The organism is Sphingobacterium sp. xlx-96 (genome assembly GCF_011007365.1).
Classification (GTDB): Bacteria; Bacteroidota; Bacteroidia; order Sphingobacteriales; family Sphingobacteriaceae; genus Sphingobacterium; species Sphingobacterium luzhongxinii.
Window position 1 is genome coordinate 287,528 of the sequence record NZ_WFKM01000001.1, and the last position, 57,671, is coordinate 345,198.

Genomic DNA, 57,671 nt, shown 5'->3' on the forward strand with positions numbered 1-57,671 from the left:
ATATTTAGATACAATAAATCAGAATTTAAATACATCAGCTAGTGTTGTATTTGATGCTGTTAATGCAAATGTTGGTAATATCAATGTTGTTAATGCTACATATGTAAATGCCACAGATAAAGTGACAACAAAATTATTAGATGCAACAACATCTATAACATCCCCTTTGGGTCTTATTGATACTATACGTACAACAGAGATATCATCACCAACCTTTGTTCCAGGTTTTACAGGCGAGGGTTTTAAATTAGGTAATGATGCAAATGGTGATTATGTGTTGGAGTTAGATAGACTTTCAGTTAGAAAGGATTTTAGTGTTTATGAATTAGTTGTAAATAAAATAAGAGGGACTAATGGTTCACTATGGGTTTCTGATGCAGTTGAAATAACTGAAGCAGTACCTGAAGGTAGTAACTATAGATGTAGTATTGATACTGATAGTAATACAATGACAGTACCATTTTTGGTAGATGATATTGTGAGATGTCAAGTATTTAATGGTACAGGTATGAAATATTATACTGCATTAGTTACTGAAGTTGATTTTGTAAACTCAACATTTGTCTTACAAATAATAGAGGGTGCAAGCACACCAAGTGGAAAAGATAATTTAGTTAGAATTGGTAGTACTAGTAATATAAGTAGACAAGGGGCGTTATATTTAACTTCTAGTGACTCAGGTTCACCTTATTTAGATGTGGTTGATAAAGTAACTTCAGCTAGTTTAGCAGGTAAAATGAAAGTTAGGCTTGGAAAACTAGATGGTATTATTGACCCTAATTTTGGTACTCTTTCAGGTTATGGTATTTATGCTGATAATGGTTATTTTAGAGGTAGGTTACAAGTTGTAACAGGTAGTGGTAGTAATGTTTATAGTAAAACTGAAACAAATTCATATGTTAATAATACAGCAGGAGGTATATCACAAGGTTATTATAATTTATCAGTTCAGTATACTGATTCTGAGGTAGCTCAAGCTATTGTTGATGCAAATCAATTCACTACAGATGCAATTAATGCAATTAATATTGGTGGTAGAAATTTATTTTTAGATTCAAAAAAAGAACGTACCGCAACTAGGTATATTGGTTTAAATGTTGGTGATATATTAACACCACATATAGGTGAAGATATTGTTGTTTCTTTTTATATTAAGGGTACAATAGCTGATAATTCAATCTTAGTTTATCCTTATCAAGAGATAGGTGTAACAATTAGTCAACACTATAGTGGTAATGGGATTACAACTGATTGGACACGTATTGTTATAAAAACAAAAGTAGTTGATTGGGGTAATCCAACATTTCATAATGGGGTTATTGGTATATATGATGTAGATAATGATAATCAAATTATAACTATTAAAGAAGTTAAGATTGAATTGGGTGATAAAGTTAGTGAATGGACACCAGCACCTGAAGATATTGAAAATGCGTTAGAGGTTTTTAGAACTGAGACAAATACTAGATTTGAAGTTGTTGAAACAGGTTTAACTTCTAAAGTGGAACAAACTGATTTTAACGCATTAAATCAAGTTGTTTCTAATCAAACAACATTAATACAGCAGAATGCTGATGCAATAGCTTTAAGAGCAACTAAAACAGAATTTGATGAATTAACTAACACTGTTGGTGGTATTGAGGGTAGGGTTACTAGTGCTGAAGCTACATTACTTATTCAGGCTGATGAAATTGCATCCAAAGTAACTCAAACTGAAGTTGATGTTTCTATAGGGAATATTAAAATAGGAGGTAGAAACTTTATACGTAATTCAGGTAATTTTAAAAATAAAAATTTTTGGATTACTAATGGCGCAAGTCACGATGTTACCAATGAAGTTACATATAATGGTCAAAATACATTAAAAATATGGGGTTCTGACCAAGGTGTGTTTAATGCTATTGTTATGCGTGTTAAACAAGATTATGATATAACAGTTACAGCAAATATATTTTCAAGTGTTGATTTTGATGGTGACCAATATAGTGGTAATGCAATTATACATATACAATGTTGGACAGTGGAAACAGGTGAAACAAATGTACATCAAGAACAAATTTATGAGGCTAATCAAAAATTATTTGCTAATAAATGGAATATTGTTTATAAAAAATTTAAAACACCTGTAAGCACTAATGATGTTTTTGTACGTATTTACATGTATTCAATACCACCTGAATCAATTTATATTGGTGATATAAAATTAGAAGAAGGTAATAAAGCAACAACTTGGTCACCTGCACCTGAAGATATTGATGAACGTGTTACAAGTAACACTACTTTAATATCACAAAAGGCTGATAGGATTGAATTAACTGCATTATCAACTACTGTTGATACAATGGGTAATACTGTTGCATCTAATACAGCTCAAATTGAAATTAATAGTACTGCAATTACATCTAAAGTATCACAATCGGATGTGGATAATAGTATTAATAATATTAAGATTGGTGGAAGGAATTTAGTTAGGGATTCAAAATCTAGTAGAGGGTATGCATTTCCAATAGCACCTACAGTTTTATTAATACCAAGTAATCAATATACATTTTCCTTTAATGTTGATTCAGGCACACCTAACGGTTCAGTCTTTTTCAACGCCTCAACATATGGTGATGGTTTAAATGCTTTAGGTAATAATAGATATTATACAACATTTACTTATGTTGTTGATGATTATAGTGGATATCCAATATTTCCTCATATTTATGGTACTACGGCAGTTTCTTATATAAAACTAGAGGAAGGTAATAAAGCAACAACTTGGTCACCTGCACCTGAAGATATTGAACAACAGTTCAATGATGTAAATTATAGAATTACTAATACAGAGACACAGATAGTACAGACAAATACTAATATTACTTTATCAGCTAGTAAAACAGAAGCTTATTTAAAACAGTCTTTAAACATTGATTATATTAATGGTAAGAATAAGTGGTTATTTAATAAGTATGATTATCCACAAGCTAGTCCAATAGTTGCACCAAAACTAGAAATGATTAAAAACCTAACAAGTACTTACAGCGAGTTAACTCCTGATAGTAATAACTTGAAACTAGGTGATAATTGGGATTCATATATTGGTCATTTCCGCTGTATGGTTTTTGTTGATTCAAATAGAACAATATCATTTACTTGTACTCACGATGACGGTATGACAGCTTATGTTGATGGGGTTATTAATTATGAGTCTAGTAATTATGTAGCTGGTGCTGTAGTAAATTTAGTTCTTAAAACAGGTTGGAATACTATTGATATGTTATATATGGAAGGTGCAGGTGGCGATGGTATTTTTAACATATCTAACCCTGTTATGAATCAAGTTAATCAGATGTATTCAGTTACATCATCAACTACCACTCAAAAGGTATTGGAAAAAAACACCTATGATGGAAACTTTGAGAGAGGGTTTGATTTATGGTCAGAAAGTGGTGGTTTTAATCCGTCAGGTGGTGTATCACATCCCACTTGTAAGATAGTGCCAAATATAGGTGTTAATGGTGGTAATGTATGGAGGACAGAAGCAGGAGGTTCTTGGTTATATTCAAAGAATCCGATACCTATTATTAATGGTCATAGATATAGGGTAACTGTAAGGTATTGTGTAAGACAATATTCTACAGTAGGTAGTACAACATATTGTGGTTTTGCTCAATATTACGCTGATGGTACTGCACCAAATAACATAGGATTAGATTACTTTGTATTTTCAGGCCAAAATTTACCTGCTGATGAATTAAATGTTTGGTACACTAAAACAGGGGAATATATACCTGGACAGAGTTATAATAATATAGCGTATATCAAAGTTGCTATGGGTTTTAACTATGGAGGTGGTAATGCTATTATAGACTGTGATAGTATAATATTGGAGGATATAACACAGGAGTTTGAATCTAAAACATATACCAATTCTCAAATAACTGTTGTTAATAATGCTATTACAGCTGAATCAACAAGGATTAATAATTTAACAGGTAGAATGGATACAGCTGAATTCAAACTACAACCTGACCAAATTAATTTAACTGTTAAATCTCAAGTAGATGGTGTTGCAATAAAGAATTCTTGGATGCAGGGTAAACCATTAAATACTGACCCTACATTTATTGAAGGGTTCAATGGGTTATCATTATATAACAATACAGGTAATAATACAAATGTAGTATTTACAAGGTTACCAAAAACTGATTTTGGAGAAACATTCCCAACATCATCACCGTATGGTTTATATTATTATTACGGTGGTAATGGTTCAACTTCTCCAGGGTTAGGAGGTTTCTATTTTTCTACACAATCAAGAGCAAAAGCAAAATTTATAGTAAGGTTAGTATTAGCTTTTGAAGAAGGTAGAAATATATTTTTTAATAGTAATAATGCAGGTGATGGTTATACTCAAATGTGGTTAACACCACAAGCAGGTAGAGGTATTAATAATTTTACTGAATACATATCAATAGTTGAATGTGGTTCTACAGGTACTTTTAGCTCTACAAACTTTTTCTATTTTGGGGATGCACCTAACGTATCTTGTAGAATAGCTTTTGCAGGATGTTATGATATAACAGATTACAATAATTTACCAACAATACAACAAATTGAATCCAAGTTTTCAATGGATGCTAATCAAATAAGTTTATTTGGTAAAAGTATTGTGATGACAGGTAAGGTTACATTTGAATCATTGGATAGTAGTACACAGAATAATTTAAATAATGTTAATTCAACAGCCAATACAGCTTTAGGTGTAGCTAATAATGCTCAAAATACTGTAAGTAATTGGACATATGCAGGAACAACTGAAATTAATGGTAATCAAATCCGTACAGGTACAATTACTGCTGATAAATTAGTTGCTGATACGTTAATAGCTAGACAAGTAAAAACTTCTGAAGCAAATAATAGGTTAACAATAAATGAAACAAATGATAATACAATCAAAATCCGACATAATAACGGTCAAACAGGTATTGAGATGGGTTTACTTGGTGGAGAACCAAGGTTAATTTTCTATAATGCTAATGGTCAAAAAATATGGGAAGGTGGTATGGGTGGTATCATATATGTAAATAACATACCTGAATCAATAACTAGTTTAAATTATTGTTATATTTCAAACCACCCGATGATGCTATCATTTGCAGATAAATTGCAAATGTGTGATAATCTTAAATATAGCGGTGATGTAAGTGATGACCCAACGGGCACACAAATATATGTAAATACAAATACTTATGCTTATCAATACAGTGCTGGTAATAATGCACAGAGCGGTAATAATGCACAGTATAACGGTTTACATAATAGTAATTTAAAAACCTCACCTTGGATTAGTAACGGCTGGTACACAGAAGGTAATGTTAGTATATATAGTTCACCTCAATACTATTTTAATATCCAAATTTTTTATGTGGAAAATGGTCAAATAGTACATTCTGATTATTTGTACTATAATAGTCAATAGAGGAATATATAAAGGCTACTGTAAAAGGTAGCCTTTTTCTATTGGTGTTAACCAAGGAAAGGAATTTGATTCTAATAATTCAATTAGTATATCAATTTCAGTAATACCAAACCATTCATCATTTCTAATGTTGTATTCCCATCCATCTTTTTCATCCCAACTTAGCACAGCAATACCAACAGTATTAATCATAATGTGGTAGGCGTTTTTCTTTCCAATGTTGGGAAAATTGGTAGCTCTTACCATCTGTCTTTCTCCATCATAAACACATAGAGCAATCAAGTTTTTTTCATACTTATAAATAAGTGCATCAATAATAATATCAGCAAGTTCAATCTCTAAATCACCACTGATAAGTTCCCAATGGGAATAGAATTGTTTAAAAGTGTATATAGTGTTTTTCCTTGATATATAAATTCCAACCTATCCACACTTCAATAATACTAAAAAATATAGTAAAGGCTAAGCTTTAATATTTATTTGAAAAAGAAGATAAATATGATAGAATTATATTTGATTGGTTCAGAAAATGAGCAACCAATACAGATTGAATTAGAAAATGGTGGTTTGGTTACTGATTTATTGTATCAAATTATTGATTCAGATAATATAACTAAGCAACTAGATAACGTTACTAAGACAATAAAAATAGTTGGTAATAAGCATAATAATAACGTCCTGGGGAGCTTGTTTAATTTAAATAGGGTAAGTACAAGCACGGGTAAACTAGGGGCTAATAACAGCTTAAAAAAGCAGGTAGAAGCATTGGTTTATGAAGATGGTAATTTAATAACTAGGGGTAACTTTAGGATTGAAAAAGTGACGGTAAAAAATGGTGTTAATTATTATGACGGGATAATAACAGGATTTAGAGCTTCATTTTTTGCACAGCTAAAAGATAGTATGCTGAAGGATTTGGATTTTTCCAATTTGAACCATGTTTATAATGTTGGTAACATTGAAAATTCCACTACCAATACATCAGGTTATATATACCCGTTAATTGATTATGGTCATGGAATAGTTGAAGAAGTAAACAACGCAGGAGCTATAAGTACATGGACAAAGAAGAATTTAAAACCTGCTGTATTTCTGAAAGAATATTTTAACAAAATATTTAATAGCAGAAATTACAAAGTCACTTTTGAAGGTGAGATAGGTAACATAGTAGATAAGCTGATTATACCATCAACAAAGGAAAAATTAAAAAATGATATAATGTATCATTTCATACATACTAGTAACACGCAGACAGTTTTTGGTGTTGAAAGAACATCAACGGATTCTGACCCATATACCCCCGTGTATCAATCATTTCCAAGCTATACAGACAACAACATTTTTAATTGGACAGTGAGGGATTTTTTTGTTGCTAAAAAGGATGTGGAAATGGATTTTGAAGCTGTTGTTGATATTCAGGATGCTACTAATTGGGATGTACCATCTAATCTTACTACAGCACAGAAAAACGCTGTAAATGTAAAATATAATGCTAACGTTATACTTTATAGAGAAGGTTTAGATGGGAGAACAGATTTAACTGAAATAGGCAGGGGATATACACGTATTACCAAATTTATGACAGGAGAAAATCCCATTATAAAAGTAGCTATTCCAAAAACAAGAATAACATTGACTGAAGGGGAAAGATTAAGACTGAGACTATTAGTAAACAACATTGATATAAGTGAAGTACCAAGTAGTAATAATCATAGTGGCGGTGGGGGCAGAAATGAAGGTTACAAAAATGTAAAAGGAAAATCATTAATTTCAAGTGTTACGTTTGGAAATAATACATACAAAAATACTAACATTGAAATAGCTGATGGTGATATGGTGGAATTTAATAAATTTCTTATCCCTAATATCAAGCAAGTAGATTTGGTGAAGGAAATAATGGGGATGTTTAATTTGATATGTTATTCCAAAATTGAGAATTCAAAACATTTAATGTTTACAACATACAATGAATATTATAAAAAAGAAAATGCTGATTTGATTGTTAGTAATGCTTTGGATTGGTCAAGTAAGGTTGATGTAAGTAATTATACCCTTTCACCATTATCAACCCTTAGTAAAAAATATACATGGACATATTCAAAAGGAGAAGATTGGTTAAATGAAGCTTATGAAAAGAAATACAAAGAAGTATATGGAACAAAGAAGATAGATACAGGAAATCAATATAAAGAAGATGAAACAACTCTTACTTCAATCTTTACCCCAACAATTATTCCTAGGATGTATACTAACGTAATTTATCCCTTGATGTTAAAGTATAGTAGTGAAAATTTAAAAGAGGTATATGAGACGGAATTCAGATTGTTATTTGTAAAAAATAGTAGAGTATTATCAACTCCTTTAAAACTCATTAGGAGACTAAAATACAAAGACAATGTACCATCTACTTATGAGACAGGACAAACAATAACCAAGATAGTAGAAGTAACAACAGTATATGAAGGTGTAGGATTAATATTTGATTTAAATTATGGTGTACCATTTGAAATTTATGAATCTGTATCGGGTATTAAAAAGAATTTATATGATATTTTCTTTGAAAAAATGATAACAAAGAATAATCATGATGACACAATAATGTTGGATATTAACGTTTACTTAAATTCCAATGATGTCTCAAATTTAGATTTAAGCAGGCCAATTTACATTGATTTACCAACAGGTAGTAATTATTATAAAGTTATTAGTTTGGATTATAAAGTATCTCAAACAATACCAAGTAGGTTGATACTACAGAAAATTATTTTATAATACTTGGTATACTTTCCTTTTCTGGTATATTTATGAATATGAAAAGAATATTGTATTTAATTGTAATGCTTTTTGTTGTTACAGCTTGTAGCAAATCAAATGAATTAGAACCTAAAACACAACTAGTTTTTACTAAGGGAATGATAAAGGATGATATTGTAGATTTATCCAAAAAGATACTTATAAAGGAAAAAATAACACCATCATTTGAAGTAACTGAAGGTGCAATAGGTAAAAATAATACGCCTGTAGTAGTATTGAAATTTAAAAATGGTGGCTTGTTTGGTTTTGTTATGGAATATCAGGGGTTGGTTGCTTATTCTCATTACTACGACCTTGATGAAGAAGTAGAAGTACTATATAATCATCTATCACCTGAAGTAAGAGACAATAATAAATACAGGGAAAAATAATTAAACCACACTAATAATAATTAAGGCTATCCAAATGGGTAGCCTTTTTCTATGCTTTAATATTTATTGAAAAAGAAGATAAATATTATGGCAATTTCAAAAGGAAATAATGAAGAAAAAATATTATTAGATGTAAGTGCAAATGTAGATGATGCAACATCAGAAATACAAAAGCTTGAAAAGGAATTACAGAAGCTTCAGGATGTTAAAATAAATGCATCAGGTGCTGATTTAGTGAAAGTTAATCAACAAATCAAAGATGTTGAATCTGCTATTGCTAAAGCTAATTCAAATAAATTAGCCCCAAAAACAGATAATGGTAATTTAAAAAATACGGTTCTTTCACTCCATGAAATGGAAGACTTATTAAATAAAATAAGGGATGAACAGAAGGTTACAAAAGACCCTTTGAAGCTTCAACAACTTAGTAAAGAAGCAGGTGAATTAGAATTAAAAATACGTGATATAAATGAACCTTTCAGGGATATTAATAGAGAGATTGGAGAGCTTGAAGATAGATTATATGCAATGGCTGTTGCAGGTGAAAGGAATACACAGGAATTTCAACAAACAGTATTAAAGGTAGCTGAATTAAAGAAAGTTGTAGTTGATATTGATACAGCAGTTGATGCAATTTCAACAGATAAATTTGGTAAGTTCATTGGAGTAGGTGAGCAAATGACAGGGGTGTTTGGTGGTGTTACATCTGCTTTGCAAATCATGGGCGTTGATGCATCACGTGCAGAGGAACAAATGGCAAAGCTGATGCAATTACAAGGTATTGCACAAGGTTTACAATCATTAAATCAGTTTAGAAAACAATGGACTGGGTTAATGGCTTCAATGAAAGCAGGTAAAGTAGCAACAGAAACTATTAACACAATATCAGATGCAACAGAAACAGCAACAACAGCAACTGATGGATTAAGTAAAGCAAATAAAGGTGCTTCAGTGAGTTCAAAGATATTAGGTACAGCAATGAAAGCTATCCCTATTATGTTAGTTGTTAGTGCAATAGGTTTTTTGATAGCAAATTTTGATAAGGTCAAAGAAGTAGTTTTAAAATTCTTACCATCACTTAAATTTTTAGAGGATGGATTTAATAAGGTGAAAAATGCAGTTACTGATTTTGTGGGTATTACAAGTGATGCAACTAGAGCATTAGATAAATTGGAACAATCAACACTAGCAAGAAACAAGGGGATAGATAGACAGATTGAATTGTTGGAAGCATCAGGTGGTAAAGAAAAAGAGATATACAACCTTAGAAAAAAACAAACTGAAGATGAAATATATCTACTAAACCAAAAAGCTAAAGTCAATGAAAAATTAAGTGCTGAAGAACAAGAACAATTAATTGTTTTACATCAAAAAAAGAATATTTTATTTATTGAGGAAAAGAAAAGATTACAGGATGAAGCAAAAGAAGTTAGTGATACAGCAAAAGAAAAAGCTAAAGAAGCACAACAAGCTTATCAGGAACAATTAAAAATTTTAAAAGGGTATTTAAAAGAAGCTGAAAAAGTAACATTTGCATCTAATCACAATCAAAGACAGGTAGAGTTAAAGCAGATTAAAGATAAATACAGTGAGCAAATTGAATTAGCAAAAAAATTAAAGCAAGATTATCAGAAATTGGAATCAGCACAACAAATAGAGTCTAATGCAATAAATAAAAAATATGATACTCAATATTTTGATTTCATAAAAAATAATGGACAGCAGTTTTTGGATAGTTTCAGTGCTGAATATTTAAGTACAATTGAATCTTACAATAATGCAAAAGTAAATGCTACTGATGAACATAAGAAAGATTTAGAAGTTAGATTGAACAATCAATTAGTGTATTTATCAAAAGTTAAACAGCTTCAGATAGCAATGAAAAATGCTGAAGATGAATTAGCCAATGGTGGTAATGAAATTGATAAAGATGTTGATTCTTTTGAAGTACAAAAACAAAAACTTGATAACCAATTACAGCTACAAAAAGAATATGCTGATGCACAATTGTACAATCTGACTGAATCCAAGCAGTTAGAAAATGCAGAGAATGAAAGATTGTATGTAGAAGGTCAGGAGAGGTTGAAAGAATTGATGTTAGACCCTTCAACAAATGCATTTGCTATATCTAATTTACAAGTTGATTTAAATGCTAGGTTATCAGCAATTCAAGCAAATAATACAGAAATTGAAGATGCTACCAAAAAACACAATGATAAATTAAATAAGCTTGATAAAGACCATGCTAAAGCTAAAGAGAAAATAAATAAGGAAAAGAAAGCATATGATGAAGATTTGATTAAAGGTACAGCAGAATTTTTATCAACAGCTTCAGACCTGTTTGGTGAGCATACTGTTGCAAATAAAGCAATGAATATTGCTAGTGCAACAATGAATGCTTATGTGGCAGGTTCTAAAGCATTTGCAGAATTACCATATCCTGCAAACTTTGTTGGTATGGCAACAGCAATTGCAGGCGGTTTAGTCAATGTAAAAAAAATAATGGATGTAAAAATACCTGATGCTAAAGGAGGTGATACAGCAAGTCAGGCAATTAATAATACACCTGTTAGTTATTCAGCACCAACAATTAATTCAACTGTATTAAGGAATGAAGAAAATGGTACTAATAATATAACATCTGCAATAACTGAATCAGGTAATAATAATCAAGTTGTTAAGGCTTACATAACCAATCAGGATTTACAGACCAATGAGGAAAAAAACAAGTTTATTAAAAACATAAGTAGTTATTAAAGAATAGGGGATAGTGTTATACTATCCCTTTTTTCATTCCTTAATATTTATCCATAAAAGAACATGGATAAAAAAGAAGTAATAGAATTAAAAATAAATCCTGATTTAGGTTTAGATGTCAATGTGATTTCAATAGTTGATGACCCTGCTGTTGAAAGTAATTTCATAGCATTTTCAAAATTAAAAGAACCTGTTAGGCAGACTTTTAATTTTGAAAAAATGGAATTATTGGGTGTAGCAATGAAACCTGATGTACTTATACCTAGGGAAGGTGGTAAAGAGGTGTTTTTTTCAAAAGAAACAATTAGGACTGCATCAATAAATTATTTCAAACAAGGTTATCAAACCAAAATAAACCTACAGCATAGCAATACATTTATCACAGCTACTGTATTTCAATCATTTATCACAGATTCAAAATTAGGTGTTAAAGCACCTGAAGCATTTGGTGAATTACCTGAAGGGACTTGGATTGTTGGATTAGCTTTAGATAAAACAGCACCTGAAAGTGCCAAAGTATGGGAGTTAATAAAGAATAATGTGTTTAAAGGATTTTCCATTGAAGGCTACTTTATTGAACAATATGAGAAGATGAATAAGGTTACAGAAGATACTTTATTGAACGCTTATAAGGAATTGGAAATTGAATTAGATGGTATTATTGAAAAATATAATATCAAATAATTGTCACTAATATTTATTGGAAAAGAAGAAAATATGTTTAAAAATTTATCAGAAAAATTAAATAAGGTATTAAAGTTTTCTAAAGAATCTTTTAAATCTTCTACAATCAAAGGTACTAATACTAAAGTTGAATATGGTATTGAAGGTGCTGAAGCTGTAACATCAGGTGATGGGCAAAATCAACCTTTAGCGGATGGTGAACATGAATTAGATAATGGTGAAAAAATTACTGTAGCAGGTGGTTTAGTTACCAAAATTGAAAATGCACCTGAAGAAGATAAAGGTGAAGTTTTATTAGAATCTGAAGATGAAAATGCACCTGAAGAAGTATTAGCTGTTGAAGCACCTGATGGTGAAATAGTGCCTTTAGATGAAGCGATTGAAGAAGGTATTGTTGATATCCCTGTAGTTGAAGAAGAAAAATTATCTGAAGATAAGGATTCAAAGATTACAGAATTAGAAGCAAAGATTGCAGAATTAGAAAAACAATTAAATGAAAAGTTTTCTGCATTACCAACAAAAGAAGATTTAGAAGGATTCAAAAAAGAATTCTTGAATCAATTAAAAACAACACCTGCACAATTCTCAGAAGTGAAGGTAGAAGAAGAGCCAACTAATAAATGGTTAGCAATGGCAAGATTAAAAAATAAAAATAATTAAAAATGGGATATAATATTAATACTCTAGCTGATAGAATTTTAGCTAGTGAAAACTTAGAAAAATTTTTTACAGAATCAATTTTAGGTGGTCAAACTTTGGATTTTTTATCTGACCACGGTTCAGTATCTGAAGCACCTTTAAATACAACTTCAGACATTAACATGATGAAAAATACATTGGTATGGCAAGATGGTAAAGTTGCAAAATTAGCTGAATTAGGTTCTACTGAATTGACACAAGCATCTGTATATGTTGCACCAATTGGATTTAAACAAGCTTATGATTCATTAGCATTACAATCTAAATTTTCAGGTGAAGTTTTGAAAAATAAGAAAAAATCTAAACAAACTGATGATTTGATGTTTGGTGAAGCGATTGTTGAAGATGTTACCAATTTAAATAAAAAAGATGTAGAAAAATTGGTGTGGTCAGGTGATAAATCAATTGTTGATACAAATGATAACATGCGTTTTGCTGATGGATTTTTAACTCAATTGAAAACAGGTACATATGATTTATCTGCTATTACAGGTGCTAATATTGTTGAAAAAATAATGAATGCATACATTGAAATGCCTTCAGAAGTTACAGGTGCTGATGATTTCCGTGTGTTTATTGGTACTAAAGAATACAAAGCATACCGTGCAAAAATTACTGACTTGAATTTATTTAATGCAGGTGAAAAAGATGATGTATTTGGTACTTCAGCAAAATTCCATGTAGTAGATGGTTTGGATAATTCAGGTAAGGTTGTTTTAGCACGTGCAAGAAACTTGCAAGTAAAGACAGACTATGAAGGTGCTAATGTTCAAATTGAAGCATTCTATGTACAGAATGATGATGAAATGAAGATTAGAGGAAGATTTGGATTAGGTATGAAACCTATTTTCATCCAAGAAATTGGTGTATTATCTATCTAATAAATAATAAAAGAGAGAATAAGAAGGTGGTGAAAATATCATCACCTTTTTTTAAATAAATAAAAAATATATAAAAATATGAATTGTGAATCAATTAATCCTTTTGTTGCTAGTTGTGGTGAAGACCTTAGAGCAGGTACAAAAGCGGTATATATATTAGCCTATAAAGATGCTGAAAAAGTAACAGGTAGCACCAAAATATATGCTGAATCAGCTACAGGTGTTATAAATGAAATAGGTTTGAAAGAGACTAAGAAATTTGCAAAAGTAGATTTTCATTCTAAATCAGAAGCAATAACAGAAACTGCATCAATGGGTGAAAATGGAATATTAACAGAAACTGCAACATTTGCAGGTGTGATAAATGGATTTAATAAGGAATCATTAGCATTAGTTAAGTCTTTGTTAGGACAGGATGTAATTATACTTGCTGAATTAGGTTCAGGTAAATATAGTGTTATTGGTGTAGATGGTGGATTTAAATTAACTGAAGCAGTAGGTACACATAATGCAACAGATTCAAATAGAGCATTATCTTTTGCAGGTGATGTTTATGGTGGAGTTAAAGAAGTTGATGGTACTATAGTACCAACTTTAATCTAACTATAATTAAAATAGAGTTGTTAAGGCTATCCAATAGGGTAGCCTTTTTTCATGCTTAATATTTATCGGAAAGAAGAAGATGATAATTGATTTAGGTAGAGATAAAAATAGGTTATACATACCAATTTTGAATAGAGCTGATTTAGTGGGCTACATAAAAGCTGATATTACAGATACGGCTACAAATGAAAGCAATAGGTATATCATTTTTCCTTCAGAAATAAATAATAGATATATAGCATTAGGTTTACCAATGCTTACCAAAACAGGTATTTATCTATTAAAAATAATAGATGGAGGGGATGAATTATATAAAGGTTTTCTAAGGGTTATTGATAGCACAAATAAAGAAGAAATAAAAACACCTGAATTATCATCAGATGAAAATAAAATAAAATTTTATGATGGAAAATAGAGGTGATATAAATATACATATAGAGAAATTTGTTAAAAATATAACTCCACAACCAATTGAGCCAAAAGAATCAAATGGTGATAAGATGATTAAATGGGGTATAGATAATCTATATCCAAATTTTTTGATTGAAATATCTAAAAAGAGTGCCTTACATGGTGCTATACTTCAGACTAAATCAAATTATATTTTTTCTGATGGTGTTATTAATAAAGAATCAGGTGAAATAATAGGGGATGATATACAAGTTAATGAAGATGATAATTTATCTGAATTGGTAAAAAAATGTATAAATGATGCTGTTGTTTTTGGTGGTTTTGCTGTGAAAGTTGAATTTAATGCTTTGGGTGAACCTTTGTATTATTACCATGTACCATTTCATCATGTAAGGGCAAATAAATCTAAAAGTAAATTCTTTGTGAATGATGATTGGTTTAATTTTCCACGTACTTATTTCACTTATGAAAAGTATAATGTATTTAAAAATGAAGATTTTCAACCAAAGATTTTTTATTTCAATAGCTATAATATTTCAGTAAACAATGTCTATGTAGAACCTGATTATAACTGCATTGAAGATGTAGTTACAGATATGTTAATCAGTAAGTTATTCAAAAATTCAATTGCAAATGGTTTTTCTGTAGGTAAGGTAATTACAGTACTTGGTGCTATTCCTGATGAGCAAACAAAGAACAGGGCAACAGCTAAATTTAAAGATGTCTTCAACGGTGTTGATGGGGAAAATTTTATGTTGCAGTGGGCAACAAATAAAGACCAAAAAACAGAAATAGATACAATACCTGCTGATGATTATGCATCTAAAGTTGTTGAAATAGTTAAGAAAACAGAAAGAAATATATTATCTGCACATAGTGCTACATCAAGTCAACTTTTTGGAATTGAAAAAGAAGGTAGTTTAGGTAATGCAACAGAATTAGAGAATGCATATTTATTATTTAAAAATAATTATGTAAAAGATAAAAGAATTGAAATAGTTTCTGCATTCAATAAATTATTTAAATCAGATGAAAGATTACCCAAAATTGATTTAAAGGATAAAGAAGTACTATTCAAGAAGACTTTAGAATCTAGCACTAAAGAAAAAGTATTTACAATCAATGAATTAAGAGCAATTGAAGGTGCTGAACCTATTGAAGGTGGTGATGTATTCATTACTTCAAATAGTAATACATTCACTATTTCACCAACAAATGCACCTGCAAATTCAACATTTTCTAAAAAAAAAGATGATGATGAAGTAGAAGGTTATTTTGCTACACCTGAAGATTTTGAAAAAGTAAAACACCTTGGTAATAACAAAGATGAATTTATATTGATTGGTGAATCAAAATTTAGTTCATGTGGTGAATATCACTTTGCAAGTACTTATTCAAGCATTGAAGAATATTTATTAGACAATAAAATAAATGAATTGACAATTGATGAAGCATCAGCAAAGATTTCAAATGAATTAGGTTATTCAGTATCAAAATCTGATGTACAGACAAGTATTGATTTACTTAAAAATGCAGGTTTGATTGACGTTAAGATTAATACACAAAACAACAAAATGTGGACTGCACCAAGTTTAATTAACAATGCTAATAAGATTGAAATTTATTATGATTATGTAAAGAGACCTGAAGCAGATGGTGCAATCAAAATACCTACCACTAGACATTTTTGTGAATCAATTATTGATTCTGATAAGTATTTTTCAATGGCTGATATACAATCATTTTCTGCTGTTTTGGGGTATGATGTAATGAAATTTGGCGGTGGTTATTGGAAAAATAAGAACACAGGAGAAGTTAACAGGCATTGTAGGCATGAATTTAAGCCTGTGAGAGTTTATAAAAAATAAAAGATATGAAAGTTTATTTAATAAATATATATGATATAAAAAGCAATTCAATAGTAGCATCAAATACTGATGATAACATATTATTGTTTGCACTTAATGAAGTAACTGATTTAGAATTGCAACCATTAATAGGTGAAAAGTATTTAAAAAAACTTAATACAGGTGTTGATAAAGGTACATTAACAAATAAAGATAAAGAGGTAATAAAAGATGTAATTAAACCTTTTTTGATTTATGGTACTGTAGCTTATGCATTACCTTATTTGCACAATAAAGTAAATAATAAAGGTGTAAATGTATCAACAGATGCAACATTAACAGCAAAGAGTAGTAAAGAAGTTGATTCATTCCAACAACTGATAATGCTAAAATTTGATAGTTATAAAAAAAGGCTAATAGATTATTTTAAAAGTGATAATGATGAAGAAACAAATACTAATGTACAAGCAGATACAACATCTGCAAGCATGGGTATTTTCATCCCTGATAGAATTGATATAAGTGAACATTTATACAATAGTCAGGCAAATAAAACAAGGTGGTAAGGTATGATTAGAGGGTTAAAATATATAAGAGATGTTGTAAATAATTATTGGGTTAACCACAACATGATAAATACAATAAAATTTGGTGACACAGACAATTTAAGCATATATAAAGATTTACATTATCCTTTATTGAATTACAATTATTTGGATTCTAACTATAAAGCAGGTATGCAAAATACTGCAAGATTTGAATTTTATGTGATGGATTTAACAGATGCTGATGATATTGAAATGGATTTTGAAATTGTAGCTAACATGAATGAAATAGCAAATGATTTTTTGAAATGGTTGGAAAATCATGATGACATAGAGATACAACCAAATGTATCAATAGTACCTTTTTCTGATTCATTTGGTGATAGGGTATCAGGGGTTGCATTTACAGTTACCTTCAATGTATTTAGAAACAATTGCAGTTTTTTATAAAAAAATAAGCAATAGAGATTTTGCCCTTTACCATTAGATAGGTAAGGGGTTTTTTATTAAATGAAATATGAAATACTTAATATTATTCATCCTGCTGTTATTGTCAGGATGTAAAGTAAATAAAGAAACCTTAACCAACATACAAGAACAAAAGAGGGTTGAAATAGATGTAAAAACTAAAACTGATTCATTGTTTTCTATCAAAAATTGGAGTAATTCAAACCTGATTTATGAAGAACAATATGATAGTGTAGGTAGAATTACAAAGAAAATTTACACAACAAAAAATGAAACAGGTAAGGAGCAGGTAAAACAAGTGAAAACAGATTTGAATGTATCTGTTAAAGATTCATTAGCTACTAAAATAGAACATGAAGAGGTGATAAAAAAAGATAGTAAGCCAATTCTTTCAAATTTATTACCTACCTATTTTTGGCTGATTGTGGTGGTTATACTAATCTTTATCTACATCAAATTTAAACCCTTTTAAGGCACTTTAATAATACCAATGTAAAGTGTTGATTCCTGAATAATAATCTATCTGAAGGCTTGTAAGAAGCTAATATTTATCCATAAAGATATATGGATAAGAGATTAGAATTTGCTGATAAAATATCATTAGAAAGGATAGATAAACTACATCCAATTATAAGAAATGAAGTAAAGGAATTGTATTTAACAATCAATTTTGCATTACCAAAGGGTGTAAGATTGAGAATTAGCCAAGGACTAAGAAGTATTAGTGAGCAAGATGCATTGTATGCACAAGGTAGGACAACCAAAGGTAAGATAGTAACTAATGCAAAAGGTGGTAGCAGCTGGCATAACTATGGATTAGCTTTTGATTTTGTTTTGTTGTATGATAAAGACCTAAATGGAACATTTGAAACTGCTAGTTGGGATGAAAACAAGTATTGGATGCAGGTAGTAAATGAATTCAAAAAACATGGCTATGCATGGGGGGGGGATTGGAGATTTAAAGATAGCCCACATTTTGAGAAAGCATTTGGTTTATCTACTGCTACAGCTATGAGCAGAATGAAAGCAGGTGATGTATTGTATGACAACAACACCACATACATTAATATAAATAAAATATGATAGAGGGGATAGAAGAAGCATTTAACCAATTCATCACTTCATCATTTGTGACTAAGTTATTATTATTTATTTCTGCATTTTTTGCCCCTGTATGGGAATTATATATTCTATTGATGTTTTTGGTGATAGTTGATTATTTGATTGATTTGGGGGTATGGATGCTGAAAGAATGGAAAAGTAAAAGATGTTGGGAGATTACCCAACCATTTGTAATTAAAGTCATAATGTATTCAATTTTGGTTATAACTGTTAATGCAGTGCAACAGCACCTGATTAAAGAAGCATTTGATTTTTTTAAACTAATTATTGCTATACCTATAACTGCACAACTAATTGAAATTGTTGGTACAGTTGAAAGAACAACAGGGATTGCATTAGTTGATAAGGTGAAAGATTATTTATCAAATTGGATAGGTAATAAAGAGTCTAAAAAGGAAGATTAGTAAACAGTATTAATCAATTCATCAGATTTAGATAATTTAAGATAGGTTATAGAATGATTGCTAGGTGAATAATCAATTCCTAGCTCTTCAGTGTATTGGTATTCATTCTTATCTTTATCAATATAGTGAATTTCAATAAGCAGATTTTCAAAAATTGGTGGCTGATTTTCATCTGCAATATTCTTTAAGGTGATTTTTATCGGAATTCTACCTGCTATTAAATTCTGGTGTTTTTCAATAAAAATTTTGTTAATGGTGTATATCTTATAAGTGATACTACAATCTTTGTCAACTGTTAGATTGAATGTTAAGAAAATACTTAATAATTTATTGTCCCATGAGTTGCTATAAGGTATATCCCAATTTTTTTTATTTGAACTAGGCTTAAAATTAACTTCAGGTCTAATACTTCTTAAATATTTTAATTCCTCAATCTTAAATATTCTGTTTTGGTCTTTTTGAACCTTCATTTGGGAATCTAGTGTTTTATAAATGAAAACCCCACCAATAAGAGCAACCAAAAAAGTAAACCATTCTGAAACATTACCCCATATAGCAACATCAAATTTAGATGCTTCAGGGACACAGCAATTTAAAGCCTTGACAATAGCAACTAATACAACAGCACCAACAAGTATTAAAGCTATTAAACTACCTATTCCTATTTTATCCTTAATTTCTTTCATATTATTGTTAACTATTGGTGTTGAAGATAATTATTTGTTACACAATAAAAAATATTCCACTTTTTATAAAAATTATTTGATTTAATATCAGTGCTTTAAGTTTAAACTAATTAGTATAAAATTCTCTATTGGCAATGTCTTGTTTTTCCTGCTCTTTTGTTGTATGGCAATGGTGCTATAATTTAAAAAAATATAAGAAATGAAAAATGAAATTTTACTACTGAATGATGCAAATGAATTAATTGATGGTTTAGCTTATAAATATACTGAACTTAAAGAAGTACCATGTATTTATGATTTAAATGATTTTAAAAGTGCTGTAAGGAATATTCTATCTAATTATGATGAAACATCATATTCTTATTATGTTGCAGAAATTGAAGAAGGGGTAGTTATAAATATTGATAATGAAGTGATATTACACGTCAATGAAAAATTCAATGATTTAGCAACCTACTTTAAAACATGGTCAGAATATTAATGGATAACTATAAAATAGTAACTAGCTTACACACAATAACTACATCTAGGCTATGTAGTATTGCTAAATTGTATCAAATTCCTCAAGTTGAAACATCCAATGTTTTAAGGCTTATTAAAGCTCTACAATCAATTAAAAAAGAAGATAGGGTACATGCTAGGGTTGTTGTAGATGTTAGCTATGATGAAGTGTTAGATATGTTAGATGGTCTATCTAATGGTATTGATGCTTATAAGAAGAAGTACAATGTTAGGACATTTCCAAAAGATTTAAATATTTATCAGCTTATTGAAGCGTTGAATAAAATAGATGCAAAGCAGTTAATAAAAGATATTATAATTGAATCTGCAACTAGTACGCCAAAGGAAAAAAGTAAGGGTAAAGTGAAAAAAGAATTACCAAAAAAACTAACCTATGAAGAACGTAGAAAATTAGAGTTATTAAGTAAAAACAGCTAATTAAGGCTGTTTTTTTTTTTGTGTCAAAGTGTGATAAAAGTGTGTCAAATGTGTGCCAATTCCTAAAATTTTAGGTTAAAATGAGCTGTTTTTCTATAAGTTTAATTTTTAAAAAGCGGGTTTAAACGCTTAAAACAAACCCTATGATATATTACCTATTTACAGTATATTTGCCGTTTATAAAAAGAAGGCATAAAACCTATATGAAGCATATACGCAATTTTTGTATAATAGCACATATCGACCACGGAAAGAGTACCTTGGCAGATAGATTATTGGAATATACGAATACAATCTCCCAACGTGAAGCGCAGGCACAGCTGTTGGATAATATGGATTTGGAAAGGGAGAGAGGGATTACCATCAAGAGTCACGCTATTCAGATGGACTATGTTCAAGATGGACAGCAATACATCTTTAATCTCATTGATACTCCGGGACACGTTGATTTTTCTTACGAAGTATCCAGATCTATCGCTGCGTGTGAAGGTGCTTTATTAATTGTGGATGCATCTCAAGGAATACAGGCTCAAACTATTTCCAATCTGTATCTTGCGATGGAGCATGATCTGGAGATTATTCCTGTATTGAACAAGATGGACTTGCCTGGTGCTATGCCGGAAGAGGTTAAAGATCAAATTATCGATCTTATCGGCGGTAAAAGAGAAGATATTATCCCTGCATCTGGAAAAACAGGTCTGGGAATACCTGACATCTTACGAGCAATCGTAGAACGGGTTCCTGCTCCGGTAGGAGATCCAGATGGACCTTTACAGGCTCTGATTTTTGATTCTGTTTTTAATTCTTTCAGAGGGATTATGGCTTACTTTAAAGTGGAGAATGGTGAAATCAGAAAAGGAGATAAAGTCAAATTTGTTGCTACCGGTAAAGAGTACTATGCAGATGAAGTTGGTACTTTGAAATTGAACCAAGTCGCTAAAGATGTGATTAAGACAGGTGATGTCGGTTATATCGTCTCTGGTATTAAGGAAGCGCGCGAAGTAAAAGTGGGTGATACAATCACGCATAAAGATCGCCCATGTCAGAATGCAATCCAAGGATTTGAAGAGGTGAAGCCCATGGTTTTTGCCGGTATCTACCCTGTCGATACGGAAGATTATGAAGAGTTGCGCGAGTCCATGCATCGATTACAATTAAACGATGCTTCTTTGGTCTTTGAGCCAGAGTCTTCTGCAGCTTTAGGATTTGGTTTCCGTTGTGGTTTCTTAGGTATGCTGCATATGGAGATTATCCAAGAGCGCTTAGAAAGAGAGTTTGATATGACGGTGATCACTACTGTTCCCAACGTATCTTACCGTGCATTCCTAAGTAAGGATAAAGAGGAAGTGGTCGTTCATAACCCATCAGACCTGCCTGATCCGAGTAAATTGGACTCCATTGAAGAACCTTATATCAAAGCTAATATAATTACCAAGGCAGAGTTTGTGGGCCCTGTAATGTCTCTGTGTATCCAAAAGAGGGGTACGATAATGAATCAATCTTATTTGACATCAGATCGTGTAGAATTGGTTTTCGAGATGCCTATGGGAGAGATCGTGTTTGATTTTTATGATAAGTTGAAAACGATTTCAAAAGGATACGCTTCATTCGACTACCATCAGATTGGTTACCGCACTTCGGATTTGGTGAAGTTGGATATACGACTGAATGATGAACCGGTCGATGCATTGTCCTCGTTGATTCACAGAAGTAATGCTTATGATTTTGGTAAAAAAATCTGTGAGAAATTAAAAGAATTATTGCCTAGACAACAGTTTGAAATCCGGATCCAAGCTTCTATCGGAGCAAAGATCATTGCCAGAGAGACTATATCCGCTCTACGTAAAGACGTAACTGCAAAATGTTACGGAGGTGATATCTCCCGTAAACGTAAGTTGTTGGAAAAACAGAAAAAAGGAAAAAAACGGATGCGTCAGGTAGGTAACGTCGAGATTCCTCAGTCGGCGTTTATGGCAGTGTTGAAATTAGACTAAAAAGAGTTATAAGGTTAAGAGATTAAAAGTTAGAAAATCAACGGGCACGGAGCGAGGATGAAAGACTATATGAGTACTCAAATCTCCTGTTTAAATACGGTATCTAACTACTAAATACGAACTACTAAGTACTATGAATATATTAGACGGTAAAGAAGTATCTGCAAAGATTAAAGAAGATATAAAAGTTGAAGCCGCGGCTTTCACCGCTGCTGCTGGAAGAAAGCCTCATCTTGTTGCTATTTTAGTAGGAAATGATGGCGGTAGTGAAACTTACGTAGCCAGTAAAATGAGAAACTGTGAACTGGTAGGTTTTGAGTCAACTAATATCCGTTATGATGTTGCTGTTTCTGAAGCGGAATTGATCGCTAAAATTCAGGAAATAAATGCAGATCCTACTATTGATGGATTGATTGTACAGTTGCCTTTACCAGCTCATATTGACCCGGATAAGGTAACGGAGGCTATCGATCATAGAAAGGATGTTGATGGTTTCCATCCCATTAATTTAGGTCGGATGCAGCGTAATTTGCCATGCTTCATTCCTGCAACACCTTATGGTATTATGTTGATGCTTTCGCATTATGGTATTGACACAGCAGGAAAACATGCTGTGGTTGTAGGGAGAAGCAATATCGTCGGTTCGCCAATGAGTATCCTGTTGGCTAGAAATAGTAATCCCGGAAATTGTACAGTTACTTTGACGCATAGTAGAACAAAAGATCTTAAGACAGAGGTTTTGCGTGGCGATATCATTGTTGCAGCGATAGGTAAAAAGAACTTTGTAACGGCTGATATGGTGAAGGAAGGAGCGATCGTAATCGATGTGGGAATCAATAGAGAAAACTCTACAGAAACAAAGTCTGGTTTTAAGCTCTACGGAGATGTTGATTTTGATAATGTAGCGGCAAAAGCTTCATGGATTACCCCTGTACCAGGTGGAGTAGGATTAATGACTATCGTCGGTTTGCTAAAAAATACATTAGAAGCTGCAAAGGGTACAATTTATCCCAAATTTTAGTTTTTTGATTTAGAAATTCACCCCTTACAATCCGGGTAGCATGTACCTATTGGGTAGAATGGTAAGAGTTTTGTTTTGGCACACAAATTGAGTATTTAGTAGCGTTAACTAAACTCATTTGTATGGATCATGCGTCGATCGTATTCTAGAAGATATCGGTATAGCTGATAGATCCATCGCCATTTAAAATTTATATCTAATGAAAAAAAATGTATTATTAGCAGTGGTAGCCGGAGCAATAACATTTGCATCGTGCAACAATTCTCCTTCTAAGGACAAAAATGCGGACGGTGAGGTTACAGCAGGTGAACAATTGGATCACTCTTTGAACAAGATGGATCAAATATCCGAAGATGCTGCAGCGAAGGCAGAAGCGGATTATAATAAAGCTAAGGCCGATCTAGAGGCAGCTGTCGCCAAAGGTGACAAGCAAGCGGAAGAAACTGCGCGCAAAACCCTTGCAGATGCTGAGGCTGTATGGAATAAAGCCAAAGAAGCATTGAAAGATGCTGGCCAAAAGGTGGAGTCTGGTGTTACGAATGCGGTAGACGCTACGAAAGATGCAGCAAAAAAGACAGGCGCTGCGATCGAAAATTCTGCTGATGAGGCTGGAGAAAAGTTGAAAGATGCTGGTGCGAAAGCTGAAAATGCTGTTAAAGAAACAGCGAATGAAGCGGAGAGAAAAGCTAAAAACGTAAAAGAAGCTTTGAAAAACTAGACTTACAAATACAATGAAATTTGTGAACGCCCGTGTTAATCGGGCGTTCATCGTTTATAATAGTGGTGATATGTAATGAAATATCCATGGAGCAGTTCTGCGCAAATACGAATGACCGCGAAGCAGCATGCACACCCTTTCGTTATAAAAGCGTGCATAATATAGTTTGGATATTCCATATGACAGATAAAAAACAAGTTATATACATATGAATAGAGAAGATATATTAGAGGCATGTTTTGAATATGTACAGAATAGAATTAAGGAAATTACCTTGGCTATAGATTCTGCGAACAACTCCCTGTTGGAAGATACGAAAAGTAGTGCCGGGGATAAATATGAAACAAGTAGAGAGATGATTCAGCAGGATTTAAGTCGATTTCAACAACAGTTGAGCTTAGCTAATGAAGATCTACAGAGCCTTGAACGAATTAAGCATACTTATCAAGCCTCATCTGTTTTGTCTATTGGTAGTTTAGTTGAGGTTAATAAGAGTACTTGGTATTTTATAGCGGTAAGTATCGGTCGTCTACCAATGTATCCTGATTTATATGTCGTTTCTCCAAAGTCTCCAATAGGTAAATTGTTTTTAGGTAAAGCGCTAGGAGATAATATAATGTTTAACAATCAATCTTTTATTATCAACCAAGTTTTATAGGTGCTAGGTTCGATTCTTTTTCTTTTTTTTATTATTTTGGTAGAGGCTTCTCCTGCATGTAGCATATATGGCCTTTAATTGAAATAGAACAACTAATTGTTTATCGATGATTTTGATTGTGGATGATAAGCCAGAAAATATTTTTTCGCTTAGGAGCTTATTAGAATCGAAGAGTTTTGATGTGGATACTGCGCTTTCTGGGGAGGAAGCTTTAAAAAAGGTCTTGAAAATAGATTATGCGTTGATCATCCTCGATGTTCAGATGCCTGGAATGGATGGATTTGAAGTCGCAGAGATATTGGCTGGATATAGTAAAACAAAGGAAATCCCTATTATTTTCTTATCGGCAGTCAACACCGATAAAAAATTCATAGCGAAAGGTTATGCTTCAGGAGGTATTGATTATATTACTAAACCTGTAGATCCTGATATACTGATGCTCAAAGTAAAGACTTTTTACCGATTGTATGAGCAGACTTTAGCCTTGAATGAGGTGAAGCGTAAATTGCAACTTGAGGTTGAGAGTAGAAAGAAAGCGCAGGAAGAACTGAAAGTAAAAGTAGACTTCTTTCATACTGTTCTGGAAGCTATTCCACAGATAGCATTTACCGCAGACTCTTCGGGAGAGATTACTTTTGTTAATGAAAATTGGTTTAAATATGCAAAGACAGCTATAGATTTTCCTGAAATTCATATCGATGATACTTCGATCGATACATTTTATGAAGAAAATATAAAATCAGGTGAACCTTTTGAAGCTGAAGTACGTATCCGAAATGTCGATACAAAGGTATATCGTTTTCACTTGCTTCGAATCATACCTGTTAAGGAAGGAGTTGAGAGAAACAGCTGGGTTGGTACGTTTACTGATATTGAAGATCAAAAGCAGATCGAGAATAAGAAGGATGAATTTTTAAGTATTGCTAGTCATGAGTTGAAAACACCCCTGACCAGTATAAAGGCTTACATTCAACTTTTGGAAAGATTGATTGTCTCGACAGGAAATGAACAGGTTTCTACATATATCCATCGTGCACAAGATCAAGTAATTAAATTAGAGAGTCTTATTGCTGATCTTCTTGATATTTCTAAGATAGAGAACGGTAAGCTAAAGGTTAACTGTAGACCTTTTGATTTAGAATCTTTGGTTGTTAATGCCATAGACACCATCTCACATACACATCAACATGTAGCTATTCGCATCGAGCGCGAGGGCGAGCCTTTTGTAGATGAAGTTAACGCAGATGCAATCCGTATTGAGCAAGTACTGATCAATTTCTTGACGAATGCCATAAAATATTCTCCAGGATCTGAAAAGGTATTGGTTAAAACCGAACAACGTGATTCGCATGCATATATTGCAGTTCAGGATTTTGGAATAGGTATTCCCAAAGAGAAGCAGGACTATGTTTTTTCGAAATTCTACCGGGTCGAAGAATCATCTGTTAAGTTTCAGGGATTAGGGATTGGACTGTATATCTGCGCTGAAATAGTGAGGCAGCATAAAGGTACTTACGGTGTCAATAGCGTAAGTGGAGAAGGAACTACTTTTTATTTCAGTATACCATTAAATTAAGGAAGGATGCCTAAACAAATTATCAGAAAATTACAGATAGGTTTCGGAATCTCATTGCTTGTTCTTATTGCAAGTTCGACGGCTTCTTATATCAGTATTAAAAAGCAGATTGATAACCGGAATCAATTGGTCACTACACAACAATTGATTCAATCTGTAAATCATATTCTTATTGATCTTCAGAATGCGGAAACTGGACAGCGGGGATTCTATCTCACCAATAAGGAGTCTTTTTTAGAACCATATTTGAAGAGCCAAGCCTCATTGCCTCAATCCTTTCGTGACGCGAGATCATTGCTGTCTAAAGAATCAAATCAAGGGCTACGTTTGGATAGCCTATCATCTTTGGTAGACACGAGAATGTCTATTTTAGGCAAATGGGAAAAGCAAAAGAGGGCAGGCATAAATATAGCATCTGAACAACTGGAAGAGGGCAAGGTCTATATGGACAGTTGCCGGAATCTGATAGAGCGGTTTTTAACAGCTGAACATGTTGTCTTAAAGAAGCAAAATGCAGAACTGGACAGCTCTTCTAATATTACCTCTATATTTATTGTGATAGCCGCAATTTTCTCTTTGTTAATCACTATCGTATTTTATATGCAGATTCGTGGTGAATTCAGAAGGCGTGAAAAACTTCAGAACATACTTAAAGAGAAGGATGAGGAAATGAGAACCAGAGTCCGAATGATCGAACAGATTGCTAAGAGAGTTTCTGCTGGAGATTATTCTGTGCGGGTTGATGATGCTGAAAAAGATGAGTTGGGCAGTTTAGCAAATTCGCTTAATGGAATGACAATTTCGCTAGATAATGCATTTGGAAAAATACATGATAATGAGTGGAAGCAAACTGGATTGGCACTCCTAAATGAAGTTCTAGTGGGAAATAAAAATGAACGTATGATCGCGGAAGATGCGTTAGCTCATTTAATTAACTATGGGCGTTGCATTAATGGTGCTTTATATTTATTAGATAAGAATCAGTTAGTGTTGCGAAGTTATTATGGGTTAGAGGGGCAGATGCGTGAGAATTTGAAATTTGGCGAAGGGATTGTGGGGCAAGTCTTTTTGGACAAGCGTATTAAACTTTTGGAGGATATTGATAACTCGGAGTTTACGGTTAGTTTTACGAACGGACAGTTGAAACTAAAGCATATCTTATGGTTACCATTGATGCTGGAGGGACAATGCTATGGTGTGTTTGAATTGGGCACATTTGATAAATTTGAAGCGTTAACTGTTTCGTTTTTTGAAGAAGCAGGTAGAATTATAGCTTTGGAGTTATTGGCTGCTCATGGAAGAAATAAGGTCCAAAATTTATTAGAAGAGACGCAAGCCCAGTCGGAAGAACTGCAAACGCAACATAGTGAGTTGGAAAATCTAAACACTGAGCTAGAAGCCCAAGCACAAAAACTGCAGGCCTCTGATGAAGAGCTTCGTGTACAGCAAGAGGAACTGTTACAGAGTAATCAAGAACTTGAAGAGCGATCCAAGCTGTTGGAAGAGAAGAATGAGCTCATTGCTTCAAGGAATGAAGAAATTCAAAAGAAAGCCGAGGAATTGGCTCTCACCACGAAATATAAATCAGAGTTTTTGGCTAATATGTCTCATGAGCTACGCACGCCGCTAAATTCTATTTTATTGCTTTCACGCTTGTTGTCCGAAAATGTCGAAGAGAATCTGACAGATGAACAAGTGGAATCCGCTAATGTCATTCAGAGTTCAGGAACAGGACTATTAACGCTGATAGATGAAATTTTGGATCTTTCTAAGATTGAAGCGGGAAAAATGGATCTCGAATATCAACAAGTTAGTATCTCGGCACTTTGTAAGGAATTAGAAAGTCTATTTCGCCCATTGGTACAGGAGAAAGGAATCGACTTGTCTATCGATATAGATGATAGTATTCCTGATATTATCGAGACCGATAAACTTAGGTTGGAACAAGTACTTCGAAACTTATTATCTAATGCGATTAAATTTACAATTGAAGGTGGTGTCTCGTTTCGAGTGAGCTCATGTCGTACCAATTCCAATTTTATTCAATTTGCTGTAAAGGATACGGGTATCGGTATTAGCCCGGATAATCAAAAATTGATTTTTGAAGCCTTTCAACAAGCAGATGGTTCGACAAGAAGAAAATTTGGTGGGACCGGGCTTGGTCTTTCTATCAGTAGGGAGATCATGCGTCTACTTGGGGGAGAGATTACTTTAGTGAGTAAGCCGGAGGAAGGAAGTACTTTTACGATTGCAATCCCGCTGGACAAAAGCAAGACGGTTGTAGTCGATTCTGCAGATATAGAATTGGTACCGCAGGAGCCTGTGTCCACAGTTGAGGATCCTATCGCTATTGATTCTTTATCATATCGTACGATAGAGATACCGGAAGATGTAGCTGATGATCGAGATAACATCCGAGAGGGAGATAAATTGATTTTGATTGTTGAAGATGATACAAATTTTGCAAAGGCATTGTTGAAATATACGAGACAACAAAAATATAAGGGTATTGTATTGGTAAGAGGTGATCTTGTCTTGGAAATAGCCGATAAGTATCAGCCCTTGGCAATTTTGTTAGATATTCAGTTGCCGATAAAAGACGGTTGGCAGGTTATGGATGATTTGAAAAATAATTCTAAAACACGGCATATTCCTGTTCATATGATGTCTTCGCTCAGAATGAAACGCGAGAGCTTGATGAAAGGGGCTATAGATTTTATCAATAAGCCTATCGCTATTGAGGAGATTGGACGGATTTTCGAACGGATTGAGGACGCGCTAAACCGAAACCCCAAAAAAGTACTTATTGTAGAGGAAAACGAAAAACACGCTACCGCTCTATCCTATTTTTTGAGCAATTTCAATATTCAATCGGAGATCAAGGAAAATGTTTCTGAGACAGTAGATGCATTGCTGTCAGAAGATGTAAATTGTGTGATATTGGATATGGGAATTCCTGATAAGATCGGGTATCAAACATTGGAAGCAATTAAAGCTAATCCAGGTCTAGAGAACCTGCCCATTATTGTATTTACAGGTAAGCAATTGTCACAGATTGAAGAGTTAAAAATCAAACAGTTTGCAGATTCTATTGTTGTAAAAACGGCGCACTCATTCCAGCGTATTCTAGATGAAGTAGGGTTATTTTTACATTTGGTTGAAGAGAATAATGGACATGTCGAAAAGAAACGGATCAATAAATTAGGCTCTTTGAGTGAAGTGTTGGTCGGTAAGACCGTATTGGTCGCAGACGACGATGTTCGTAACATTTTTTCATTGACCAAGACATTAGAACCTTATCAGATGGAAGTTCTGTCTGCGACCAATGGTAAAGAAGCATTGGATGTAGTAAAGCAAAATCCGAATATTGCTGTCGTGTTGATGGATATGATGATGCCCGAGATGGATGGCTACGAAACGATAAGGGAAATCAGGAAAATGCCTGCGTTTGCCCGGTTACCAATAATAGCGGTCACGGCTAAGGCAATGATCGGGGATCGTGAAAAATGTATTCAAGCAGGGGCTTCGGACTATATTTCGAAACCTGTTGATAAGGATCAATTGCTTTCCTTATTGCGCGTATGGTTGTATGAATCTAAAGTATGATTTGTTGGAAATGGAAATCAAAAACTTGATATTGATAGTTGACGATGATGTGCGTAATATTTTCGCACTTGAGCTTACATTAAAAGCTAAAGGATATAAAGTTATATCATGCCAAGATGCTAGAGAAGCGCTACAAATAATTGAAGAAAATAATCAACTTGGATTGGTCTTGATGGATATGATGATGCCTGATATGGATGGGTATGAAGCGATAAGCACGGTTAGAAACTCTGCTAAATATCCCAAAATTCCAATGATAGCTGTGACAGCTCAAGCAATGAGTGGTGATCGGGAGAAATGTATTGCATCGGGAGCGAATGATTATGTTTCAAAGCCGATACAGGTGGATGTTTTGTTGGATGTAATAAAAAAGTGGATGTGATGCTGGAACCGGATATCTTGAAAGACGAAGAAATCAATTTGTTACTTAATGATGTAGCAACACTGTATGGCTATGATTTTACACAGTATAGCCAGGCTTCTCTCAAGAGACGGTTGAATAGAATTTGCCTTGTTGATCGTTTTTCGAGTTTTGCGGAGCTACGGTATCGGGTCGTTAATGACAGTTCATACTTACAGCGATTTATTGAAGAAATCACTGTAAATGTGACCGAAATGTTTAGGGATCCGAGCTTTTATAAAATGCTCCGACACGAGGTGATGCCCAGGCTTGGAACCTATCCATTGATCCGTATCTGGATCGCTGGATGCTCCACCGGAGAAGAGGCGTATTCGATTGCAATATTGCTTAAAGAGGCAAATCTGTATCATAAATCATTGATGTATGCTACGGATATTAATCCTACTGTCCTAGAAAAAGCCGCTAATGGAATATTTCCATTGAATCAGATGAAATTATACTCGGAAAATTATATTCTCTCTGGAGGAAAGAATGACTTTTCCCAGTATTACGTCGCTGGGTATGAGTTTGCTAAATTTGACTCTTCATTGAGCGAAAGAATGATATTTTCCACGCATAACTTGGTTTCGGATAGTTCTTTTAATGAATTTCAATTGATATTATGTCGAAATGTTTTGATTTATTTTGACAAGAACCTACAGGAGCGTGTGTTTAGAGTTTTTGACGAAAGTCTTCAAAATCTAGGGTATCTGGCTTTAGGTACAAAAGAAACGTTACGCTTTTCGAGCATAGAGGGGCGGTACAGACAGGTTAGTGAAGAGAAAATTTGGAGAAAGCACTGAAATATATGACAGGTAGATCAAAAGTTGTGTTAATTGGTGGATCCGCAGGAAGCATACATGTACTTCTTGGGATCTTACCTCAGCTTGATCCCAATTCTTTGCTGAGTATCATTATAATTTTGCATCGAAAGGCGTACCCTGAAAGTACCTTGAGTATGCTACTGAATGCCTATAGCACGTTGCCTGTAGTAGAAGTGACTGATAAAATGAATTTAGAGAAAGGTAAAGTCTATTTGGCTCCGGCGGACTATCATTTGCTGTTTGAACGTGATGGATCGATGTCCTTAGATGTTTCGGAAAAGGTCAATTTCTCCAGACCTTCAATCGATGTTTCTTTTTATTCGGCGGCACAGGTATTTGGAGCTGATGCAGTCGCTCTGTTATTGTCGGGGGCAAATAGCGATGGGGTTGAAGGTTTATCTTATATCTTACAATATGGAGGTGTGATCTGTGTACAGGAGCCTAGCACGGCGGAGGTTGATTTTATGCCTAAACAGGCGTTGCAGCAATTACGGGTCGATAATGTATTGATTCCTTCAGATATGGCTGCTTATATTAATAATTTAGGAGAGTAAAATTTAAAAAGGAGATCTATTTATGAGTAAGAAAATCATGATTTTTGATGACGATAAGACGATATTGAGTATTTTCTCTATTGTTTTAGAAGCCTCTGGATATACTGTAGAGATTTCCGAGACATCACATGATATTATTGAGCGAGTAGAAGTGGCAATGCCTGATGTTATAATAATGGACAATTGGATTCCAGATATTGGTGGTATTGAAGCAACGCAACTATTGAAAAACAATTCTAAATTTAAACATATTCCTGTTGTGTATTGTTCTGCGAATAGTGATATAGAATCATTAGCGAATAGGGCAGGAGCTGAAGCCTATCTGCCTAAACCATTTGACTTAGTGGACCTGGAACAGACAATCGAGCGATTGGTACGTTAGTTGTTAAGCTAGAAATATGAGATCAAATACAATCAATAGTAATTAGAAATCATTTATGCGGGTAATTAGCTCCGTATCTGTCTAATAAAATGTATCCAAGAGGATATGTGGCACTTGGAGCGACTACTGCTTAAACCAGAAACACTTGTGTTTAGTGACTCCATACATAAAGAAGGCATCCCTAAGGGATGCCTTCTTTATGTATGCTTATTTTTTCAAAGCTTTTTCGTATCTGTTGCTTACTTCTTTCCAGTTGATAATGCTCCAGATTGAAGCCAAGTAGTCAGCGCGTTTGTTTTGATATTTTAAATAATAAGCGTGTTCCCAGACATCCAATCCAAGAATTGGCGTTCCTTTTTCTTCAACAACATCCATTAGTGGGTTATCTTGGTTAGCAGTAGAGCTAACAAATAACTTACCGTTTTTATCAACGGCTAACCATGACCAACCTGATCCAAAACGAGCAGCTCCAGCAGCATTTATTTTTTCTTTCATGGCATCAATAGAACCGAAAGTTTCTGTGATTGCTTTTGCTAGTTTGTCGGAAGGTTTTGTGTTTTTCTCTGGTGTTAAGATCGTCCAGAAAAGCTCGTGGTTATAGTGCCCACCACCATTGTTTCTCACGGCTGCACTTTGTCCCGAAATTTTGGATAAAAGTGTTTCGATGCTTTCTTTTTCAGTTGCTGTTCCTGCTATTGCTTTATTAAGATTGGCTGTATAGGCTGCTGCGTGTTTTGAATAATGGATCTCCATGGTTTTTGCATCAATTGATTCTTCGAATGCATTGTATCCATATGGCAAGGGAGTCTGTTTAAACTGTGCAAAAGTAAATTGTGCGGAGAACAATGCCGCAGCAAATAAAGCTGTTTTAACTAGTTTCATGAGTTTTTAGTTTTAATTATATCCAATATTAATAATATCAATGTTAATTAGCGATTAAGATTGATCTTTCATGTCGTTTTTCGACAAAAATATTACATTAACGGTGTCCTTTACTTATTATAGTTTTTCGATTTCGAGCGAGAGTGCCATCAGTTCTTGCTTTAGTAAATTAATATGGGACTCTACTTGATCATACATATCCGCACGGTTATTGAGCTGGTCCGCATTATATTTACCGCCTTTTCCGAAATATAATCCATCCAGTTGCTCTTTGTCATCATCTTCATCAATTTGACCAAAATTTTTCCATTTTTCGATTATCTGAAGCCGTACCGATTTACTTTCGGTAACATTAGGATCGGCATAGTTGAGATAGTACCAGATAAACGGAGGAAAGTTTGTAGAAGTATCGCTACCGAGCCATACATCCTTCAAGGCATTTCGTTCGTGGTAAAAATCAATTTTACGTTTATTAAATAACATTAATAGACCCAGAGAGGCTTCAGCGATACCTGTGGTTATACCTATGGTATTACTGACTCGCTCGTTACTGATGGTCCCGCCGGTCGCGATAGCACCACTGGCACCGATGACAATAGCGCTAATGGTTAATCTTGATTCCAGGTCACTTTGTTTGCCTTCTAAAAAGTTGGCTATTTGACTGGTACGTTCTTCTTCACAGTCCATTTCCGAAGAGACGGCCGATACGATCAACGAAGCATTATTTATTTTCTGAAAGATGTCCAGTTTTAAACTAACCCTATCTAGTTTCTGTTCGACAGATGCGACGTTGTTGTGTTCTTTGGTGTTGGCATATTTAGTCAACTGGTCTATAATACCAATAGCATTTGCTATATTAAGACTCTTTCTCGATATTTTGGAGTTGAGCACACTATCTATTTGTAATTGATAGAGTGGGGTCGGTAAATCATTTTCACTATAACTGTATATATTTTGTTGATTGCAGTTGCTGTGTCTCAATTGGGAAGAGAAAGAAGAATTATTGTAGGAAGCGCAGGCGCCTAACAGTAGTGTGAAGGAAATAAAAATTATCCGGATAGTTTTGTTCCACAAGGAAAATTGAATTGTACGATAGCGCTGTCCTCGCACGTTGGGATGATTTCCTTTTAAGTTCATAATATTCGATATCTAAGTTGATATAAATGTAAACTTTAGTAGGTTAAACTGCAATAATCTTCTTGCTTTTTTATGGGTTTATAGATAACTTTCCCAAGGATTGCACGTTGCGTATGCAGTTAATTTTATACTATAATAGATTTACCTTAATAACGATATGATTGATGATTTAATTTCGAACGAAAACTTTCAAACAATTTTAGTTTCTCTTCTTTGTGGCTCTGTGGTAGGGATGGAACGTGAATATCGGAATAAATCGGCAGGCTTTCGTACGGTGATTTTGATTTGCCTCGGTGCAACAATCTTTACGATGGGATCTCGCTTAGGTAATCTCTCGGATGATAGAATTGCGGCCAATATTGTAACCGGCATAGGTTTTTTAGGTGCGGGGGTTATATATCAGGGCAAATTTTCTGTTCAAGGACTTACTACAGCAGCGGTAATATGGACCATGGCTGCTGTGGGCATGCTCGTTGGATTTGGTCAGTTTACGTTAGCTATTGGGCTTGCGATACTCATGGTCGTTGTGTTGTCGTTATTCCAAAAGATGGAAACATTCTTATCGAATGTTTATTTTTCAAAGACGATTTACGTAACCTTTATCGATAATAAAATGGGAAGATTGCATGAGTTTGAAACCTTTTTAAGGGATACTAGTATCGCATTTCTACGGAAAGGTATTGAAAAAAAAGGAGAAAAGTTGACCGTAATGTATGAGATATCGAGTCGAAAGAAGCGTGTACGGATGATGAATGAACAGATAATTTCCTTAGATTATGTAGACTCATTTAGTAATTTTTCTTAAAAAAAAGAGGAGACTTTATAAAGCCCCCTCTTTATTCTTCTTATGTTATTCTGGCAAAAGGATTAGAATGACATTTTCACTGATCCGTTCCAAGTACGACCCCATCCCATTAATACGAAATTGGATGTGTCAATACCTTTCCAATAAGTAGCATCTGGTTTTGATTCTACATTTGAAGTAGCATCTGTAATATACAAGCTGTTAAACAGGTTGTTTACGTTTGCTCTTATACTCAGTGTGTTTTTGTGGCTTAATTGAAGCTTGTACGATATACCAGCATCCACCAATTCGTAGTTTGGTAAATGAAGTGTGCTCCCTACTTTAGGTAAGCTACCGTATAGCCTTTCATAACGTCTATAATCAGCGTCAAAAGACAATCCCATTGGTAAAGAATATTTTGCTCCTGCACCAAATGAAGTCTGTGCGGCATCACCCACGTGTACATCAGTCAAGTCACGATATGTTGTGGCAAGTTCAACACGAGCTTCGTTGCGCACGATAGTCGTTGCGTTTCCGTCATATTTCCAATCACCTAATGAACCAAAACCTTTTAATCGGAAGCCTTTGAAAGGACGAACTACAAAGTCCAGTTCCAAACCTTGGTGTACTTGTTTAACCCCGTAGTTAGAGAAGTACAAATAATCATTTTCAGCAAGAATTGCAGGGTCATTTGCAGGGTTGTATTTTTTTACGTCATTGGCTGTAGCACGTGAAGAGCTGCCCGTAACACGGTTGTCCCAAGTTGTACGATAAGCATTAAGGTTGAGGTCAAAGTACTCTGAAGAAAATTTGTAACCGAGTTCTAAACCGATGATTTCTTCATTCTCCGCATTGGTGTTTATATCATTTCTATAATTCATAAAAATGTTATTTTGATACGGTTGTCTAGAGTAGATACCTGCATTACCGAATAGGGTGTGTTGGTCTAACGTGTAACTTAATCCCCCTTTGGCATTATACCCGAAATTGTTTACATTTTCAGATCTACCTTCTCCTATTTTGTACAAGTAATAGTCTTCACGGATATTCTGTTGTTGTGAAGCGGATCCTTGGAAGAAAGCTGTAAATCCGTCTTTTGCAAATTCAAGTTGTCCAAAGACTCCTCCATAACGTATCATTTGATCGTAGTCCCAAGCAAGACGGTCTTCTACATTTTTAGGGCGATCACCCCAAGTTTTCCAAGGATTTGTCGCATAGGTGTTGCTGATGTTAGTGATTCCAGGTAAATTAACATTTCCTTGGTGACCTATGCTGTTAGCTCCAAGTAAGTCAGTTGCTTGTTTGTAATGTTCACCTTTGTAATCACGTAAGTCAAAACCAATATTGAAATTCCAGTAGTCATTCAATTTACGGTTATAATTAGAAACGATACCAAACCACTGATGGTTGTTAACGTCTGCAACTAATAAAGGCGCTGAAAAAGTTTTATCCGCTTTTTGGTAAGACTGACCACCACCTCTAGCCATAGAAGCATACACTACTGTAGATAAAGACGCTTTGTCTGATATTTGCCAATCCCAGTTAAGATTAGCAACTGGTTTATGGTAGAAATTCTTACGTGGATTCATTTCTACACCGTTGATTATAGTTGTGTTGTCGTTGTATCTACGTCCATTTTTTAGGAAATTGCTTAATCTCGATGTATAACCTTGGTTATGCCATTGTGGTGCACCAGTTACCATAAAGTTCAAGTTGTGCTTTTCGTTTACTTTGTATCCGACGGATAAAAAGTAGTTTTGACCAGCTCCTTCGGTTCTGTCCATATAACCATCTCCACGCCAGTCTGTAATCATTGCTGATACAGCAAATCCACTCTTTAGCAAACCTGTATTGTAAGCTAAGGTCGATTTACGGTACATGTCATTACCAATAGTGCGACTAAAGCCTCCCCCTACTTTTTTATCTGTTGATTTGGTAACAAAGTTTGTTGTACCACCTACAGAAGATATCGCAAGTTTGGAAGATCCTAATCCACGTTGAATCTGTACTAAAGAAGCAATGTCAGCTAGACCATTCCAGTTTGACCAATAAACGCGACCATTGTCCATACCATTGATGGGTTGTCCATTTAATAGGAAAGCGGTGTTGGATTGATCAAAACCACGGGTAGTCATAGACGATTCACCAAAACCACGCGCCTGACTCGTAATGTAAATAGATGGAGTATTTGCTAATACAGCAGTAATATCCTGTGCACCTACCTTTTCTTCAATTTCTTCTTGACGGATAGTAGATACAGCGATTGGCGTTTGTCTGCCTTCAGCGATATCAATTACCCCTTTTCCGACAATAACGATTTCATCCAGAGACTGATCTGCAGTAGGAACTAAAATTATCGTTCCGATAGTACTTTTTTCCGAAAATGTAAGTGACTGTGTTGCATGACCAATGTATTTGATTTCTAATTGTCCATTGTTGTGTTCTGTTTTTAGGATGAAATTACCATTGGCATCCGAAGATGTCCCGATTTTACTTCCAGAAACCAAAATTGTTGCTCCGGCGATGGGATGTTTCCCGTCCGTGATTTTACCAGTGATTACTTGTTGGGCTAAAGCAATATTACCAGTAAGCATGCATGCTAAGGCAGCATACAAGAGAGTGGATTTTTTTTGCATTATTAGATTAACTTATAAATATGGTTGCAAAGATAACTTTTTAGTTAATAATAAGTATGTATATAAGAGTGAAATAAGTGATTATTTGTATGTTTTATTCTATTCGGTCAATTTGTTATTTAGGGTAAAATTTTGTTGTTACTTGAGGTTTTAATTTATTAGAGTTTATTGATATAATTTTTAAAATGTTAATTTTTGTTAAAATGATAATTTAATCTTCAAAAAAATTGTAATTTTTTAATAAGAGTTGGTTATTTCTGTTATGTTTTGAAATATAGCTAATTTTTGTTGCGTGATGTTTATGGTTTTACTTGTTAGTTGTTGGTTTACTGAAGATTAAGTTTATGTTAAGTGTGTCTTTTTGCTAATACTCTTGTTAATTTTGTCGCCGATATAACTATCTAAATTTAATATGAAAAAATCTTTACTTTTTTTCGCTTTGGTTTTGGCCAGCTATGGTACCATCCAAGCCCAAGTTACAACCAGCAGTATGACAGGGGTTGTTACCGAAGCCGCTGGTCAAGCTACGGTTGGTGCGACAATCAAAGCTACCCACTTGCCATCGGGTACCGCTTACTCTGGTTCAGCCAATTCCACAGGACGTTTTAACCTTGCAAATATGCGGGTTGGCGGACCTTACCGTGTTGAAGTGACCTATGTAGGCCAAAATCCTATAGTTTATGAGGATGTTTATCTACAATTAGGACAAGCCTTCGTATTGAATCCTATCTTCGGTGATGAAGCCAAAGCTTTGGAAGAAGTTACTGTGACGGGAGTAAAAGGCAGCAGAACTCTAAAAACAGGAGCTTCAACTGTTATTGGTAAAAAGCAGTTGGAAGAAATGCCGACTTTAAGCCGCAGCCTTCAGGATTTCACCAGGTTGACACCTCAAGCCAATGGAAACTCATTTGGCGGTGCTAATAATCGGTTCAATAACATAACAATAGACGGAGCTGTAAATAATGATGTTTTTGGTCTAGCAAGTTCAGGTACGCCTGGAGGACAGGCAAGCACACAACCTATCTCCTTGGATGCCATTCAAGAAATTCAAGTTGTACTTGCTCCCTATGATGTTACTTTTGGTAATTTTACTGGTGGAGGTGTGAATGCAGTAACACGTTCGGGTACTAATCAGGTTGAAGGTTCGGCTTATGTTTTCTTCAGAAATCAAAATACGATCGGAAAGAATGTTCTTACAAATAAGAAATCAGACAAATTTTCAGACAACCAATATGGTTTTAGAGTAGGTGGACCTATTGTAAAGGATAAATTGTTTTTCTTCCTAAATGGAGAAATGGGAAGAAGATCGTCACCGTTATCGTACAATGCTGGTGAACCTGGAGCTGCTATTGATTTAGCAACAGCCGAAGCTATTGCCAAATATACATTAGATAAGTATGGTTATGATGTGGGGGCAGTGGGACCACAGGATGTTAATACTCAAAATAATAAAATATTTACGAAATTAGATTGGAATATTAACGAAAAACATTCCTTAGCGGTAAGGTATAATTATATTGATGCTTTCGATGACAACATCAGTCGGACTGGAACGTTCTTCCGTTTTGGAAATAATGCATACAAGTTTTCGAACAAGCAACATGTAGCTGTGGCTGAATTGAGGAGTAATTTTAACAACAGATTTTCTAATAATTTGATTATAGGATATTCCTCTATTAAAGATTCCAGAGATATTGCAGGCGGATTGTTCCCTCAAATCACAATAGGAAATATTGGTGGTGTCTCTTCAAATTCAGTTGAGTTCGGTTCACAGAGAAGTTCTGTTGCAAACGAATTAGATCAAACTATATTTGAATTTACTAATAATTTTAAATGGTATGTTGGTAAACATACGTTTACTTTTGGGACACACAATGAATTCTTCAATTTTAGGAACTTATTTATTAATAATCTAAACGGAAGATGGGATTTTAATAGTGTTCAAGACTATCTAGATAATAAGCCAAATCGTGTTCGAGCAACATATTCTTTAATTCCAGGCAACGATAGACCTTCTGCTGAGTTTAATGCTGCTCAGTTAGGGTTTTACGTACAGGGAGAATCCGAAGTAATAGATAATTTAAAACTTACCTATGGTCTTCGTATCGATGTTCCTGTAATTAGTGATAAGCCTTTAAGAAATGAAAAGATTGAAGCATCTTTTCCTGGATATAGAACTGATAATACGCCTAGCGGAAAATTGTTATGGGCTCCTCGTCTAGGTTTTAACTATGATGTTCAAGGTGATCGTTCAATTATTGTACGAGGTGGTGCAGGAATATTTACGGGACGAGTACCATTTGTATGGCTTTCAAACCAATTCTCTAATAGTGGTATGTTGTTTGGTACGGTGGATGCTAGAACTACTGGTATTAATGGTGGGAATGGATTTGATCCTAATATCGAAAACCAAAAAAATATGGGAGCAGGGTCTACTCGAGCAGAGGTCAATTTAGTAAATGAAGATTTTAAAATCCCACAGGTTGCTAGATTTAATTTAGCAGGTGATTTTAGATTGCCCTACGGAATTGAAGCAACCTTAGAAGGGATTTATTCTAAAACTCTTAATAATATAGTCTATTCAGATATTAATATTTCTGGTTCTAAAGCAGCTATAGATCCAGCTTTGACTGGAGGAGCAGACACTCGACCTTCTTATGCTGGACAACGTGTTAATTCAGGTGCTTTTACAAATGTTATATTGATGGACAATACGAATAAGGGATATACATACAGTTTAACAGCTCAATTAAGGAAGCGATTTAATAACGGTATTAATGCTATGGTTGCTTATACAAATGGAGGTGCAAAATCTGTCAATGATGGAGCAAGTAGTACTGCGTTATCGAATTGGGAGTATGTGCAGATTGTGAATAACCCGAATGATCCAGCTTTAACAGTTTCAAACTATAACCTCAAGCATAGGGTAATTGGTTCATTAGGATATGGGGTTTCTTACGGTAAAAATAAATTATATTCAACTTCTGTCAATTTGTTTTATGCTGGAACTTCAGGTTCTCCTTTCACCTATTTGTATAACGGTGACTTAAATGGAGATGGTGCATTCAGTAATGATTTACTGTATGTTCCAAATACGATGGGTGAAATTAAATTGATAGACTTAAAAGATAGAAGCGGGAAAGTTATTGCTACACCTCAGCAACAATGGGAGGCTTTAAATGCTTACATTGAAGGAGATGATTATTTGAAGTCTAAGCGTGGACAATATGTTGAAAGGAACGGATCTTCACTTCCTTGGCAACATCAATTTGATTTACGGATTACCCAAGATCTAGGTGTATTGGTTTCTGGTAGTAAAAATAGATTGCAGCTTACTTTTGATATCTTTAATGTTGGGAATCTATTGAATAAAGATTGGGGAAGAAGTTATTTTGTGGGTAATCAAGCGTTGACGTTGGTTAGTTATAATAATAATAATGGAGGGTATACGTTTAGTGCACCTAAGGACAATCTGCCATATAACGTTTCTGACTTAAGCTCCAGATGGCAAGGCCAATTTGGTATTCGTTATATTTTCAACTAAGAAGTAGTTAACCAAATAAAAAGGAATCCCCTTCGAATTTCGAAGGGGATTCCTTTTTCCGAACCAAAGCTATTAAAAATTTGGCTTTAACAGATACTTGTCATAGAAACGCAAGATATGCTCTACAGCTTCTTCTGCCGAATCTACCAAACGGTAAAGTTTCAAATCTTCCGAAGAAATGTAACTGTTGGTTAGCATTGTTTTTTCGACCCATTCCAATAAGCCACCCCAATAATCCGAGCCTACTAAGATAATCGGAAAGCGAGCGATTTTTCCAGTTTGAATCAATGTGATCGCTTCAAAGAGTTCATCCATCGTTCCAAATCCTCCCGGCATTACGATGTATCCTTGTGAGTATTTCATGAACATCACTTTACGGACAAAGAAATAGTTAAACTCCATAATCTTGTCCCTATCGATGTATTTGTTGTGAAACTGTTCGAAAGGCAATTCAATATTTAGACCTACAGATTTACCGCCAGCAAGGTAAGCCCCTTTATTGGCCGCTTCCATAATACCAGGACCTCCTCCTGAAATCACGCCGTATCCTTTCTCGGCCAGTAGTTTTGCAATTTCTACCGCCATCTCGTAATATTGATGATTTTCGGGCGTACGTGCAGATCCAAATATGGATACACATGGTCCTATTTTTGCCAGTTTTTCAAAACCGTCTACAAACTCCGACATGATCTTAAAAATCTGCCACGAGTCCTTAACTTTTATTTCTTGCCATGTCTTATTGGCGAATGAATTTCTAATTCTAGTTTCTCCTGTCATATATACCTAAATATCTTGAACAATATGCCACAATATAGCGAAACGTCGAGGAGTATGCAACACCAGAATTGAAAAGAGTTTGTTAATGCTGTAAATAGAAAATTACTTTTTATTTTTGCGGAATGAACTTCTCATCCAAATTATTGCAGAATGCCGTCGAAGAGTTTGGTCGTTTACCAGGAATTGGTAATAAGACCGCTTTACGTCTGGTTTTACATCTATTGAAGCAATCCAATCAGGAGGTAAGCCGTTTTACGCAAGCAATAGATCAGCTCAAAGAGAAGATTCGGTACTGTCAGGTATGTTATAACATATCGGATGAGCCGACCTGCGAAATCTGTCAATCTGTAAAGCGGGACAAAAGCATAATATGTGTGGTCGAAGATACGCGGGATGTGATGGCTATTGAAAATACAAATCAGTATCAAGGAGTATACCATGTTCTAGGAGGGCTTATTTCACCGATGGATGGTGTAGGGCCTTCCGATTTAAAGATAGAGGGCCTTCTGGAACGCTTGCGCAAGGACGAGGTGAAAGAGGTGATATTGGCACTGAGTGCCACGATGGAAGGTGATACCACTATATTTTATCTTTATCGCAAGCTACGTGAATTTGATGTGCAGGTGAGTACGATTGCTCGAGGTATTGCATTCGGGGGCGAGCTGGAGTATGTAGATGAAATTACTTTGGGACGATCCATTCTGACAAGAGTCCCTTATGAACGTAATGTCGGTTAGCCTTCCTTCATCTTGGATATTATCCAATAAAACGCTATACTGACGATTAGTAAAACAGTTCCCGTGGTGGTCCACAATACCTGATAGCCCCAATGCTCAGCGATATAGGTGCCCAAATAAGGTGAGAAAACATTAGCCGCAGCGAATGCCAATGAATTGAATCCCATATATGCTCCCTGATTGTTTGTATCCGCACGTTTTATCGCGATAGTCGCTGTAAAAGGCAATGTTAGCATTTCTCCGGTCGAGAGAACAAGCATTGCTAGAAAAAGCCACACCATTCCAAAATCCAGGTTAAGCATATAATAAGATATAGCTGATATGGCTGTGCCGACCAACATAATCTGTCTTACCGTCATTCGGTGTTCAATAAGGTGGATTAAAACCATTTCAAACAAGACAATAACAAAGCCACTAAATCCTAACAATAAGCCGATCTGACTGGCATCCAATTGGTATACATCCCGATAAAACAGCGGTAGTGTAGTGATTAATTGGAAAAAAGCCATAGAGAAGAGAAAACAAAAGAGATTGAATGCGATAAAGAGCCCATCCCGATAGGCGTTTTTTTCAGGAATAGTTTGTAACGTTGTCTTTTTTGTCTCTTTCATCTCTGTAGGCTGCTTTGTTGTAGCCTTTTTATTTCTGAAGAAATAAATAAAGACAATGACGGCAATACTAGCAGCTATGGCATTGCCATAGAAAATCCAGTTGTATGAAAATGTTGCTAGGAATCCACCAAGCGCTGGGCCTATAGAGAATCCTAGGTTTACAGCCATTCTATTGAGTGAATAAGCTCTTGTGATATTTTCGGGTTTAGCATAACGAGCGACCGATACCGAGTTTGCAGGTCTAAAGGTATCTGCTACCAAAGTCAGTACAAATATCATGATCGTTAAACTCTCGAAAGAGCGAAATAAAGGCAGGACGAGGAATAAAGGGATGACCAAAATTAGGCTCCAGGTTTGTACTTTAAAGTTGCCTAATCTATCCGTGAGCCAACCGCCAAGCCAAGAGCCCGCCACCGACCCCAAGCCAAAGCAGCCCAATACCAACCCGATCTGTGTTTTCGAAAAACCAAGCTCGGATGACATATAGATTCCCAAAAAGGGAATGACCATTGAACCGGTACGGTTGATCAACATAACCAGTGCCAACAGCCAAGCTGCAGGAGATAATCCTTTGTACGAATTTATATAGAGGCGTATTAGTGTTTTCAATAGCCTTGAAATTATGCGGTTACCTGTTCTAACGTGTTGTCTATCGCGTAGTTATTACTCAATAGAACTTGTTTTTGTTTCGTTTTTGGATTAAATATAAAGTCGATCCGTCCGAAGCTAGCTCCACCAAAACCCACCTGGTTTACCAATGTTATTTTTCCATCCAGATTCTTCACTTCTGTAGGTTTTTCCAAAAAAGTATGTGTATGTCCACCTATGATCAGATCTATATCTCTGCTATTAGTGGCCAGTTTCAGATCAGAGATCGTATCTTCTTTGTAGGAATACCCCATATGCGACAGGCAGATGATCATATCGCATTTTAATTCATTTTTTAATTTAGGAACCAGGCGGTTGGTTACGTCCATGGGGTCGAGGTATTTCATGCCTTTATAACCATTTGGATCTACCAATCCCTCGAAATTGACACCGAGAGCAAACACGCCTATTTTGACACCATCCCTTTTAAAGACCAAATATTCTTTCGTCTTTCCAGCTAATACCGTTTCTGAAAAATCATAGTTGGAAGTTATAAAAGGGAAGTTCGCTTTGTCAAAGTGCTTGAGAATACCCGCTATACCGTTATCAAATTCATGATTGCCGAATGTTCCTGCATCATATTTTAATTTAGACATAAGCTCAAGCTCTACCTGTCCATCAAATAAATTGAAATAAGGGGTACCTTGAAACATATCACCCGCGTCAAATAACAATACATTTTTCTCCTCTTTCCTAATCTTTTCAATTAGGGTGCTACGTCTGGCCACACCGCCCAAACCTTGCATTCTTGAACCATCCATAGGAAAGGGTTCTATACGACTGTGTACATCGTTACTATGTAAGATGGTTATCTTGACCTCTTTGTTGCTGGATGAATTACGGGCAAAACTATCGAATGGAGCAAAAGATGCAAGAAGCCCCAATGTAGCTGCTTTTTTAAGAAATAACCGTCTATTTAATGATTGAAATTCTTCCATCTAACTCCGTGTTTATGTTTTTGCCTTCTTTAGTTAATCCTTGTACGTATTCTATTAATCCTTCTCTTACCCGAAGACTGCTGTCGGTCCGTTTTATTGGATGGGTAATACCTTCTATATAATCACCACCATTTGCCAGATAATCGTAAGTGACCAATTTATAAGAACGGTTTGGGTCTATTTCCTTGCCATCGATTCGTATTTCTACGGCTTTATCTTCCTTAATTTTTACGGTAAATCCCGCAATGGGTTGTCCACCGGTTTTGGCAATAAAGTCGGCTATAACAGCTATATCTTTGGCTGATAATTCAAGTATAGTGACCGTATTTTCAAAAGGCATCAATTCAAACATAGCGCCTATCGTGACATCACCTTGTTTGATCTCAGATCTAATGCCCCCCTTCGTGGCTAGAGAGAGTTGTACTTCTGGGTCTATTTTTTTACCCATAGCCAGTAGTGCATCGGCAAAGAAGTTGCCCGCTAGACTTTCTGCATCAGACCGGCTCTTGTTTAAATGATGTGTCGAATAGCCTATCGTTCTATTCATCTCTTGATCCATTTGTTGCTTAAAAGGAGTGTAGTAACGAACAATAGTACTGTCTTCCGGTAGGGATGAGTTGATGGCATATGTAGTCGGCTCGCTGAGTTTCGGAATGTAGGTAGTTCTACAACCGGCTAATGTCCATGCAATAACTATAGCTAAAGATAGTGTCTTAAAAGTACGCATAGCATAAAATATATTATGCGAAGCTAAGAAGAATGGCTTTAGTAACAAATTAACTTATTGTAATTTTTTGATTCTAGATATCGATGCATATGACCTTAAGACAGGTTTAAAGAGGAAAGTATCCCTGAAAACAGTGAATATTGTACTTTTTTTGTATTAAAATACGATTTGGAATAGCTTTTGTACTTATGCCTTCATTATTTTTTGAAGGTACTTGTTACCTTTACAGCGAATATGAATTTAAGAAATTAAGATATGACCAACACCAAAATAATAAGACGTAAGCTGTTTGTTTTCTTTCTGTTTTTTAGTACTGTTTTTAGTTTAACCAGCTGTTTTGATGTAGTCGAAGAGATTTACCTCAAATCGAATGGGGCAGGAGACATTAAAGCGACATTCAATTTAAGCAAGAGTAAGACCAAAGCTGCCTCTTTAATGAAATTGGATAAAGTTGACGGCATGAAAGTACCTTCTAAGACCGAAATACAAAATGAAATGAATGACGTGGTGAAGATTTTGAGACAGACACCCGGTATCTCGAATGTTAAACACAGTTTAGATTTTAATAATTTTATCGGTACGTTGTCCTGTGATTTTACCAATGTGGCGGTTTTGAATAGCTTTACAAAGACGCTTTCTACACATTTTAAAACTAAAATATCCAGTTACTCCAGTTATTCCTACGATCCGAAGACAAAGGTATTTGCCCGCAGTTATACGTATAGTGCGGAAGCAAAGAATGGATTGGCAAAGTTAAAAGCAGAAAACCAAAAATCATTTTCAGACGCTTATTTTACCAGTATTTATAGATTTCAAGATAATGTGATCAAACAAGACAATAAAGCCGGGAGAATCGCCGACAATAAAAAAGCCGTTATGATGAAAATCGGGGTTTTAGACCTGGTAAATGGAAACGTCGGTCTATCCAATAAAATAACATTAAAATAAACGCTTAACAACTTTATAATTAATATATGTATTTACACAAATTTGCCGCGCTGATTTTCGGCTTGTCCATTACAGTGTCTCTGAGCGCTCAGGATCTGATTCGAAAAGTGCCCCACGATGCTACTGTGGTTGTTACCTTCAATAACAAAGCCGTATTAGATCATTTAAATATTGCTGATGTCAATCTTACGTTGACACGTCTAGGTTTCTTTGATAAGATTAGTGGTAACGATATGCTTAAAGCGTCAAAAATTGAAGACTTGGGCATCGATTTCAAGTCTAAAGCCTATGCGTACGTACGTGGAACCGATAGTATTCAATATATAGGAGCATTAATCCCGCTTGCTAATCGGAGTCAGTTTGAAGCGATTATACCAAAACATAAAAAAGTAGAAATAGTAAACGCTCTTCCTACAATTTATTCCACAGATAGATCTATGCGTTTAAGCTGGGATGACAATACTGTCTATGTTTTGGGCGGTTTGGCTATGGATTATTACTTTCGTAAAGAAGAAATTATCAATCGTTACGGTTTGATTTCAACAGGTTATGAGGCTTATGAAGCCGAGTATGCTGAAGAAGCATTAGTCGATTCGGCTGCAACCACTTGGGATGCTTATGATTTCGATTCAGCTGCGGTAGACTCAGCAGTTGCTGCGGTGGAGGTGGGAGAAGAGGAAGAAGAATTGCTTGTCCCAGTTGGTCCTCCGATGTTGGCAGATGCGGCAATAGATACTCTGGAAGAGGATGAGTATGGCATTGTCGATTCTATTTTGGAACAAGAAGAATATTCCGATGATTATTATTCTGTATACGATAGTATCAATAGACATAATGATTCGATTAAGAACGTACTTGTAAAGCAGTGGGTAAATGCGGAGATGGAACTGGTCTTGGCCGGACATTACAAATCTTTTGACGCGAAGCGTTTACCAAAATTAGATGCAAATACTATTGCGCATATCCATGCAAAAGATGTATTCTCCTACTATAAGTACCTTTATCCAGAAGAGGCGATTAGTGAGTTTTTTGGAGTCAAACCTAAATTTGACTATGGTATAGAAGGAATGGATGGCAGTATCGTCGTACAAGGCAATAAATTAAAGTTTATTGGTTCGGCTACACTGGATAAAGACATGGCATCTTACTATAAAGCAATTTACAATAAGAAGCTAAACCCTAAGTTTTATCCATTCCTGGAAAAAGATGCTTTGGGTTTCTTTTCCTTCAACCTGAATACAGAAGCCTACATTCAGAATATCCCTAAGATTATGGAGAAGTACTACGGTTCTTTCATGCCAAGGTATTCTAATTTTATCAGTTTAGGAGCTACTTTATTTGACGTTGTATTAGATCAAAAGGCGATTGGGAAAGTTTTCAAAGGCGATAACCTTTTTGTGTTGAATGGCGTCACTAAGGTAGACGTTACCTACACGGATTATGAGTATGATGAAGATTATAATTATACCGAAGTAGAGAAGACTAAGACGGAGACTATACCTCAGTTTCTGTGGATGTTCTCCTCGGATGATACCCGTATCTTTGAAAAATTAATACAGATTGGTGTACAAGAAAATGAATTGCTTGATCACGATGGTGTTTACGAAGTCAAGGAAAAAAACAATTCGGGTATTACGGTGTATTTCTTGATTAAACAAGGGATAGTTTTTATCGGTAATGATAAGGATAAAATGGAAGCGATAAACTCCAATCGTGTAACGAGTAAAGGGCACGCTCCATATGTAGCTATGGCCAAAAAGAACAGCTTAAGCTTATTGTTCAATACCAAACGTATTCCTGTTTTATTGGACGATTTAGATATTCCTGTTGAAAGATCTATCGAAGAGACTGTTTCTGATTTGCAGCAGTATGGAGACTTCTATATGACTTCTCCTGGAATAAAAGGCAATAGACTTATGGGAGAGATTGGTGTTGAATTCCCGAATAAAAAAGGAAATGCATTGGCATTTTTATTCGATGTTCTGGATCGCTGGTCGTTGAAACTTAAAGAATAATGAAGTTATTAAAAAAACTCATACTTATACTAGTGGGGCTTATCGCATTAATTGCGATAAGCCTTTATCTATTTTTGAAGGTACGTGAACAGCATTCAAAACAAGCGCTCGTACATTCGGAAAGCGAGTATGTGATGCGTGTTTCGGTGGATAAGATTTTATCGGATATAGCTCGGAATGCCATTAAGAATCCAGGGTACTATTTGACTAAAGATACCACAAGCAGTACGGTTCCTGATCGCATAAAGAGCTCCGATCTAGGTCTGCATATACCAGCAAGCATTTATCTTTTTACGTTTAAGGACAAGGAGGGGACATGGTATACCCTATTGGAGGTTGACGATCATCAGAAGTTGCAGACATTCCTTCGCCAACGCGTTGTTGGAGATTCCATACAGATCGAACAGGAGGGGAGCAACTGGTGGGTCAGTAGCAATGATGATAGGATGTCGTTTTATGGGGATTCAAAGCAGGTGTTGGTCGCGCTAAGCCTAGAAAAGACGGGTAAAAAGCAAGAAATTATGGAGCTTTGGAACCAAAGAATAGATCACATGCTACCTATTTCCACTGCTGAAGACTTTAATTTAGAAAACAGCGCTGTAGATATACAATGGCAACAGCGTGGTGTTTCGACATCAGGGATAATGTCATTTAACCAAGGAATGATTGCATTAGAGCTTTCACTGGCGAATAGTGTTCTTCGACTGCCGAGCGAAGCCCAAGTGCGGGCATTGCCAACATCAAATGTGTTAAATGTCTATTGTCAGGCAGATTTAAGCCCCCTGTTAATGAAGTATAAGGATAATCTGAAACGCTACAATATACCTGTTGATACGCTAATGCGTTATTATGGCGGTTACCTAGATTTACAATGGCGTAGCGAGGATGTTGTACAGATGGATAGTGTCATTGCTTATGATTATGACGATAACTTTAATCGCATCGAAAAGAAGGAGCTTCGTGAGGAATCGGTGCCCAACCTGTTATTCACGTTCAAGGCATCACCTCATTTAAAATCTTATCTACCGGAAAGACTATTTTATAAGTTTTATAAAACGATGGATGGCGATCAGATTGGATTAAGTACCGATGCAGAGGCAAAGAATAATTACCCTTATCACCGTACAAATGATGCGCTTCACATTTCTTTTCAGCATAATGATGCTGTACAAAGGTATCTAGGATGGGTTCCTCAGCTGGATAACATAAAGCAGATCTTAATAAGTGGACGAGGAGAGGGGGTGTCTAGTAGTTTTGCTGGGCAGGTCTTGCTGAAAGAAAGTAAGATACACGCCCTCTATCAGTTGCTTAAAGATAAATAGGGATGGTGCATCCACTTAGGGCTCCTGACATATAGTTGTCATTCGGTCATTCTATATTTGTTATCAAGCAAAAGAGCAAATAAGAAGTAATTAATAGATACAAAATGATCAATCAGACTATTCAAAAGATTCACATAGTTGGAATCTCTACCAGAACAATCAATACCAATGGACAATCCGCGATAGATATTGAATCTCTATGGCAAAAATTCTGGAAAGAAGAAATTCAGAATCAAATTCCGAATAAAGTAAGTGAGGAGATTTATGCCGTTTATACTGATTATGAAACGGATTTCACAGGAGAATACACCACCGTTATAGGTTTGCCTGTACACTCGTTGGGTGAAATTCCTGAAGGCATGATTGGAATAACCATAGAAGCTGCAACGTACCATAAGATCGTTTCCAAAGGAAAAATGCCTGAAGCCATTGGAAATACCTGGTTAGCAATATGGTCGGATCAGGAGCTAGATTCTAGACGAGCTTACACAGCGGACTTTACAGTACACGGTCGTAAGTACTACGATGGAGATAATGCCGAAGTAGAAACTTATCTTTCCGTAAAAGAGCAATAGGTGTTTACAGTTAAATACAAAATCCGAGTCTCCATAGTCGGATTTTGTGTTTTTTTTTGGTTGAAATAATTAAGGTTTTTCAAGTTAGACGAGCTAACTATAGGGCTGGTTCGGGAATGCTGGAACTGAAAGTAACAGGCGCAGTAATTGCTGGAATTAGTTTCTTCTTAAAATCCTCTTTGAATATGTTGACCGATCCGAATTGGGAAAACCAACTATCTGCAGCCCCGCTGATATGTAACTTAAACCGATCCTCTTTCAACTTGGCTAGTAAATAACAAAAAGCAATTTTGCTGGCATTATTAATCGTTCGGAAAAGACTCAGGTTTATGAAGTAGCCATTTAGAGATAAACCCAAAACGCCACCTACCAGCTTTCCATCATGGTTTCTACGCTATAGACTATTCCCATTTCGTGGAGTTCTAACATGACCTTAATATATTCAGGTGTTATCCATGTCGTTGTTTTCATTATCTCGTAACTTTGGTATAAAAAGTTAACTATAATATTTCTTTTTGAGCCATAAACTCGCTCTCACGAGAGCAATGAGTACAGGGACTTCTACAAGAGGTCCTATAACGCCAACAAAGGCTTGTGGAGAATGTATACCGAAGACCGCTATGGCTACCGCTATAGCTAGCTCAAAATTATTACCTGTGGCGGTAAAGGATATCGCTGCATTCTTGTCATAGGCTACACCCATAGATTTGTTTATGAAAAAACTGATAAAGAACATCAGAATGAAATATACCACCAGCGGTACTGCGACTTTCAGCACGAGCATAGGCAACTGTACGATCTGCTCCCCCTTAAGGCTGAACATCAATACTATGGTGAACAATAAGGCGTATAAGGTAAAAGGTGAAATGAATGGTAGAAATTTAAGGGTATACCAATTTACGCCTTTTATCTTTGATAGATATCTTTGGGTTAGAAAACCCGCTAAAAAAGGAATGCCTAGGTATATCAGTACACTTTTGATGACTTCGCTCATCTCGATGGAAATAGCATACTCTGCAAAACCAAAATAAGCCGGCAACACATTGATAAACAACCAGACAAACATACTATAGAAAAGTATTTGAAAGACACTGTTTAATGCTATAAGTAGAGCTGCATATTCTCGATTTCCTTTTGCTAGGTCATTCCAGACGATCACCATAGCTATGCATCGAGCAAGGCCAATGAGAATAACACCTACCATGTAATCTGGCTGGTTTCTTAAAAAGATAACAGCTAGAATGAACATGAGGATTGGACCTACCAGCCAGTTGAGTATCAGGGATAAACTAAGCACCTTTTTATCTTTGAATGCTAATGGCAGTAAATTGTACTTAACCTTGGCCAATGGCGGGTACATCATTATAATCAAGCCGATCGCCAATGGAATGTTGGTTGTACCAATAGATAGTTTATCCATCATATCGGATATTCCAGGAAATATATTCCCAAGGAGCACACCCAGTGCCATAGCGAGAAAGATCCAAAGGGTAAGGTATCGGTCCAGAAACTTCATTTTTACCTGCATAGTTTGTATTATTTAATTTGTGAAAAGACGTAAAACATTTCTGCAGCTATTTCTAAACTTCGGTTGTGATATACCTCATCCTGCTGGGGGGTGTTGTCCGACAATTTTGGATCTTCAAAGGTAATGGGTATCCGTTTCTCAGCACCGGGGATGAAAGGGCATCCGCCATCTGCCTGCGAACAGGTCATAATTGCTGCAAAATCAGACTGTGGATTGAATGGATCATCGTATTTTTTGGAAAATCCGATAATAGGCAGCGCATTGATATCGTACTTCAAGGCATAGATAGGGTTAGGAGCTTCTGAAATAATTTGAACATCCACGCCCTGATTTCGGAGTGTGTCGGCGATTTTTGGAAATAGTGCCGTCTCTTCCGTACCTCCAGAATAACAATATACTTTTGGTACCTGATAATGTGCTGCTGCAATCTGTGCCCAGACCTGGCATAGGTGACTGCGTCTCGAATTGTGCGTGCATATAAAGTTGAGGTTTATATCTTTGCCCAAATCCAATCTATGCTGAATGTATTCAACCAAAGGACGTAAGATGGGATTACGACCTTGGCTGATCTCCAATTTCTGAATGAACGAAATAGTATCGGTTAACTTTGAATACATAATAGATTTTTTTAACAACAGCCGGAGCCTGGTGTACAACTATTTGAATTAGATTCGACTACGTTCAGACGTTTCGGTATACCACAGGCGTCTTCCGCTAAGCATGCTGTGGTTTTACTCGTTAGAATAAAATGTTTACCATTAAAGTCCAGGCCATATTTTCCAATAGTGCCGCTTTGATACTCGACTTCAATCTCGTAGTCGCCAATGTTTAAGGTCTTTTCGGATAGTTCGATAATGTGCAATAATTTTCCTGGCTTCAATCTGTGCTCGTAGTCGTCTGCATTCCATAATTGGAAATTGACCGTGTTTTCTGTTCGTGTCACACCACCACAATCAATAAAGTGTTTATTGATTTGGCCGACTTCGGTCACATGAAAATTTTCTGGCACAAAAGAGCCGTCTTCCAATTGAAAAGCTACATTCTCCAGTGTAGGTAGAATTGTTTTGATTTCTGATAGTTTCATCGTGTTTTAAATTTAAGTATCGTTATATTACGATATAAGTGAGCAAAAAAAAGCAAGAGCAAAATAGACTGTTCATATTCATTTGCTTATGAATCAAGTCTAACAGCATTTAGTACTGCTTGCTGAAATTATTATAGCTGCAAAATATTGTTTCAATACGGCGAACGTTGACTCTTCTATGCAGTAACATATAGATGTACCTTCAATGCTACCTTTAATGAGACCTGCGTTTTTTAATTCCTTAAGATGTTGTGATATGGTCGACTGAGCCAAAGGCAGTTCATCTACAATATCACTGCAGATGCATGCATTAACTTTTAGAAGATGTTCTATTATCGCAATACGTGCAGGATGCCCCAATGCTTTCGCAATGTTGGCAATCCTATTTTGCTGATCGGTAAAGTGATTTGTTTTACTTACGCCCATAGTATCTTTGTGTATCGCAATATTACGATATATAGTTGAGCTATCAAAATAAAATTTAATTGCTATCATTTTTCGGACTGCTGAATTCTGGCCTAAATGCTAGTGGTTATGTTTTTTGTCCGTTTAGTAAAGTTTCTTTCTGTCGGTTTGTAATAAATAGATTTTACGTTATGGTCATATGTCCCTAATTATTTATTAATAACAACCTCTACTTGGTGTAGCAGACCATCATCGATTAATAGAATGGTATCTCCTTCACCTTGCTGATCATCTATTTTCCAGTGACTGAAAGGAGCGTCGAGACTCTGTAACAGGGTGATGTTGTAAGTCGTAGAATGGTATTTATAAGCGATATTTACCGATGGCCAAGTTAGCGGAAAACAGGGTTTAAACCGTAATCGGTTGACCGATAGTTCTAGACCAAGTAGCGAATTAATGATAAACTGGTACATCCAGCCAGAAGATCCCGTGTACCAAGTCCAACCACCCCTGCCTGGGTTTAATTCATTTGCATAGACATCTGCTGCCATTACATAAGGTTCCACTTTGTAGGTATCCACGGCGGCCAGATCTAACGTATGCGTGATAGGGCTTAACATATCAAATAATTCCCAGGTTTTTTTTCTGTTTCCCAATGAGGCAAAGGCCATTAAGCTCCATATTGCAGCGTGAGTGTACTGGCCTCCATTCTCTCTCACTCCAGGTATATAACCTTTTATATATCCTGGGTTGGGCTCATCTGACCTGTCAAAAGCAGGAGTAAGAAGCTGGATTATTTTTAGTTTTCTGTTTACTAAATGTTTATCCAGTGCATCCATTGCCTTCATCTTTCTGTCTTCAAGTCCCGCAGTGGAGAGCACAGACCAACTCTGGGCTATGGCATCAATTCGACAGTCTTTATTCTGTTTAGAGCCAAGCGGCGTACCATCGTCGAAATAAGCGCGCAAGTACCATTCACCATCCCAACCTTCAGTTTCAATAGCAGATTGAAGGGCGCTAGATTCCCGAGAGCAAGTTTCCGCAAACATAATATCATTACGGTTTTTAGCTATGCTTTCGAATCTGCGAAGCACGTCATAGAGAAAAAAAGCCAACCATACGCTCTCACCCATACCTCTATTTCCCACCCGGTCCATCCCATCATTCCAGTCTCCTGAACCAATCAATGGTAATCCATGTGTGCCATAATCGAGGCTACATGCTATTGCCTTTGTACAATGTTCGTATAAGCTTCCGCATCCATTCCCACTGACTGGCAAGTCATACAACGAATCCTCCTGAATATGTAATGGACGACTATCTAAAAAACCAACCACGACGTCCAGAAGTTCCATGTCTCCAGTAACTGCAATGTATCGTGATACCACATAGGGCAACCAAAGCCGGTCATCCGAGCATCGTGTACGCACACCTCTTCCTTCTGGTGGGTGCCACCAATGTTGTACATCGCCTTCCAAAAATTGTCTGGAGGCACTTAGTAGGATCTGTTCCCTAGCCAATTGGGGTTGGGTATGGAGTAGTGCTAATACATCCTGTAACTGGTCCCGGAAACCATAAGCACCTCCTGATTGATAAAAGCCACTTCTTGCAAATAGTCGACTTGCCATGGTTTGGTAGGTTAGCCAGCCATTTGCCAGTATGTTAGTCGCTGTATCTGGTGTATTTATTTTAATGGTATCGGTGATATTGTGCCAGTACGTTTTTGCTTCTTCCAGTGATCTTGCGTTTATGGAAGTATCAGATAGCTTTTGAAGTAGTTCATTTACTTCGTTGATATGGATTCCGGCACCTAGCTGAAAGGTGATTTCCCTTTCTTCTCCTTCTAATAAAGTGAATTTTGTTTGGATAGCGGCACAAGGATCCATAGCAGCCCCACGTCTTCCTGAGAGCTTCTTCCGGTATAAAGCTTGAGGATCTTTTAAATTTTTGTTTCTACCTATAAATTCTGCTCGATCTGTCGTGAAACTAAAGCCCGGTATATTCACCTTGAAGAATGCTACATAGTCAGAAAAGGCAGCATTATAATGATTTCTAAATAATAATGCACCTGATTTGCTGTCGAATTCTGATAGAATATGCATATTGGTCTTCGATCTTACATCTCCCAAGATGATCTCTACGAATCCTGTTGCCGATAGGTACCGCATTCTTCCCGAATTGTTTTTTATTTTCAGTGTGACAAATTTGATAGGTAGATCTTTATCTACATACACACACATTTCAGAAGATATACCTTGCTCCATACATTCAAACGTCGAAAAACCCAAACCATGTGTAACCCGGTAAACAGTCTTTGCAATAGCGGGAAAGGGCGATGGAGACCAAAAAATGCCGCTCTCCTCGTCTCGAATATAGAAGGCTTCGCCAGATACATCACTGATAGGGTCATTGTTCCAAGGCGTAATCCGATATTCATGCGCATTGATAAACCAAGTATAAGCCGACCCGCTCTCGGATATCACTGTCCCAAAGTTAGAGTTGGCAAGGACATTCACCCAAGGGAGAGGTGTGGTTTTGGTTCTATCGACCATAAAGCTGTAGCTGTTGCCAGCTCTTGAAAAACCGCCCATCCCATTGAAACATTGAAGATCAGTTGGAAGGGATATTGGTGGTGCAACACTGTTCATTACTTTTTGTTTTGTTTGCAGTAACGGGGGAAGGGCTATACCTGGGACTCGTCTGTTTATCTGTTCGGATAAGGATCCCTTGTCATCGTATATGATCACGCGAGCAATACTTTCGAAAAATATATGGTCTTGTGATGAAATCTGATCGACCGCTTGGATGTATACTTTTCCAGGTTTAGTGCTGGATGGTATTAAAGCTGATATTTGTTCATGAGAAATATTTCGATAGGAACCATAGTCTTCGTTCCATATCACTAGATCAACAGCTAGTCCTTTTAGTTGCCAATAGGAGTGAGCTTGGATCATTTGCCTTACCAGATCGATGTTTCCTATATCGGTGATGCGTAATAATACTATCGGAAGATCACCTGATATAGAGTAGTTCCATAAGCTTGGTTGTCCTTTGACATTTTTTAGTATCACAGATTCGTCTGCGCGTAAATCGGCGTTGGCATATATAAGCGAAGCAGCTATTCGGTCATACAATTGAGCGTCTCCTTCTGTTGCGTTGATTTGTCGTAGTAATACCTGATTGTGCGTCCAAAAGAGTTCAAAAGCACGGTTTTTTAGGTGTTGGTCTTGATACTTGCGCATTAGATTCTCACATGCGTCGTTGCCATCACAAATCCCGTATATCAAATCAAAAGTAGCTGTCTGACCAGGTTTGATATGGATTCTATATCGAATGGCCATCACAGGATCAAGAACATCTCCCTGCGCACCTGAAAGCAGCTTTGTATCCATGGCCTGTGGATGGACTAAGGTTTTTCCCCGGCCTATAAAACGCATTCGGTCTGTTTCGTAGGATATTTCCTCTATCTCGGCACCTTTTACATCCATTAGATGAAATACCCAAGGAGATTTTTCTTCTACCGAACGCGGCCTCCGGGTACAAATTATAGCTTTATGTTTGGTTACAATTTCAGTCTGAACAAATAGATTGCTGAATACTGGATGAGCTTCATCAGAAGCCTGGCTAGCAATTACGACCTCGCAATAACTGGTTATTTCTAGCACGCGAATAGATTGTGTTTTATTCAAAATCCTGATCCGGCGCATTTCGGTGTCATCTTCAGGTGAGATGATAACCTCCGTTTTGGTTTCTATGCCTTGATCGTGTCGCTTGAACTCCACATGACCATGTGAAAATACCGCTCCATAATCTTTGGGCGGATAAAGTGTCGGTTGATAGGTGTTGGACCAAAAAAATCCGGTATCCACATCTTTGATATAGCAAAATATACCATGGTGGTCTCTAGTAGCGTCTTCTCTCCAGCGGGTTATAGCTATCTCG

General features: G+C 35.6%; 48 protein-coding genes and 1 pseudogene (2 of these 49 running past the window's edge). 34 read left to right on the forward strand and 15 right to left on the reverse strand.

The features are described 5' to 3' along the window. Window positions 1-5,467 carry the 3' portion of a hypothetical protein gene (locus tag G7B20_RS01390; protein ID WP_164108245.1) on the forward strand. The gene continues 416 nt to the left of window position 1, outside the view, so only the last 5,467 of its 5,883 coding nucleotides appear in the window; the start codon falls outside the window, past its left edge; the stop codon is at window positions 5,465-5,467. 15 nt (window positions 5,468-5,482) lie between these two features. Here G7B20_RS01390 and G7B20_RS01395 read toward each other — a convergent pair whose 3' ends face one another. After that, window positions 5,483-5,659 (reverse strand): hypothetical protein, encoded by a 177-nt coding sequence (locus G7B20_RS01395; RefSeq protein ID WP_164108246.1) that lies wholly within the window; start codon window positions 5,657-5,659, stop codon window positions 5,483-5,485. Window positions 5,660-5,965: 306 nt separating this feature from the next. Between G7B20_RS01395 and G7B20_RS01400 the strand changes: the two genes are divergently transcribed. The 14 genes from G7B20_RS01400 (at window position 5,966) to G7B20_RS01465 (ending at window position 19,073) form a co-directional block, all read left to right on the forward strand. Beyond that, window positions 5,966-8,239, forward strand: coding sequence for a hypothetical protein (locus tag G7B20_RS01400; RefSeq protein ID WP_164108247.1), 2,274 nt, complete (start codon window positions 5,966-5,968; stop codon window positions 8,237-8,239). 38 nt (window positions 8,240-8,277) lie between these two features. Further along, window positions 8,278-8,652 (forward strand): membrane lipoprotein lipid attachment site-containing protein, encoded by a 375-nt coding sequence (locus tag G7B20_RS01405; protein ID WP_164108248.1) that lies wholly within the window; start codon window positions 8,278-8,280, stop codon window positions 8,650-8,652. A gap of 87 nt (window positions 8,653-8,739) precedes the next feature. Beyond that, complete coding sequence (locus G7B20_RS01410; RefSeq protein WP_164108249.1) at window positions 8,740-11,409, forward strand: hypothetical protein; 2,670 nt, start codon at window positions 8,740-8,742, stop codon at window positions 11,407-11,409. A gap of 63 nt (window positions 11,410-11,472) precedes the next feature. Continuing rightward, on the forward strand, window positions 11,473-12,093 hold the full coding sequence (locus tag G7B20_RS01415; RefSeq protein WP_164108250.1) for an XkdF-like putative serine protease domain-containing protein: 621 nt from the start codon (window positions 11,473-11,475) through the stop codon (window positions 12,091-12,093). Continuing rightward, complete coding sequence (locus tag G7B20_RS01420) at window positions 12,094-12,753, forward strand: hypothetical protein (protein WP_164108251.1); 660 nt, start codon at window positions 12,094-12,096, stop codon at window positions 12,751-12,753. A gap of 2 nt (window positions 12,754-12,755) precedes the next feature. Next, window positions 12,756-13,673, forward strand: coding sequence for a hypothetical protein (locus G7B20_RS01425; RefSeq protein WP_164108252.1), 918 nt, complete (start codon window positions 12,756-12,758; stop codon window positions 13,671-13,673). A 78-nt stretch (window positions 13,674-13,751) separates the two neighbouring features. After that, complete coding sequence (locus G7B20_RS01430) at window positions 13,752-14,276, forward strand: hypothetical protein (protein ID WP_164108253.1); 525 nt, start codon at window positions 13,752-13,754, stop codon at window positions 14,274-14,276. Between the two features lie 79 nt (window positions 14,277-14,355). Next, complete coding sequence (locus G7B20_RS01435) at window positions 14,356-14,691, forward strand: hypothetical protein (RefSeq protein ID WP_164108254.1); 336 nt, start codon at window positions 14,356-14,358, stop codon at window positions 14,689-14,691. Continuing rightward, a complete protein-coding gene (locus tag G7B20_RS01440) occupies window positions 14,678-16,555 on the forward strand; it encodes a hypothetical protein (RefSeq protein ID WP_164108255.1) in 1,878 nt (625 codons plus the stop codon). The genes G7B20_RS01435 and G7B20_RS01440 overlap by 14 nt, the downstream gene beginning before the upstream one ends. A gap of 5 nt (window positions 16,556-16,560) precedes the next feature. Continuing rightward, window positions 16,561-17,100, forward strand: a complete 540-nt coding sequence (locus G7B20_RS01445; RefSeq protein WP_164108256.1) for a hypothetical protein — start codon at window positions 16,561-16,563, stop codon at window positions 17,098-17,100. A 3-nt stretch (window positions 17,101-17,103) separates the two neighbouring features. Further along, window positions 17,104-17,529, forward strand: a complete 426-nt coding sequence (locus G7B20_RS01450; RefSeq protein ID WP_164108257.1) for a hypothetical protein — start codon at window positions 17,104-17,106, stop codon at window positions 17,527-17,529. Window positions 17,530-17,596: 67 nt separating this feature from the next. Next, window positions 17,597-18,019, forward strand: a complete 423-nt coding sequence (locus G7B20_RS01455; RefSeq protein ID WP_164108258.1) for a hypothetical protein — start codon at window positions 17,597-17,599, stop codon at window positions 18,017-18,019. 92 nt (window positions 18,020-18,111) lie between these two features. Continuing rightward, window positions 18,112-18,630, forward strand: a complete 519-nt coding sequence (locus tag G7B20_RS01460; protein ID WP_164108259.1) for a M15 family metallopeptidase — start codon at window positions 18,112-18,114, stop codon at window positions 18,628-18,630. Next, window positions 18,627-19,073: a hypothetical protein gene (locus G7B20_RS01465; protein ID WP_164108260.1), complete on the forward strand. Its 447-nt coding sequence runs from the start codon at window positions 18,627-18,629 to the stop codon at window positions 19,071-19,073. Before G7B20_RS01460 ends, G7B20_RS01465 begins: the two co-directional genes overlap by 4 nt. Here G7B20_RS01465 and G7B20_RS01470 read toward each other — a convergent pair. Then, window positions 19,070-19,759 carry a hypothetical protein gene (locus G7B20_RS01470; protein WP_164108261.1) on the reverse strand — a complete coding sequence of 230 codons (690 nt, stop codon included), beginning with the start codon at window positions 19,757-19,759 and terminating at the stop codon, window positions 19,070-19,072. The two genes, G7B20_RS01465 and G7B20_RS01470, sit on opposite strands and share 4 nt — an antisense overlap. Window positions 19,760-19,958: 199 nt before the next feature. Here G7B20_RS01470 and G7B20_RS01475 point away from each other — a divergent pair, with 199 nt between their 5' ends. The 12 genes from G7B20_RS01475 to G7B20_RS01530 all read left to right on the forward strand — a co-directional run bounded on the left by G7B20_RS01475 (window position 19,959) and on the right by G7B20_RS01530 (window position 32,431). Next, entirely contained in the window at window positions 19,959-20,240 is a 282-nt protein-coding gene (locus G7B20_RS01475; RefSeq protein WP_164108262.1) for a hypothetical protein, read from the forward strand. Continuing rightward, a complete protein-coding gene (locus tag G7B20_RS01480) occupies window positions 20,225-20,698 on the forward strand; it encodes a hypothetical protein (protein WP_164108263.1) in 474 nt (157 codons plus the stop codon). The genes G7B20_RS01475 and G7B20_RS01480 overlap by 16 nt, the downstream gene beginning before the upstream one ends. Window positions 20,699-20,901: 203 nt before the next feature. Then, complete coding sequence (gene lepA / locus G7B20_RS01485; protein WP_164108264.1) at window positions 20,902-22,692, forward strand: translation elongation factor 4; 1,791 nt, start codon at window positions 20,902-20,904, stop codon at window positions 22,690-22,692. Between the two features lie 133 nt (window positions 22,693-22,825). Further along, window positions 22,826-23,713: a bifunctional 5,10-methylenetetrahydrofolate dehydrogenase/5,10-methenyltetrahydrofolate cyclohydrolase gene (locus tag G7B20_RS01490; RefSeq protein WP_164108265.1), complete on the forward strand. Its 888-nt coding sequence runs from the start codon at window positions 22,826-22,828 to the stop codon at window positions 23,711-23,713. 199 nt (window positions 23,714-23,912) lie between these two features. Next, complete coding sequence (locus tag G7B20_RS01495; RefSeq protein WP_164108266.1) at window positions 23,913-24,431, forward strand: hypothetical protein; 519 nt, start codon at window positions 23,913-23,915, stop codon at window positions 24,429-24,431. Between the two features lie 208 nt (window positions 24,432-24,639). Then, entirely contained in the window at window positions 24,640-25,089 is a 450-nt protein-coding gene (locus G7B20_RS01500) for a 3-oxoacyl-ACP synthase (protein WP_164108267.1), read from the forward strand. A gap of 106 nt (window positions 25,090-25,195) precedes the next feature. Further along, window positions 25,196-26,665 (forward strand): ATP-binding protein, encoded by a 1,470-nt coding sequence (locus G7B20_RS01505; protein ID WP_164108268.1) that lies wholly within the window; start codon window positions 25,196-25,198, stop codon window positions 26,663-26,665. A 6-nt stretch (window positions 26,666-26,671) separates the two neighbouring features. Then, the gene (locus tag G7B20_RS01510; protein ID WP_164108269.1) at window positions 26,672-30,271 is read left to right on the forward strand and encodes a response regulator; all 3,600 of its coding nucleotides are present in this window, start codon (window positions 26,672-26,674) and stop codon (window positions 30,269-30,271) included. Continuing rightward, the gene (locus tag G7B20_RS01515; RefSeq protein ID WP_240458403.1) at window positions 30,255-30,653 is read left to right on the forward strand and encodes a response regulator; all 399 of its coding nucleotides are present in this window, start codon (window positions 30,255-30,257) and stop codon (window positions 30,651-30,653) included. The genes G7B20_RS01510 and G7B20_RS01515 overlap by 17 nt, the downstream gene beginning before the upstream one ends. Further along, a complete protein-coding gene (locus G7B20_RS01520) occupies window positions 30,653-31,474 on the forward strand; it encodes a CheR family methyltransferase (protein WP_164108549.1) in 822 nt (273 codons plus the stop codon). The genes G7B20_RS01515 and G7B20_RS01520 overlap by 1 nt, the downstream gene beginning before the upstream one ends. A gap of 5 nt (window positions 31,475-31,479) precedes the next feature. Beyond that, complete coding sequence (locus G7B20_RS01525) at window positions 31,480-32,049, forward strand: chemotaxis protein CheB (RefSeq protein ID WP_164108270.1); 570 nt, start codon at window positions 31,480-31,482, stop codon at window positions 32,047-32,049. Window positions 32,050-32,071: 22 nt separating this feature from the next. Beyond that, window positions 32,072-32,431, forward strand: a complete 360-nt coding sequence (locus G7B20_RS01530) for a response regulator (RefSeq protein WP_164108271.1) — start codon at window positions 32,072-32,074, stop codon at window positions 32,429-32,431. A gap of 207 nt (window positions 32,432-32,638) precedes the next feature. Here the strand turns inward: G7B20_RS01530 and G7B20_RS01535 are convergent, their stop codons facing one another. Further along, window positions 32,639-33,313: a superoxide dismutase gene (locus G7B20_RS01535; protein ID WP_164108272.1), complete on the reverse strand. Its 675-nt coding sequence runs from the start codon at window positions 33,311-33,313 to the stop codon at window positions 32,639-32,641. Window positions 33,314-33,430: 117 nt separating this feature from the next. Continuing rightward, window positions 33,431-34,450 carry a hypothetical protein gene (locus G7B20_RS01540; RefSeq protein WP_164108273.1) on the reverse strand — a complete coding sequence of 340 codons (1,020 nt, stop codon included), beginning with the start codon at window positions 34,448-34,450 and terminating at the stop codon, window positions 33,431-33,433. Between the two features lie 157 nt (window positions 34,451-34,607). Here G7B20_RS01540 and G7B20_RS01545 point away from each other — a divergent pair, with 157 nt between their 5' ends. Further along, complete coding sequence (locus G7B20_RS01545) at window positions 34,608-35,255, forward strand: MgtC/SapB family protein (RefSeq protein ID WP_164108274.1); 648 nt, start codon at window positions 34,608-34,610, stop codon at window positions 35,253-35,255. Window positions 35,256-35,317: 62 nt separating this feature from the next. Here G7B20_RS01545 and G7B20_RS01550 read toward each other — a convergent pair whose 3' ends face one another. Further along, complete coding sequence (locus tag G7B20_RS01550; RefSeq protein ID WP_164108275.1) at window positions 35,318-37,870, reverse strand: TonB-dependent receptor; 2,553 nt, start codon at window positions 37,868-37,870, stop codon at window positions 35,318-35,320. A 412-nt stretch (window positions 37,871-38,282) separates the two neighbouring features. On the opposite strand from G7B20_RS01550, the gene G7B20_RS01555 reads away from it, so the two are divergent. After that, on the forward strand, window positions 38,283-41,414 hold the full coding sequence (locus G7B20_RS01555) for a carboxypeptidase regulatory-like domain-containing protein (RefSeq protein WP_164108276.1): 3,132 nt from the start codon (window positions 38,283-38,285) through the stop codon (window positions 41,412-41,414). Window positions 41,415-41,486: 72 nt separating this feature from the next. On the opposite strand, the gene G7B20_RS01560 is transcribed toward G7B20_RS01555, so the two are convergent. Then, the gene (locus G7B20_RS01560) at window positions 41,487-42,191 is read right to left on the reverse strand and encodes a TIGR00730 family Rossman fold protein (protein ID WP_164108277.1); all 705 of its coding nucleotides are present in this window, start codon (window positions 42,189-42,191) and stop codon (window positions 41,487-41,489) included. A gap of 122 nt (window positions 42,192-42,313) precedes the next feature. Here G7B20_RS01560 and recR point away from each other — a divergent pair, with 122 nt between their 5' ends. Beyond that, complete coding sequence (gene recR, locus G7B20_RS01565; RefSeq protein ID WP_164108278.1) at window positions 42,314-42,928, forward strand: recombination mediator RecR; 615 nt, start codon at window positions 42,314-42,316, stop codon at window positions 42,926-42,928. Here recR and G7B20_RS01570 read toward each other — a convergent pair. The 3 genes from G7B20_RS01570 to G7B20_RS01580 are packed head-to-tail and all read right to left on the reverse strand — an operon-like array spanning window position 42,925 to window position 45,852. Next, entirely contained in the window at window positions 42,925-44,148 is a 1,224-nt protein-coding gene (locus G7B20_RS01570) for an MDR family MFS transporter (protein ID WP_164108279.1), read from the reverse strand. The two genes, recR and G7B20_RS01570, sit on opposite strands and share 4 nt — an antisense overlap. Window positions 44,149-44,159: 11 nt before the next feature. Beyond that, a complete protein-coding gene (locus G7B20_RS01575) occupies window positions 44,160-45,125 on the reverse strand; it encodes a bifunctional metallophosphatase/5'-nucleotidase (RefSeq protein WP_164108280.1) in 966 nt (321 codons plus the stop codon). Next, a complete protein-coding gene (locus tag G7B20_RS01580; protein WP_240452765.1) occupies window positions 45,100-45,852 on the reverse strand; it encodes a 5'-nucleotidase C-terminal domain-containing protein in 753 nt (250 codons plus the stop codon). Before G7B20_RS01580 ends, G7B20_RS01575 begins: the two co-directional genes overlap by 26 nt. Before the next feature lie 255 nt (window positions 45,853-46,107). Between G7B20_RS01580 and G7B20_RS01585 the strand changes: the two genes are divergently transcribed. The 4 genes from G7B20_RS01585 to G7B20_RS01600 all read left to right on the forward strand — a co-directional run bounded on the left by G7B20_RS01585 (window position 46,108) and on the right by G7B20_RS01600 (window position 50,712). Then, a complete protein-coding gene (locus tag G7B20_RS01585) occupies window positions 46,108-46,800 on the forward strand; it encodes a hypothetical protein (RefSeq protein ID WP_240452764.1) in 693 nt (230 codons plus the stop codon). Window positions 46,801-46,826: 26 nt separating this feature from the next. Beyond that, a complete protein-coding gene (locus tag G7B20_RS01590) occupies window positions 46,827-48,815 on the forward strand; it encodes a hypothetical protein (RefSeq protein WP_164108281.1) in 1,989 nt (662 codons plus the stop codon). Then, window positions 48,815-50,137 carry a hypothetical protein gene (locus tag G7B20_RS01595; protein WP_164108282.1) on the forward strand — a complete coding sequence of 441 codons (1,323 nt, stop codon included), beginning with the start codon at window positions 48,815-48,817 and terminating at the stop codon, window positions 50,135-50,137. The genes G7B20_RS01590 and G7B20_RS01595 overlap by 1 nt, the downstream gene beginning before the upstream one ends. A 104-nt stretch (window positions 50,138-50,241) precedes the next feature. Beyond that, on the forward strand, window positions 50,242-50,712 hold the full coding sequence (locus tag G7B20_RS01600; protein ID WP_164108283.1) for a GyrI-like domain-containing protein: 471 nt from the start codon (window positions 50,242-50,244) through the stop codon (window positions 50,710-50,712). Window positions 50,713-50,809: 97 nt separating this feature from the next. On the opposite strand, the pseudogene G7B20_RS19710 reads toward G7B20_RS01600, so the two are convergent. The 6 genes and pseudogenes from G7B20_RS19710 to G7B20_RS01635 all read right to left on the reverse strand — a co-directional run. After that, window positions 50,810-51,183 (reverse strand): annotated as a pseudogene (locus tag G7B20_RS19710) (hypothetical protein). A 25-nt stretch (window positions 51,184-51,208) separates the two neighbouring features. After that, on the reverse strand, window positions 51,209-52,240 hold the full coding sequence (arsB, locus tag G7B20_RS01615) for an ACR3 family arsenite efflux transporter (RefSeq protein ID WP_164108286.1): 1,032 nt from the start codon (window positions 52,238-52,240) through the stop codon (window positions 51,209-51,211). An 8-nt stretch (window positions 52,241-52,248) separates the two neighbouring features. Beyond that, a complete protein-coding gene (locus tag G7B20_RS01620) occupies window positions 52,249-52,857 on the reverse strand; it encodes a low molecular weight phosphatase family protein (RefSeq protein ID WP_164108287.1) in 609 nt (202 codons plus the stop codon). A gap of 11 nt (window positions 52,858-52,868) precedes the next feature. Further along, window positions 52,869-53,324, reverse strand: coding sequence for a DUF6428 family protein (locus tag G7B20_RS01625; protein ID WP_164108288.1), 456 nt, complete (start codon window positions 53,322-53,324; stop codon window positions 52,869-52,871). A gap of 99 nt (window positions 53,325-53,423) precedes the next feature. Next, entirely contained in the window at window positions 53,424-53,750 is a 327-nt protein-coding gene (locus G7B20_RS01630) for an ArsR/SmtB family transcription factor (protein WP_079644337.1), read from the reverse strand. 188 nt (window positions 53,751-53,938) lie between these two features. After that, on the reverse strand, window positions 53,939-57,671 hold the 3' portion of the coding sequence (locus G7B20_RS01635; protein WP_164108289.1) for a GH36-type glycosyl hydrolase domain-containing protein. The gene runs 4,946 nt beyond the window's last position; only the last 3,733 of its 8,679 coding nucleotides appear in the window; its start codon lies beyond the right edge, outside the window; its stop codon occupies window positions 53,939-53,941.

Coding starts and splice junctions, on each gene's coding strand:
- G7B20_RS01555 (WP_164108276.1), top strand. CDS start 38,283: ATGAAAAAATCTTTACTTTTTTTCGCTTTGGTTTTGGCCAGCTATGGT.
- lepA (WP_164108264.1), top strand. CDS start 20,902: ATGAAGCATATACGCAATTTTTGTATAATAGCACATATCGACCACGGA.
- G7B20_RS01560 (WP_164108277.1), bottom strand. CDS start 42,191: ATGACAGGAGAAACTAGAATTAGAAATTCATTCGCCAATAAGACATGG.
- G7B20_RS01585 (WP_240452764.1), top strand. CDS start 46,108: ATGACCAACACCAAAATAATAAGACGTAAGCTGTTTGTTTTCTTTCTG.
- G7B20_RS01540 (WP_164108273.1), bottom strand. CDS start 34,450: ATGAACTTAAAAGGAAATCATCCCAACGTGCGAGGACAGCGCTATCGT.
- G7B20_RS01430 (WP_164108253.1), top strand. CDS start 13,752: ATGAATTGTGAATCAATTAATCCTTTTGTTGCTAGTTGTGGTGAAGAC.
- G7B20_RS01525 (WP_164108270.1), top strand. CDS start 31,480: ATGACAGGTAGATCAAAAGTTGTGTTAATTGGTGGATCCGCAGGAAGC.
- G7B20_RS01460 (WP_164108259.1), top strand. CDS start 18,112: ATGGATAAGAGATTAGAATTTGCTGATAAAATATCATTAGAAAGGATA.
- G7B20_RS01530 (WP_164108271.1), top strand. CDS start 32,072: ATGAGTAAGAAAATCATGATTTTTGATGACGATAAGACGATATTGAGT.
- G7B20_RS01620 (WP_164108287.1), bottom strand. CDS start 52,857: ATGTATTCAAAGTTAACCGATACTATTTCGTTCATTCAGAAATTGGAG.
- G7B20_RS01400 (WP_164108247.1), top strand. CDS start 5,966: ATGATAGAATTATATTTGATTGGTTCAGAAAATGAGCAACCAATACAG.
- arsB (WP_164108286.1), bottom strand. CDS start 52,240: ATGCAGGTAAAAATGAAGTTTCTGGACCGATACCTTACCCTTTGGATC.
- G7B20_RS01510 (WP_164108269.1), top strand. CDS start 26,672: ATGCCTAAACAAATTATCAGAAAATTACAGATAGGTTTCGGAATCTCA.
- G7B20_RS01545 (WP_164108274.1), top strand. CDS start 34,608: ATGATTGATGATTTAATTTCGAACGAAAACTTTCAAACAATTTTAGTT.
- G7B20_RS01470 (WP_164108261.1), bottom strand. CDS start 19,759: ATGAAAGAAATTAAGGATAAAATAGGAATAGGTAGTTTAATAGCTTTA.
- G7B20_RS01595 (WP_164108282.1), top strand. CDS start 48,815: ATGAAGTTATTAAAAAAACTCATACTTATACTAGTGGGGCTTATCGCA.
- G7B20_RS01575 (WP_164108280.1), bottom strand. CDS start 45,125: ATGGAAGAATTTCAATCATTAAATAGACGGTTATTTCTTAAAAAAGCA.
- G7B20_RS01435 (WP_164108254.1), top strand. CDS start 14,356: ATGATAATTGATTTAGGTAGAGATAAAAATAGGTTATACATACCAATT.
- recR (WP_164108278.1), top strand. CDS start 42,314: ATGAACTTCTCATCCAAATTATTGCAGAATGCCGTCGAAGAGTTTGGT.
- G7B20_RS01480 (WP_164108263.1), top strand. CDS start 20,225: ATGGTCAGAATATTAATGGATAACTATAAAATAGTAACTAGCTTACAC.
- G7B20_RS01535 (WP_164108272.1), bottom strand. CDS start 33,313: ATGAAACTAGTTAAAACAGCTTTATTTGCTGCGGCATTGTTCTCCGCA.
- G7B20_RS01495 (WP_164108266.1), top strand. CDS start 23,913: ATGAAAAAAAATGTATTATTAGCAGTGGTAGCCGGAGCAATAACATTT.
- G7B20_RS01445 (WP_164108256.1), top strand. CDS start 16,561: ATGAAAGTTTATTTAATAAATATATATGATATAAAAAGCAATTCAATA.
- G7B20_RS01450 (WP_164108257.1), top strand. CDS start 17,104: ATGATTAGAGGGTTAAAATATATAAGAGATGTTGTAAATAATTATTGG.
- G7B20_RS01515 (WP_240458403.1), top strand. CDS start 30,255: ATGAATCTAAAGTATGATTTGTTGGAAATGGAAATCAAAAACTTGATA.
- G7B20_RS01505 (WP_164108268.1), top strand. CDS start 25,196: ATGATTTTGATTGTGGATGATAAGCCAGAAAATATTTTTTCGCTTAGG.
- G7B20_RS01625 (WP_164108288.1), bottom strand. CDS start 53,324: ATGAAACTATCAGAAATCAAAACAATTCTACCTACACTGGAGAATGTA.
- G7B20_RS01580 (WP_240452765.1), bottom strand. CDS start 45,852: ATGCGTACTTTTAAGACACTATCTTTAGCTATAGTTATTGCATGGACA.
- G7B20_RS01440 (WP_164108255.1), top strand. CDS start 14,678: ATGATGGAAAATAGAGGTGATATAAATATACATATAGAGAAATTTGTT.
- G7B20_RS01425 (WP_164108252.1), top strand. CDS start 12,756: ATGGGATATAATATTAATACTCTAGCTGATAGAATTTTAGCTAGTGAA.
- G7B20_RS01630 (WP_079644337.1), bottom strand. CDS start 53,750: ATGGGCGTAAGTAAAACAAATCACTTTACCGATCAGCAAAATAGGATT.
- G7B20_RS01455 (WP_164108258.1), top strand. CDS start 17,597: ATGAAATACTTAATATTATTCATCCTGCTGTTATTGTCAGGATGTAAA.
- G7B20_RS01590 (WP_164108281.1), top strand. CDS start 46,827: ATGTATTTACACAAATTTGCCGCGCTGATTTTCGGCTTGTCCATTACA.
- G7B20_RS01405 (WP_164108248.1), top strand. CDS start 8,278: ATGAAAAGAATATTGTATTTAATTGTAATGCTTTTTGTTGTTACAGCT.
- G7B20_RS01600 (WP_164108283.1), top strand. CDS start 50,242: ATGATCAATCAGACTATTCAAAAGATTCACATAGTTGGAATCTCTACC.
- G7B20_RS01395 (WP_164108246.1), bottom strand. CDS start 5,659: ATGATTAATACTGTTGGTATTGCTGTGCTAAGTTGGGATGAAAAAGAT.
- G7B20_RS01475 (WP_164108262.1), top strand. CDS start 19,959: ATGAAAAATGAAATTTTACTACTGAATGATGCAAATGAATTAATTGAT.
- G7B20_RS01415 (WP_164108250.1), top strand. CDS start 11,473: ATGGATAAAAAAGAAGTAATAGAATTAAAAATAAATCCTGATTTAGGT.
- G7B20_RS01550 (WP_164108275.1), bottom strand. CDS start 37,870: ATGCAAAAAAAATCCACTCTCTTGTATGCTGCCTTAGCATGCATGCTT.
- G7B20_RS01465 (WP_164108260.1), top strand. CDS start 18,627: ATGATAGAGGGGATAGAAGAAGCATTTAACCAATTCATCACTTCATCA.
- G7B20_RS01490 (WP_164108265.1), top strand. CDS start 22,826: ATGAATATATTAGACGGTAAAGAAGTATCTGCAAAGATTAAAGAAGAT.
- G7B20_RS01500 (WP_164108267.1), top strand. CDS start 24,640: ATGAATAGAGAAGATATATTAGAGGCATGTTTTGAATATGTACAGAAT.
- G7B20_RS01520 (WP_164108549.1), top strand. CDS start 30,653: ATGCTGGAACCGGATATCTTGAAAGACGAAGAAATCAATTTGTTACTT.
- G7B20_RS01410 (WP_164108249.1), top strand. CDS start 8,740: ATGGCAATTTCAAAAGGAAATAATGAAGAAAAAATATTATTAGATGTA.